The following is a 57671-nucleotide window of genomic DNA, read 5'->3' as shown; positions in this document are numbered from 1 at the left end:
CGTGCCCTACACGTGGGCCGCCGCCAACGGCCAGGTCTTCGAGGACTCCCACGAGCACGAGGTCCAGTACCTCACGGCAGCCCAGGTCCTGGCCGAGTCCTCCAACGTCGGCACCGTCCAGGTCGGTGAGCGCGTCTCCGACGAGGCCCGCCACCACTACATCGAGGCCTTCGGCTACAACCAGCTCACCGGCATCGAGCTGCCCGGGGAGTCCGCCGGGCTGCTGTCCGACTGGACCCAGTGGGACGACCGCACCCGCTACACGACGATGTTCGGTCAGGGCGTGGCCGGCACCGCCCTGCAGGCCGCCCAGGTGCTCGCCACCGTCGCCAACAAGGGCGTGCGCGTGGCCCCGCGCGTCATCGACGCCTGGATCGCCCCCGACGGCACCGAGACCCTCCAGCCCAGCGCCGAGGGGGTGCGCGTCATCTCCGAGCAGACCGCCGCCACCCTCACCGAGATGCTCATCGGCGTCACCCAGGAGGGGGGCACCGCCGAGGCCGCCTCCGTCGACGGCTACCTCGTCGCCGGCAAGACCGGCACCACCGAGATCCTCACCGAGTCCGGCACGGTCGCCTCCTTCGTCGGCTTCACCCCCGCCCGCGACCCCGCCATCGCCGTCGCCGTCGTCGTCTACCGCCCCGGCGGCACCTACGGCGGCACCGTCGCCGCACCGGTCTTCCGCAAGATCGCGCTGGCCGCCATGCACTCCCTGGGCATCGCCCCCGACCCGCTCGTCATCGCCGCCCAGGCCGCCGCCGAGGCCGACGCGCAGGTGGCCGCCGCCCCCACCACCTCCGGCCAGACGGGCGGGGGCTGAGAGCACCCGGCCCCGCACAGGGCGCGCGCACCGACGCCTCAGCGTCGTCCCGCCTCCAGCCACGCTAGATTGAGGAGCCATGAGCAACCACGCCTACGAGTCAGCCGCGGCGCTGCGCCCGCACGACTGCGTCCCCACGGCGCTCGCCGACCTCGCCGAGCTCCTCTCGCTCACCCCCGCCCCCGGGGACGAGCAGGCCGTCACCGCCCTGAGCGTCAACGGCGTGAGCGTGGACTCCGCCGACACCGCCCCCGGCGAGCTCTTCGTCGCCCTGCCGGGATTCCGCCGCCACGGCGCCGAGTTCACCGCCGAGGCCGTCGCCGCCGGCGCCGTGGCCGTGCTCACCGACGCCGCCGGCGTGCCCACCGTCCGCCGCGAGGCCCCCGGCACCCCGGTGCTCACCCACCCCGACCCGCGCGCCGTCGTCGGCCCCCTCGCCGCCGAGGTCTACCACCACCCCTCCCGGCACCTGGTCACCACCGCCGTCACCGGCACCAACGGCAAGACCACCACCTCCTACTTCCTCGACGCGATCCTCGCCGCCCACCTGGGCGGCTGCATGGTGGCCGGCACCGTCGAGCTGCGCGTGGGGGACACCTCCGTGGAGTCCCCACGTACCACCGTCGAGGCGCCCGTCCTGCAGCGCATGATGGCCCTGGCCGTCGAGGAGGGCGTCGGCGCGGCCAGCCTCGAGGCATCCAGCCACGCCGTCGTCCTGCACCGCCTGGACGGCACCGCCCTCGACATCGCGGGCTTCACCAACCTCCAGCGCGACCACCTCGACTTCCACAAGACGATGCAGGGCTACCTCGACGCCAAGGCCCAGCTCTTCACCCCCGAGCACACGCGCCACGCCGTCATCTGCGTCGACGACGAGTGGGGCGCCCAGCTCGCCCACCGCACCGGCCAGGCCGGGCTCGTGCCCGTCGACCGCGTGCGCGCCTACCCGGTCGAGGGCGACCCCGCCGAGGGCACCGACTGGTGGGTCACCGACGCCACCGTCTCCATGACCGACGCCGCCACCACCTTCGTCCTGCACGGTCCCGACGGCGAGCGCATCGAGGCCTCATGCCCGCTGCCCGGCCTCGTCAACGTCCAGAACGCCTCCCTCGCCCTCGTCATGGCCCAGCGGGCCGGGGTCCCCGCCGCCACCGCCGTGGTGGCCCTCGCCCACGCCCACAACATCCCCGGGCGCATGCAGCGCATCAGCCAGCGCGACGGCGTGCGTGGCACCTGCATCGTCGACTTCGCCCACACCCCCGACGCCATGGAGCTCACCCTGCGGGCCGTGCGCCAGATCACCCCGGGGCGCCTCATCGTCGTCTTCGGCTCCGACGGCGACCGCGACCAGGGCAAGCGGCCCATGCTCGGTGAGGTCGCCGCGCGCCTGGCCGACCTGCTCGTCGTCACCGACGAGAACCCCCGCAGCGAGGACCCCCAGCTCATCCGCGACGCCGTCCTTCAGGGCGTGCGCCGCGTGCGCCCCGACCTCGACGGCGTCGAGGAGGTCACCACCTGGCGCGGTGACGCCGTGCGCCGGGGCGTCGAGCTGTGCGGTCCCGAGGACACCGTCATCGTCACCGGCAAGGGCCACGAGCCCTTCCTCGAGGTGGCCGACGAGTTCATCCGCTACAACGACGCCCCCGTCATGCGCGAGGCCGTCGAGGCCAAGTGGGGGCCGCTGGCATGATGACCCGCACCCTGCGCGAGCTCGCCGCTATGGCCGGCGGCACCCTCGTCGCGCCCCCCGAGGTCCTGGAGGACGCCGCCGGGCGCGCCGTCACCGCCGTCGTCACCGACTCCCGCCAGGCGGCCCCCGGCTCCCTGTTCGTCGCCATCGCCGGCGAGCGCACCGACGGCCACGCCCACGTGGCCGCGGTGGCCGCCCAGGGCGGCGCGGCCGCGCTCGTCTCCGACCTCGACGCCGCCCGCCAGGCGCTGGCCGCGGCCGGCACCGCCCCCGAGGCCCTGCCCCTCGTCCTCGTCGCGGACACGGTCGAGGCCCTGGGCTCCGTCGCCCGCGCCCACCTGGCGGACCTGCGCGAGCGCGCCGCGGCACGCGGTGAGGCCCTGACCGTCGTCGGCATGACCGGCAGCGTCGGCAAGACGACGACGAAGGACCTCACCCGCCAGCTCCTCGCCGCCCAGGCACCCACCGTGGCGCCGGTCGCCTCCTTCAACAACGAGATCGGCCTGCCGCTGACCGTGCTCGCCGCCGACGAGTCCACCCGCTACCTCGTCCTCGAGATGGGCGCCTCCGGCCCCGGGCACATCGACTACCTCACCGCCCTGACCCCGCTGGACGCCGCCGCCGTCCTCATGGTCGGCCACGCCCACATGGGCGGCTTCGGCTCCGTCGACGGCGTCGCCGCCGCCAAGGCCGAGATCGTCCGCGGGCTGCTGCCCACCGGCACCGCCGTGCTCAACCTCGACGACCCGCGCACCGCCGCCATGGCCGCCCTCGCCCCCGCCGAGGTCCTCACCTTCTCCGCCACCGGCGACGAGGCGGCCGACCTGCGCGCCACCGGCGTCGAGCTCGACGACCGGGCCCACGCCGTGCTCGACCTGCACCTGCCGGGGCTCACGACGCCCCGCCGGGTGCGCCTGGCCCTGCCCGGAGCCCACAATGTCGCCAACGCCCTGGCCGCCGCCGGCCTCGCCCTGGCGGCCGGGGTCGAGTCGGCCAGCGTCGCCGAGGCCCTGGGCACCGCCCGCCTGGAGAGCCCCCACCGCATGGACGTCCACGAGGCCCGCCTTGAGGCGGGCGACGGCACCCCCGCCATGGACCTGCTCGTCATCGACGACTCCTACAACGCCAACATCGACTCCATGACCGCCTCTCTGGCCTCCCTGCCGGCGCTGGCCGGCGGACGGCGCCGCGTCGTCGTCGTCTCCGAGATGCTGGAGCTGGGCGAGGACTCCGAGGCCCACCACACCCGCACCGGGGAGCTCGCGGCCCGGGCCGGCGCGGACCTGCTGATCACCATCGGCCACGGCGCCGCCCCCGCCGCGGCGGCCGCCCGCTCCTGCGGGCTGAGGACCGTCGAGGTGCCCGACGCCGACGCCGTCATCGCGCTCGTCGGCTCAGCCGACACGCCCCTGCGCGACGGCGACGCCGTCCTCATCAAGGGGTCGAACGGCTCAGGCGCCTGGCGCCTGGCCGACCACCTGAGCGCCCACGCGAAGGAGACGTCCTCCCGATGACCGCGATCCTTGTCTCGGCCCTCGTCGGCCTCATCGGCACCCTGCTGGGCACGCCCCTGCTCATCCGCTTCCTCCAACGGCGCCAGTACGGCCAGTTCATCCGCCAGGACGGGCCCGAGGGGCACATCACCAAGCGCGGCACGCCCACCATGGGCGGCCTCATCATCATCATCTCCACCGTGCTGGGCTACGCGGCCGCCAACCTCATCGAGACGCGCGTGCCCCGGGCCTCCGGCGTGCTCCTGCTCTTCCTCGTCGTCGGGCTGGGCCTCATCGGCTTCATGGACGACTTCGCCAAGATCGCCCAGCAGCGCTCGCTGGGCCTCAAGCCCTGGCAGAAGGTCCTCGGGCAGGCCGTCATCGGCATCGTCTTCGCCGTCGCGGGGCTGGGCTTCGCCGACCGCAACGGGCTCACCCCCGCCTCGACCGCCATCTCCTTCGCCCGCGACTCCAACCTCGACCTGGCCGCCGGGGGAGTGGTCCTCGGGGTCGTCCTCTTCGTCATCTGGGCCAACTTCCTCATCACCGCCTGGTCCAACGCCGTCAACCTCGCCGACGGCCTCGACGGCCTGGCAGCGGGCTGCTCCGCCATGGTCTTCGCCGCCTACACGCTCATCGGCGTGTGGCAGTCCAACCAGTCCTGCCTGCACGCCCACCCCGACGTCGTGGCCACCATGTGCTACGAGACCCGCGACCCGCGCGACCTGGCGATGATCGCCGCCGGCCTCATGGGCGCCTGCTTCGGCTTCCTGTGGTGGAACGCCTCCCCGGCGAAGATCTTCATGGGCGACACCGGCTCCCTCGCGCTGGGCGGGGCCTTCGCCGGGCTGTCGATCCTCACCCGCACCGAGTTCCTGGCCGTCGTCATCGGCGGGCTCTTCCTCGCCGAGGTCCTGTCCGACGTCATCCAGGTGGTCTCCTTCAAGACCACCGGCAAACGGGTCTTCCGCATGGCGCCCTTCCACCACCACTTCGAGCTCGGCGGCTGGACCGAGGTCAACGTCGTCATCCGCTTCTGGATCATCTGCGGGGTGTGCGTCGTGGCGGGCCTGGGCCTGTTCTACGCCGAGTACCTCGTGTCCTGAGCACCCTCGCCCGGCCCCAGGCGCGTCGGCACCACCCGCGCGCCCACCTGACCTACGGTCAGGATGGTGGGCCCCGCGCCCGCCGCCCACCACCGACCACGAGCGAGGAAACGTGAGCAGCACCGCCTCCGGCACCGACGTCGTCCGCGACCTGAGGGACGCGCGGGTCGGCGTCGTCGGGCTCGGGCGCACGGGCCTGGCCGTCATCGACGTCCTGGCCGCGCACGGCGCCCGCGTGAGCGCCTTCGACGCGCGCGAGCAGGCCCTGGAGGGCCTCGACGTGCGCCGCACCGGACCGGTCGTCGAGGCCATGGCCGGCGACGACGAGGAGGTCGCCCGAGCCGTCGTCGAGGCGGACCTCGGCCTGCTCATCGTCTCCCCGGGCGTGGCCGCCACCGGCCCCGTCATGGCGGCCGCGGCCGCCGCCGGCACCGAGACCTGGAGCGAGATCGAGCTCGCCTGGCGCCTGCAGCAGGCGACCCGGCCGCAGGTGCCCTGGATCGCCGTCACCGGCACCGACGGCAAGACCACCACCGTCGGCATGCTCTCCTCGGTCCTGGGCGCCGCGGGCCTCGAGGCCCCGGCGGTGGGCAACATCGGCGTCCCGGCGGTCAGCGTCGTGGCCGAGGGCCGCAGCGACGTCCTCGCCGTCGAGCTGTCCAGCTTCCAGCTGCACACCACCCGCACGCTCAGCCCCCTGGCCGCCGCCTGCCTCAACGTCGCGGCCGACCACCTCGACTGGCACGGCAGCCAGGCCGCCTACGCCGCCGACAAGGCCCGCGTCTACGCCCGCGCCCGCCGTGCCGCCGTCTACAACCTCGCCGACGCCGCCACCCTGGTCATGGTCGAGCAGGCCGACGTCACCGAGGGCTGCCGCGCCATCGGCTTCGGCCTGGCGGTCCCGGGCCTGGGCCAGCTCGGCCTCGTCGAGGACGTCCTCATCGACCGCGGCTGGCACGACGAGCGCCGCAGCCACGGGCTCGAGCTCGCCACCCTGTCCGACCTCGCTCACCTAGCCCCGGGCGGTGACGCCGGCCGGCTGCCCGCCCACGTCGTCGCCGACGCCCTGGCGGCCGCCGCCCTGGCGATGAGCCACGACGCCGTCCAGGCCGCCCCGGACGCGGTCGCCCGGGGGCTGCGCGCCTACGCCCCCGGGGCCCACCGCCTCGTCACCGTCGCCCAGGCCGGCGGCGTCACCTGGGTCGACGACTCCAAGGCCACCAACACCCACTCCGCCCAGGCCGCGCTCACCGGGCTGAGCGAGGCCAGCGCCGTGTGGCTCGTCGGGGGGGACACCAAGGGCGCCGACCTGCACGAGCTCGTCGCGGCCGTCCGCCCCCGCCTGCGCGCCGCCGTCGTGCTGGGGCGCGAGCAGGAGGCCGTCGTCGCGGCCCTGCGCGACGGGGCCCCCGGCCTGCCCCTGGTCCAGGTGCCCGACGGCGAGGGCGAGGCCGTCATCGACGCGGCCGTGCGCGCCGCCGCGGGCCTGGCCCGCCCCGGTGACACCGTCATCCTCGCCCCGGCCGCCGCCTCCTGGGACCAGTTCCGCTCCTACGCCGAGCGCGGTGACCTCTTCACCACGGCCGCACGGCGCCTGGCCGGCGACGGGACGGACCAGTGAGTGCGCCCGCTGCCCGGGGCGCCGCCCGCCCCGCTCGTGGGCGGCTCTCCCAGGGGCCGCTCACCTGGCTGCGTCGTCGCCTGAGCGCCCCCGACGGACCCGTCGAGGGCGAGAGAGCGACGCTGTCCTACTACGCGCTGCTCGTCACCGCGCTCTTCCTGCTCACCTTCGGGCTCATCATGGTCTTCTCCGTGCAGTCCGTGACCGTGGCGGCCAAGGCCGCGGCCGAGGCCGCCGCGGCCGGTGACACCGCGTCCGCGGCCGCGCAGGTGGGCGGCCCCTTCAGCTTCTTCTGGCGCTACCTCGCCATCGCGGTGGCCGCCCTGGTCGCCATGACCCTGGTCTCGCGGACCCCGGTCCGCTGGATCAGGCGCCTGTCCATCGTGGTGCTCGTGGTCTCCGCGGTCGCCCAGGTCTTCGTCTTCGTGCCCGCCACCCGCCACTGCGCCGGAGGCAACTGCAACTGGGTCTGGATCCCGTTCATCGGCACCTTCCAGCCCTCCGAGCTCATCAAGCTCGGCGTCGCCCTGTACATCGGCTGGGTCGCCGCCGCCAGGCCCCAGTGGCTGCAGGGGGTGCGCCCCGTGCTGCTGCGCGTGCTGCTGCCCGTGGGGGCCGCCGTCGGGCTCGTCCTGCTCGGCGGCGACCTCGGCACCGTCGTCATCCTCGCCCTCGTCGCCGCCGCCTGCCTGTGGCTGGCCGGGCTGGGGTGGGGATGGTTCGTCAGCCTCGGCGCCCTGGGCGCCCTCGGCTTCAGCGCGGCGACGATGCTGTCGGCCAACCGGCGCGCCCGCATCCGCGCCTGGCTTGACCCCGACGGCGCTGACCCCCTCGACATCGGCTACCAGCCGACCCACGGGCGCTACGCCCTGGGCACGGGTGGCCTCACCGGCGTGGGGCCGGGCTCCTCGCGCCAGAAGTGGGGGTACCTCACCCAGGCGGACTCCGACTACATCTTCGCGGTCCTCGGCGAGGAGTTCGGGCTCCTCGGCACCCTGCTGACGATCGCCCTGTACCTCGTCGTCGGCTGGTGCTGCCTGCGGCTCATGCGCCGCTCGACCGACCTCTACGTCAAGGTCGTCACCGGCGGTGTCATGACGTGGATCGTCGGCCAGGCCCTGGTCAACATGAGCGTCGTCGTCGGCCTGCTGCCCGTCCTCGGCGTGCCCCTGCCTCTTATCAGCTCCGGCGGCTCCTCCCTCGTCCTCGTCATGGTCGCGGTCGGCGTGCTGCTCGCCTTCGCCCGGCACGAGCCGGGAGCGGAGGAGGCCTTCGCCGCCAGGGCGGGGGCGGTGCGCCGTACCCTGGCGGTCATCTCACCCCGTAGGAGGAACCGTGCCTCATGACACCAGCGCCGCCGGCCCCGCGAGAACGGCCGACGCCCCGGCCCCCCTGCGGGTCCTGCTCGCCGGCGGCGGCACGGCCGGCCACGTCAACCCGTTGCTCGCCACCGCCGCCGCCCTGCGGGACCCCGCCGCCGGCGGTGACCCGCGCACCGGCCTGCTCGTCCTGGGCACCGAGCAGGGGCTGGAGGCGCGCCTCGTGCCCGAGGCCGGCTACGAGCTCTCCCGCGTGCCCCGCGTGCCCATGCCGCGCCGCCCGGGTGCCGACCTGCTGCGCCTGCCCGGGCGGCTGTCCGCCGCCGTGCGCGCCGCCTCGGCCGCCATCGAGCAGGTGGGTGCGGACGTCGTCGTCGGCTTCGGCGGCTACGTCTCCACCCCCGCCTACCTGGCCGCCCGCCGCGCCGGGGTCCCCGTCGTCATCCACGAGCAGAACGCCCGCCCCGGCCTGGCCAACCGGCTCGGGGCCCGCTGGGCGGCCGCCGTCGCCCTCACCTTCGCCTCCACCCCGCTGGCCGCCTCGCCGCGCCGTGGCGGGCGCACGGTGACCACGGGCCTGCCCCTGCGCCCGGCCGTCGCCGGGCTCGTCGCCCGCCGTGCCACCGAGGAGGGCGCGCGCGCCGCACGGGCCGAGGGCGCGGCAGCCCTCGGGCTCGACCCCGGGGCCCCCACGCTGCTCGTCACCGGCGGCTCGCTCGGCGCCCTGCGCCTCAACGAGGTCATGGCCAGCGCCCTGGGCGGCCTGCCGCAGGACGTGCAGGTCCTGCACCTGACCGGCCGGGACAAGGACGCGCCCGTGCGCGCCGCCCTCGAGGAGGCCGTCGCCTCGGGGAGGGCGGACGCGGACCTCGCCGGGCGCTACCACGTCATGGACTACCTCACCGCCATGGAGCAGGCCTACGCCTGCGCCGACGGCGTCATCTGCCGCTCCGGCGCCGGCACCGTCGCCGAGCTCACGGCCCTGGGACTGCCCGCCCTCTACGTGCCCCTGCCCGTGGGCAACGGGGAGCAGCGCCTCAACGCCGCCGACTGCGTGGCCGCAGGGGGAGGGCTCCTCGTCGCCGACGCCGACCTGCGCGACAGCGACGTCACCGGCTTCACGACGCTGCTGGCCGACCCGGCCCGGCACAGCGCCATGTCGGAGGCCGCCGCCTCCACCGGCGCGCGCGACGGTGCCGCGCGCCTGGCCGACCTCATCCGTACCGTCGCCGCCCGCCGCGGCTGAAGGAGACCGAGCATGACCGCAGACCCCGTCGAGGACAGCCCGCTCGCCGGCCGCGCCTTCCACCTCATCGGGGTGGGGGGCGCCGGCATGAGCGTCGTCGCCGAGCTCCTGGCCGAGCAGGGCGCCCGCGTCACCGGCTCGGACGCCAACGGCGGGACGGCCTTCGAGCGGTTGGCCGACCGGGGCCTGGGGGTCGTCCTCGGCCACGCGGCCTCCAACGTGCCCGAGGACGCCGTCGTCGTCGTCTCCACCGCCATCAGGGACACGAACCCGGAGCTGGCCGCGGCCCGCGAGCGGGGCCAGGAGGTGCTGCACCGCTCCCAGGCCCTCGCCCTGGCCGCCGCCGGCCGCCGCTTCGTCGCGGTCGCCGGCGCCCACGGCAAGACGACGACCTCCGGGATGCTCGCCGAGGCCTTGACCCAGGTGGGCCAGGACCCGTCCTTCGCCGTCGGGGGAGTGGTGAGCGCGCTCGGCAGCGGTGCGCACGTGGGATCCGGCGAGGCCTTCGTCGCGGAGGCGGACGAGTCCGACGCCTCCTTCCTCAGCTACACGCCCGCGGTCGAGGTCGTGACGAACGTCGAGCCGGACCACCTCGACCGCTACGGCACCACCGAGGCCTTCGAGCAGGCCTTCGTCGACTTCGCCCACCGCCTTGTGCCCGGCGGTCTGCTCATCGCCTGCTCGGACGACCCGGGCGCCCTGCGCCTGGCCGTGAGCGCCGCGCGGCAGGGCCTGCGCGTGGTCACCTTCGGCACCGGCACGCCCTCCGACCTGCCCGACGGGGGCCTCGTGGGCGAGGGGCACACCCAGCTCACCGTCCTCGAGCGCACCGGGGGCTCGACCCGCTCCCTCCTCACCCGCTGGGGCGCCGGGCCGGACGGCGCCGCCGTGGCCGGTGCCAGCGCCGAGGTGCGCCTGGCCGTCCCCGGCGACCACGTGGCCCTGGACGCGGCGGGCGCCTGGACGGCGGGCCTCGAGCTCGGCGTGGACGCCGGCGCCATGGCCGCTGGGCTGGGCGCCTTCGGGGGCACGGGACGGCGCTTCGAGGACCGTGGTGAGGCCGCCGGGGTGCGGGTCGTCGACGACTACGCCCACCACCCCACGGAGATCACCGCGCTGCTCACCGCGGCGCGCGCCGCGGTGAGCGAGCGCGGGGGGCGGGTCCTCGTGCTCTTCCAGCCCCACCTGTTCTCCCGCACCCTCGCCTTCGCCGACCGCTTCGGCCAGGCCCTGGGCCTGGCCGACGAGGTGGTCGTCACCGCGGTGTACCCCGCGCGCGAGACCCAGGAGCAGTTCCCGCTCGTGACCGGCCGGACGGTCTCCTCGCGCGTGCCCGGAGGGGCCCGCTACGTGGAGGACCGCGTCGAGGCCGCCCTGGCGCTGGCCGATGGGGCGCGCAGCGGCGACCTCCTGCTCACGGTGGGCGCGGGCGACGTCACGCAGATGGCGGATGTCGTCCTGGCGCGCCTGGCCGGCAGGGGCCGGTCGTGAGGAGGCCCGGGGCGCCGCGCCCGGAGCTGCCTGTCGACCCCGACGAGGCGGCCGGGCCCGACGGGGCTGACGACGCGCCCCGGTGGGACCGGGCCGCCGTGCCCGGGGGGACTGAGGAGGGCGGTGCGGTCTCCGCTGGCCGCCCGGGCGCCGGGGCGGGCAGGATGGCTGGCGCGCTGGCGGGCCGGCGGACCGACGTGCCGGAGGGCGCCCTGAGCGTCTTCGGGCGCCGGAGCCGCGAGCTGGCGCAGGACGCGGCGGGCGAGGGCGGCGTCGCTGCGCGCACGGGCTGGGACCGCGTGGTGTCCACGGGCCTGGAGGACCGGCGTCGGGAGCGCGAGCGCGCCGAGCGCCAGCTGAGGCTGCGCAGGCTGGGGACGGTCCTGGCCGTGCTGGTGGCGGCCGCCGTCCTCGTGTGGGGGATCGGCTTCTCCCCGCTGCTGGCGCTGCGGGGCGAGGAGGTGCGGGTCACCGGCTCGGATGGGACGGTGGAGGTCTCACAGGTGCGCCAGGCACTGGCCGGTCACGAGGGGACCTCGCTCGTGCGCCTGGACCCGGCCGGCATGGGCCAGGAGGTGGCGGCCGCGCTCGTGCGCGTGCGCTCGGCCCGGGTGACGCGCTCGTGGCCGCACGGTGTGGAGGTCGCGCTGACGATGCGCGTGCCGGTGGCGGCGCGCCAGACGGAGGCCGGCTACGAGGTGCTTGACGGTGAGGCCGTCGTCCTCGAGGTGGTCGAGGCCGCTCCCGCGGGCACCGCCCTCATCACCCACGAGGGGGACGAGCCCCTGGGTCAGGACCAGGTGACGGCGGTGGCGCTCGTCGTCGGCTGCCTGGACACCGCGACGCGGGGGCAGGTGGCCAGCGCCTCGGCCTCGGGCACGGGGCAGGTGACGCTCGTGCTCACCAGCGGGGCGACGGTCTTCTGGGGCGACACGTCCCAGTCGGTGCTCAAGGCGGAGGTGCTGCGCTCGCTGCTCACGCGCCAGGCGAGCACCTATGACGTCTCGAGCCCGCACAGCCCGACGACGTCCTGAGCGCCGCGCAGCCCGCTGCGGGCAGGGACGGCGAGAAGGCCGGGCGGGAGTCGCGAACACGCCGGGGCAAATCCGCGGGCGGGGGGCCGGCGCCCCCTAGCGTTGGGCACGTCATCAGAAGAATGACATAAGTATAAACCTTCACCTGAGGTTAAGGGTTGAGGGGAGCCCACCGGGCTCGCGGACGCGGAGGCAGCAGTGGCGGAGACCCAGCACTACCAGGCAGTCATCAAGGTCGTCGGAGTCGGCGGAGGCGGCGTCAACGCCGTCAACCGCATGATCGAGGCGGGCCTGCGCGGTGTGGAGTTCATCGCCGTCAACACCGACGCCCAGGCGCTGCTCATGTCCGACGCCGACACCAAGCTCGACGTCGGCCGCGACCTCACCCGCGGCCTCGGCGCCGGAGCCGACCCCTCCATCGGCAAGAAGGCCGCCGAGGACCACGAGGAGGACATCCGCGAGGCCCTCGAGGGCGCCGACATGGTCTTCGTCACCGCCGGCGAGGGCGGCGGCACCGGCACCGGCGCCGCCCCCGTCGTCGCCCAGGTCGCCCGCACCATCGGGGCCCTCACCATCGGCGTCGTCACCCGCCCCTTCGCCTTCGAGGGACGCCGCCGCGCCACCCAGGCCGAGGACGGCGTCGCCAACCTGCGCGCCGAGGTCGACACCCTCATCGTCATCCCCAACGACCGCCTCCTGCAGATCGCCGACCGCAACATCAGCGTCGTCGAGGCCTTCAAGCAGGCCGACAAGGTCCTCCTGCAGGGCGTGCAGGGCATCACCGAGCTCATCACCACCCCCGGGCTCATCAACGTCGACTTCAACGACGTCAAGTCCGTCATGCAGGACGCCGGCAGCGCCCTCATGGGCATCGGCTCCGCCACCGGCGAGGGACGCGCCCTCGCCGCCACCGAGCAGGCCATCTCCTCCCCGCTGCTCGAGTCCTCCATCGACGGCGCCCACGGCGTGCTGCTCTTCTTCCAGGGCGGTAGCGACCTCGGCCTGTTCGAGATCTCCGAGGCCGCCAACCTCGTGCGCGAGTCCGTCCACCCCGAGGCCAACATCATCTTCGGCAACGTCGTCGACGGCGCCCTCGGCGACGAGGTCCGCGTCACCGTCATCGCCGCCGGCTTCGACACCGAGCCCGTCTCCGCCGGCTCCGCCGAGGCCCCCGCCCGCCGCTCCCCGGCGCCCGCGCCCGCCCGCCCGGCCGCCCGCTCCGGCGCCCACGCCGCCGAGCACCCCGTGACCCGGCCGGTGCCGCAGGTCCCGGCACCCGCCGTGTCCGTGTCGGCCGAGCCCGCCGTCCCGGTCACCAGCGAGGTCCCCGCCTACGTCGACGAGTCCCTGCCCGAGGTGGCCCCCGAGCTCGAGGTCCCCCGCGTCCTGGGCGCCGACGCCGAGGTCGACGAGATCGACCTGCCGGACTTCCTGCGCTGAGCGGAGCGCCGCCGTTGACAGCCGCTGCCGCCATCGAGCTGCTCGAGGTCGGGCTGGGCCCCCGTGCCCGCGGGTTCTTCACCACCCGCGGCGCGGGGGCCCCGCCCGTGAACGGGGCCGACCCCCACGCCGGCACCAACCTCGCCCTGCACGTCGGCGACGACGAGAGGCGGGTCCTGGCCCACCGGCGCGCGCTGGCCGCGGCCCTCGCGCGGGCCACCGGGGGACGGGCCCCCACCATCGCCTGGATGAACCAGGTCCACTCCGCCGTCGTCGCCCCCGCCGTCGCAGGCCACGAGGCGCCCACCGCCGACGCCCTCGTGCTCGACCTCAGGCCCGACGGCGCGCCCGCCGCCGGAGCCGCTGCCGTCATGGTCGCCGACTGCGTGCCCCTCCTGCTCGCCACCGGTGACGGGACGCTCACCGCCGTCGTCCACGCCGGGCGCCGCGGCATGCTCGACGGCGTCGTGCCCGCGGCGGTCAGCGCCCTCGTCCGCCGCGGCGCCGACCCCGAGGACCTGTGGGCCGCCATCGGCCCCTGCGTCTGCGGCTCCTGCTACGAGGTCCCCGAGCACATGCGAGAGGCCGGCGCCGCCACCGAGCCGGCCTGCGCCACCACCACCCGCTGGGGCACCCCCGGCCTCGACGTCGCCGCCGGCGTCCTCGCCCAGCTCACCCGGCTCGGTGTGCACCGCGTCGAGCACCCCGGCTGGTGCACCCTCGAGGACGAGCGCTTCTACTCCTACCGCCGCGACGGCAGGACGGGCCGCCTCGCCGGCGTCGTCGTCGGGCAGCGCCCCTGAGGCGTGCCGGCTCCAACGTGGTGACACGCCGACGGCAATCGCCGCCGTGCTCCCGGGTGCCAGATAGCGTCAGCACGTCCGGGCCGTGAGGGGACCGGCAAGCACACAGGAGCCCATGACATGAGCGCGCTGCACAAGATGACCAGCTTCCTCGGCTACGCCCAGCCCGCCGAGGACGAGTACGAGCAGGGCTACGAGGTGGCCGCCGAGCCCTACGCCGAGGACGCCTACGAGGCCGAGCCCGCCTACGCCTCCTACGAGGAGGAGGCGCCCGCCCCCGTCGCCGTACCCGACCTGCGCCGCATCGTCACCGTGCACCCCACCACCTACAACGAGGCCCGGGTCATCGGCGAGGCCTTCCGCGACGGCGTGCCCGTCATTGTCAACCTCACCCACATGGGCGAGGCCGACGCGCGCCGCATGGTCGACTTCTCCGCCGGCCTCGTCTTCGGGCTCAACGGCGCCATCGAGCGCGTCACCCCCCGCGTCTTCCTCCTGACGCCCGCCACCGTCGAGATCGACGGCGGTGAGCAGGCCGAGGAGAACGGCCGCTTCTTCAACCAGAGCTGAGCCCAGTGAGCGCTCTCGCCGCCTTCGTCCTCATCCTGCGCAGCCTCCTGAGCCTCTACGTCCTCGTGCTGCTCGGCCGGGTCGTCCTCGACTGGGTGCAGATGCTCGCCCGCCAGTGGCGTCCCACCGGCCTCGTCCTGGTCCTGGCGAACCTCGTCTACGCGCTGACGGACCCGCCCCTGAGGGCGCTGCGCCGGGTGGTGCCCACGCTGCACCTGGGCGGGGTGGGCGTCGACATGAGCTTCCTCGCCCTCTACTTCGGCATCGCCGTGCTCCAGAGCCTGCTCGGCCTCGTCGCCAGGCTCGGCTAGCACCCCGTGACCTCCGCCCGCCCCACGGCCCCTCTGCGGGGCCGCACCGCACGGCCGCGTCCACGCTCCTGGCGCCCGTTGGCAGGACACTGGGTGAGAAGGCGCACTAGGATGACGTCGTCAACGCGCCTGAACCTCGAGTTCAGGTAACCTGTCCGCATGAGCGCCTGGTACGCCAGTACTCATGACACTTTCCGTCAAGACACCGAGGTGACGACAATGACGCTGCTGTCCGCAGACGACGTCCTCAACAAGAAGTTCCAGGCGACCAAGTTCCGCGAGGGTTACGAGCAGGACGAGGTCGACGAGTTCCTCGACGAGGTCGTGGAGGCGATGCGTCAGCTCGAGGCGGAGAACGCCGACCTCAAGGCCCGCCTCGAGGCCGCCAACGCGCGCATCACCGAGCTCGGCCAGGGCGAGCCCGTCGCCCCGGTCACCGCCCGGGCCCCCGTCGTCGAGGAGGCCCCCGCGGCCGCCCCGGTCGCCCTCACCGGCGCCCCGCAGGAGCCCGCCGCCGTCTCCGGCATGCTCGAGCTGGCCCAGCGCCTGCACGACGAGCACGTCTCCAACGGCAAGGCCGAGGGCGAGCGCATCATCTCCGAGGCCCGCACCACCGGCGAGTCGATCGTCCGCGAGGCCGAGGACCAGCGCAACCGCACCCTCGCCCAGCTCGAGAAGGAGCGCTCCGGCCTCGAGCACAAGATCGACGAGCTGCGCCGCTTCGAGTCCGACTACCGCACCCGTCTCAAGAGCTACCTCCAGAACCTCCTCACCAACGTCGAGGACGGCCCCGACGGTGGCACCGGCTCGCTCTGAAGACCCGCCTCGCTCTGAGACCCGGCACGCCGCCACGACGGCAGCCATGCCCAACCCGCGAGGGCGGCGACCCCACCATGGGGCCGCCGCCCTCGCGGTGTGAGACACCCGAGAGAACCCATGACACCGCCCGCACCGCAAGCGCCCCCCACCACCGCCCGCACCTGCCGGACCCCTCGCACCGACCACGTCCGCCTGCTGTGGGTGCTCGCCGTCGCCGTCGTCGTCATCGACCAGGCCACCAAGGCCTGGGCCGTCAGCGCCCTGGCCGACGGGCACCGCGTCGCGCTGGTCGGGGACCTGCTCGGCCTCGTCCTGCTGCGCAACCCCGGCGCCGCCTTCTCCTTCGCGACCGGGCAGACCTGGATCCTCACCCTCATCGCGGCCGTCGTCACCGTTGTCGTCCTGCGGGTCTCCAGGCGCCTGGGCTCCCTGTGGTGGGCCGTCGCCCTCGGCCTCGTGCTCGGCGGCGCCGTCGGCAACCTCCTTGACCGCCTCCTCAGGTCCCCCGGGGTGCTGCGCGGCCACGTCGTCGACTTCATCGACTACGGGGGCCTGTTCGTCGGCAACGTCGCGGACATCGCCATCGTCGCCGCCGCGGGCGCCATCATGGTGCTGAGCCTGTACGGGCTCGAGGTCGACGGCAGCCGCGCCGGGCACCCGAAGCGGCCCGAGGACACGACTGAGGACCCCGCAGCGGCCCCCACGGAGGAGCCCGCCGCGGAGCCCTCCGAGGACTCCTGCGAGGCCCCCGCCGTGGAGCCGTCCCCCCAGGAGGCCGAGGACGGGACGCGGGCATGAGCCTGCGCCTCATGCCCGTGCCCGACGGGCTCACCGGTGAGCGCGTCGACGCCGCACTGGCCCGTATGACCGGGCTGTCTCGCACGAAGGTCGGGGAGATCTGCGCCGAGGGCGGCGTGCGCCTCGACGGCGCCGCGCTCAGCAAGTCCGACCGCCTGGGCGCCGGCGCCGTCCTCGAGGTCGACATGCCGGAGCCGCGCCCCGTCGAGCCCGTCGCCACCCCCGTCGAGGGCATGGGGATCCTCTACGAGGACGAGGACATCGTCGTCGTCGACAAGCCCGCGGGCGTGGCCGCGCACCCCTCGATGGGCTGGGACGGCCCCGACATCCTCGGCGCCCTCAAGGCCATGCGCGTGCGCGTGGCGACCTCGGGCGCCGCCGAGCGCCAGGGCATCGTCTCGCGCCTGGACGTGGGCACCTCGGGCGTCATGATCGTCGCCAAGGGCGAGACCGCCTACTCCGTGCTCAAACGGGCCTTCCGCGAGCACACGGTCGAGAAGGTCTACCACGCCCTCGTCCAGGGCCACCTCGACCCCACCTCCGGCACGATCGACGCACCCATCGGGCGCCACCCCAGCCGCGAGTGGAAGATGGCGGTCATCGACGGCGGACGCGAGTCCGTCACCCACTACGACGTCATCGAGTCCATGCCGACGGCGGACCTGGTCGAGGTGCACCTGGAGACCGGCCGCACGCACCAGATCCGCGTCCACATGTCCGCCGTCGGCCACCCCTGCGTGGGCGACGCGACCTACGGCGCCTCCCCGGCGCTGACCGAGCGCACCGGGCTTGTGCGCCAGTGGCTGCACGCCCACGAGCTCGGCCTCGCCCACCCGGTCACGGGGGAGTGGATGACCTTCCGCAGCGCTTACCCCGAGGACCTCGTCCACGCCCTCGACGTCCTGCGTGACGCCTCCGTCCTGCGCTGACCCGCCCGCCGGGCCGGCGCACGGAACGGCCGGCACGAGCTCGACCCCACCGTGCCCGCCCTCTGGGCGGAGAAGGGAAGGAAGGACCCCCGATGAGCCCCCACGACGGCCCGGCCGCCCTCAGCATCCCGACGGCGGACGCCGTGGCCGAGCCGGTCACCTTCGCCACCGCCCGCGGCGACGACGCCGACCCCGCCCTGGACGAGGTGCGCCGGGGACTGGCCGACGTGCGCCTGGAGGTCTTCGTCGTCGAGCAGGCCGTGCCCCTCGTCGAGGAGATCGACGCCCGGGACTTCGAGGCGACCACCCTCCACGTCCTGGCCCAGGGGGCGGACGGCACCCCGCTGGGCGCCGGCCGGGTCCTGCTCGAGCCCACCCGCCCGGGCCAGGTCCACCTCGGACGCCTCGCGGTGCGCCGCGTGGCCCGCGGCACGGGCCTGGGGGCGCGGCTCGTGTCCGTGCTCGAGTCCATCGCCCTCGAGCACGCCGGGGTGGCGCTGGGCGTCGAGCAGGCCGGCGCCGTCGGCGTACCGCCCGGCACGACGGGGGTGCGCGTCCTGCTCAGTGCCCAGGAGCAGGCCATGGGCTTCTACGAGCGCTGCGGCTACCGCGCCGTCGGCGGTGAGCGCTACCTCGACGCCGGGATCTGGCACCGGGACATGGCGCGCACCGTCACCGGGCCCGGGCCCCGCCGTCGGACGTGACCGAGAGGGCATCGAGCGCGCCGGTGCCCGCACCTAGGATGAGCCCCATGACGGACACGAGCACCGGGGCCCCCACGGACGACTTCGTCCACCTGCACGTCCACACGGACTACTCGATGCTCGACGGTGCCGGGAAGATCAAGGACTACATCGCCGAGGCCAAGCGCCTGGGCCAGCGCGCCCTGGCCATCACCGACCACGGCTACATGTTCGGCGCCTACGAGTTCTACGCGGCGGCCAAGAAGGCCGGCATCAAGCCGATCATCGGCGTCGAGGCCTACATGACCCCGGGCACGAGCCGCTTCGACAAGACCCGCGTCTTCTGGGGCGACGAGTCCCAGCGCTCCGACGACGTCTCGGCCCGCGGCTCCTACACGCACCTGACACTGCTGGCCCGCAACGACGAGGGCTTGCACAACCTCATGCGCCTGGACTCCTACGCCTCCCTCGAGGGCCAGTGGGGCAAGGCCCCCCGCATGGACCGCGAGCTCCTGTCGCGCTACGCCGCCGGCCTCATCGGCTCCACCGGCTGTCCCTCCAGCGAGGTCCAGACCCGCCTGCGCCTGGGGCAGTGGGACGAGGCCCGCCGCTGCGCCGGGGAGATGCAGGACATCTTCGGCAAGGACTGCTTCTACGTCGAGCTCATGGACCACGGGCTCGAGATCGAGACCCGGGTCACCAAGGACCTCCTGCGCCTGTCGAAGGAGCTCGGCGCCCCGCTCATCGCCACCAACGACTCCCACTACGTGCGCCCCGAGGACGCCGCCATCCAGGACGCGATGCTGTGCATCAACTCCGGCTCCGTCCTGTCGGACCCGGACCGATTCAAGTTCGACGGCGGGCCCACCTACTACCTGCGCCCCGGCCGGGAGATGCGCGAGCTGTTCAAGGAGATGCCCGAGGCCTGCGACAACACCCTGCTGGTGGCCGAGCAGTGCGACGTGACCTTCCAGACCATCGACGAGGGCGCCTCCTTCATGCCCGTCTTCCCGGTGCCCGAGGGCGAGACCATGGACTCGTGGTTCGTCAAGGAGTGCTGGCGCGGCATGGAGCGCCGCTACCACGGCGACATCCCTGAGGACCGGCGCCGCCAGGCCGAGTACGAGATCGGCGTCATCGTCCAGATGGGCTTCCCCGGCTACTTCCTCGTCGTCGCCGACTACATCAACTGGGCAAAGAACCGCGGTATCCGCGTCGGGCCCGGCCGCGGCTCCGGCGCCGGCTCCATCGTCGCCTACGCCATGGGCATCACCGAGCTCGACCCGCTCTCGCACGGCCTCATCTTCGAGCGCTTCCTCAACCCCGAGCGCATCTCCATGCCCGACATCGACGTCGACTTCGACGAGCGCAGGCGCGAGGAGGTCATCGAGTACGTCAAGGACAAGTACGGCTCGGACAAGGTCAGCCAGGTCGTCACCTACGGCGTCATCAAGGCCAAGCAGTCCCTCAAGGACGCCAGCCGAGTCATGGGCTACCCCTACGCCGTCGGCGACAAGCTCACCAAGGCGATGCCGCCCACCATCATGGGCAAGGACATCACCATCAAGGGCATCTTCAACCCCGAGGACGAGCGCTACGGCGAGGCCCAGGAGTTCCGCGACCTGCACGCCGGCGACCCCGACGCCCAGAAGATCGTCGACCTCGCCCAGGGGCTCGAGGGCGTCACCCGTCAGTGGGGCGTGCACGCCTGCGCCGTCATCATGTCCTCCCGGACGCTCACCGACGTCATCCCCATGATGCAGCGCCTCCAGGACGGCGCCTACATCACCCAGTTCGACTACCCGACCTGCGAGCACCTGGGCCTGCTCAAGATGGACTTCCTGGGCCTGCGCAACCTCACGGTCATCTCCGACGCCCTGGAGAACATCGTCGCCAACGGCAAGGAGCCGCTGGACATCGACCACATCCCCCTCGACGACGCCGAGACCTACCAGCTCCTCTCGCGCGGCGAGACCCTGGGCGTCTTCCAGCTCGACGGCGGCGGCATGCGCACCCTCCTGCGCCTCATGCGCCCCGACAACTTCGAGGACATCTCCGCCGTCGGCGCCCTCTACCGGCCCGGCCCCATGGGCGCGGAGTCCCACACGAACTACGCGCTGCGCAAGAACGGCCAGCAGGAGATCGTCCCCATCCACCCCGAGCTCAAGGACACCCTCGAGCCGATCCTGGGCAACACCTACGGCCTCATCGTCTACCAGGAGCAGGTGATGAAGATCGCCACCGACCTGGCGGGCTTCACGATGGGCAAGGCCGACGCCCTGCGCAAGGCCATGGGCAAGAAGAAGATGGACATCCTGGAGAAGATGTACGTCGAGTTCGAGGCCGGCATGGTCTCCAACGGCTTCTCCAAGGAGTCGGTCAAGGCCCTGTGGGACGTCGTGGTGCCCTTCGCCAAGTATGCCTTCAACAAGGCGCACTCGGCGGCCTACGGCGTCGTCACGTACTGGACCGCCTACCTCAAGGCCCACTACCCGACCGAGTACATGGCGGCCCTGCTCACCAGCGCGAAGGACAACAAGGACAAGCTCGCCGTGTACCTGGGCGAGTGCCGGCACATGGGCATCCGCGTCCTCGCCCCGGACGTCAACGCCTCCCGCGCCCAGTTCTCCGCCGTCGGGGAGGACATCCGCTTCGGCATGGGGGCGGTGCGCAACGTCGGCGCGAACGTCGTCGCCGGGATCGTCGAGGCGCGCACGGACAAGGGGTCCTTCACGTCCTTCGAGGACTTCCTCGACAAGGTCCCCGCCGTGGTGTGCAACAAGCGCACCATCGACTCCCTCATCAAGGCCGGCGCCTTCGACTCGCTGGGCAAGTCGCGCCGGGCCCTGCAGGCCTGCCACGAGGACTTCGTCGACGAGATCATCGGCGTCAAGCGCAATGAGGCGGCCGGGCAGTTCGACCTCTTCGCCTCCCTCATGGGTGGCGACGACGGCGGGCAGGACCCCTTCTCCTCGGGGCCGGTCTTCTCCTCGGAGGTCCCGGACCTGCCCGAGTGGGACAAGAAGGACAAGCTCGCCTACGAGCGCGACATGCTGGGGCTGTACGTCTCCGACCACCCGCTGCTGGGCCTGGAGGGGCTGCTGGGCAAGCTCGCGGACACGGAGATCGCCGACCTCATCGCCAACGAGGAGAGGCCCGACGGCGCCATGGTGACGGTCGCCGGCCTCATCACCTCCCTGCAGCGCAAGACGACGAAGCAGGGCAACCTCTGGGCGATCGTCCAGGTGGAGGACCTGGGCGGAAGCGTGGAGTGCCTGTTCTTCCCGGCGACCTACCAGACGGTCTCGACCATGCTGGCGCCGGACACCGTCGTGACGGTCCGTGGCAAGCTCAACCGGCGCGATGGCCAGGTGGCCCTGTACGCGCAGGAGCTGACGATCCCGGACGTCTCCAGCGCCTCGCACGCCGCCGTGACGATCACGCTGCCGACCAACCGCTGCACGGGGCCGCTGGTGGAGAGGTTCCGCACGGTGCTGGAGAAGCACCCGGGGGAGAGCCCGGTGCGGCTGACGCTCACAAGCCCGGGGCGCGAGGTGCGCACGCAGCTGGACTCCTCCCTGCGGGTGGAGGCCAGCCAGGCCTTCTACTCGGACATCAAGGCGCTGCTCGGCCCGGCCTGCCTGTCGCGCTGAGAGCCCTGGCGGGCCCGCCCGCTTCTTGCTGGGGCCCGCCCGCTTCCGGCTGATGGCCTGGAGAGGTGGACGCTGCGTGAGGGCGCAGGGCTCATGCCCACAGGTCACGGGGCCTGCGGAGCGAGGTCGCCGTCTGCAGAACGGACTGCAGGCGACGGGCCACCGCAGCACGCTCTCCCCAGGGGACTCGGACCACGGGCTGGCGAGGGCGATGGCGGCTCGTGCCCGCCGGATGCCTCTGCGCGTGCCCAGTGCCTCGAGCCTGGCGAGCAGGAGGGTCCTGAGGTGCTCCGGGCCGGCACCTTCACAGACCCGGTTGTGCTTGTCCGGTAGGCACTGCGCACGCATGGCGGGGTCGATGACGCACACGGACTGCCTGACGGGGAGCGTGAGCGCGCAGTCGAGGATCGTGCGCTCGGGGGTCATGACCGGCAGGCCGTTGACCGTGGCGACGTCCTCGGGGGACAGGCGGATGGACCGTGGTACGACCGAGGCCTTCGCGCCTGGATGACGCTCCCGGCTCGAGCCGTAGCGCAGCCGGGGAAGCGGCACGGGGCCGGAGCGTGGGTGAGCCGGCATGACGACAGGGATGTCGGGCTCCTGGTCGGGGCAGGCGAGGCCGTGCACGAGGGCTGCTGCCTGCTGGGCGAGAGCCAGTGCCGATGGGCGCTGGTGGAGCACGGCGACGCTGCGACTGACCGGCTACCTGCTTTTGTGGGCAAGCAGGAGGCTGCCTGACGGGAGCGCGGCCTGTGGAGCCCGGGACGGGAGCTCTGGTCCTCACCTGTGGTGCGCCCGGTCCCACTCGGGTGAGGCCTGAGCCTTCAGATCGGAGTCCAGAGGAGGAGCCTCAGGCCTCGGCAACGAGGCGGACGACGGCACCGGCCTCGCCGGCCGGCAGGTCCACGACGACGATGTCGCCGTCCGCCAGGCGGTGGCCACGGCGGCTCTCGGGCTCGCCGTTGACGAGGACGTCACCGGACTGGACGGCCACGCGCGCCTCAGCGCCGTCCTCCACCAGGCCCGCGAGCTTGAGGAACTGGCCGAGCTTGATCTCGCCGCGCACAGCGATGACGGGGAGGGACTGACTGCTCATGGGCCCAGTGTGCCAGGAGCCTGCCGGGTCCCAGGACGCCGGTGCGCCCCTGCGTAGGCTGCGTCCATGACAGGGCAGGACGTGCACCCGGCACGGGCGGCCGGGGAGGACCCGGAGGACCTTGGGCTCGCGCTCGTCGTCGGCGAGAGGTACCCGGTGGGGCAGCGCCAGCACACGCTCACGCCCAGGCTCGCGCTCGCCACCGCACGCGCCCGCTCGGCGCTCATCGAGGCGGCGCGGGAGAGGGACGTGCTGACCTACGGCGAGCTGTCGGAGGCCATCGGAGGACTCGTCCTGCCCCGGCACATGGGGCCGCTGCTGCACATGCTCGAGCACGACTGCGCCGAGCGGGACGAGCCGGGGCTGGCGGCGCTCGTCGTCAGCGCCGCCACGGGGGAGGTCGGCACCCCCGACACCGGGTGGGCACCGCCCCAGCGGCGGGCCGTCTGGGCGTACTGGGCCCCGGGGTGACAGACGCATCTCACTGTGACAGGCGGAGTCATACCGCACAGCACCCCGGGTGCCTGTCCCGGTGACGTGACCGGACAAGCACCCGGGGCGGGTGTGAGAAAGAGGCTCAGCCGAACTGCGCCACGATCTCCTCGCGCGCCGTCTGCTGGTCCTTCGCATTCGCCATGTCAACCGCGAGAACGTCCTGGTAGCCAAGTCCGTCGGCAGTGGTCTTGAGGTCGTCCCACAAGGAGTTGAACGTTGCCTCGTCGCTGGCGAACGCCATCTTCCAGGAGCTTTCAACGATGACGGACTGCACCTGGTTGCGCAGAGACTCGATCTGTGAGTCATCGTCGGGGGCGACGTAGCTCGCACCCGGGGCGACCGCCAGCATGTCGTTGTCCTGCAGGTACTGCATCGTCGTCGTCGCGCCGCCCATCCTGGCGGACCAGTCCTCGGTGAGCGGGTTCGCGGTGGTCTCCTGGTAGGTCTCCCACATCTTGTAGTTGTAGGTGTACCCGGTCTCGGGATTGGTGTCGCTGCCTAGCACTGTCGTGACGTTGAGCCAGGAGGCACCTTCCTTGTAGGTGCCAGTTCCCCACTCGCCGGGTACGTCTGCGTCCTCGCCGAGCAGCGCTGTGCGGCCGAAGTCCGTGAGCTCGGGCTTGCCCTCAGCATTGATCTCCCAGGTGAGCCCCTGTGGGCCGGCGGCGCCCATCGTCTGGCTGGAGTTGCAGGACACGCCCTCCGGGCTGTAGAGCCAGTCGAGGAAGGCCGCGGCGCGGTCCGGGTCGCTGACCTGGGAGCCGATGGCGATGATCTGCAGGCCCCCAACCGCCGGGGCACCGAAGGAGAAGACCTTCATGTCTGCCAGCGGTGCGATCTCGAAGCCCTTGCCCTCCGCCATGTGCTCCTCGGTGTTGTAGGCGGACTGCCCCTGCCAGGGCCAGAACGAGAAGAGGACCTGGCCCGCCTGCATCTTGGAGAACAGCGTGTCGTAGTTCTGGGTCGTGGAGTCCGGGTCGACGATGCCGAGCTGGTTCGCGTCGAAGAACCACTTGAGCACCCGGTGGTACTGCCCGTTGTCATCGAGGATGCCCTGGAAGTCTGAGCCGTCGGCTTTGGCGAGCACGAAGCCGAGCTCGTCGTAGCCGTAGTAGCACACCGGCTGCTTGGCGTTGTTCATCATGTTGCCGTCCCAGTCCTTGAACAGGGACAGGGCGTAGGTCTTCTTGCCATTGTCCGCGGTGGGCTGGGCCTCCTGCATCTTCTGCAGGATGGGAAGCAGGTCCTCGAGCGTCGGGATCTCCGGGTAGCCGATCTGCTTGTACAGGTCCCAGCGCAAGAAAGGTCCGAATGTCGGGTCAATGCCCTCGCTGGGCTCCGTCGGCTTGAGCGTCGAGATCTGTGTCGGCAGGGCGTACAGGCCGTCCTTGCCCTCATTGAGCTTCTGGATCGCAGAGTCGAAGCGCGCGACGTTCTTCATGGCGCCGTAAACCGGTGTGAAGTCCATGAGCAGACCGCCGTCGATCAGCTCGTTCATCTGCTTGCCAACACCGACCACCACGATGTCGCCGAGGTTGCCTGCGGTGACACGCGTGTTGTACAGGGTGTCGCCGCCGCCGGCGACGTTGGGCGAGACGAGGTTGAGGGTCAGGCCGTAGCGGTCCGAGACCATTTTCCCGAACCATCCGGGCTGCTCTCCGGCCTGGTTCGCCAGGGCGTCGAAGACCTCGAACTTGACCGAGTCGGACCACGCGGTGGGGAATGCGGTGGCATCAGCGCTGCTGAACGACGATCCTGACGAGGAGCCCCTGCCGCATGCGCCCAGTGTGAGCAGACCGAATGCTGCGCTTGCCCCGATGAGCAGTGACCGACGAGAGAAAGAGGTGGCCATGTGCATCTCCTTTGATGGTTGTGACGAGTCGTGGGTGGTGGAACAGGTGGGCGAGCTGGTGGTCATCCCTTGACGGCGCCGAGCATGATGCCCTTGACGAAGTACCGCTGGAACATCGGGTAGATGAAGAGAATCGGGAGCACGACGACGACGGCGACGGTGGTTCTGATCGAGGTGGCCGTCTGGGCAGTTGCCGCGGCCGCGACGGAACCGAGGTCTCCGCCGGACTGCTGAGCGATCTGGGCGAGGCTGTCCGCCTGGTTGATATAGGTGTACAGCAGGTACTGCAGGGTGTAGAGGCTCTTGTCCGTGATGTACATCAGGGTGTCCTGGAAGCTGTTCCACTGCGCCACCGCTGAGAAGATCGCCACTGTAGCCAGGATTGGCGTCATATTCGGCAGCATGATGCGGGTGAACACCTGCAGGGTGCTGGCGCCGTCGACCTCGGCTGCCTCCTGAAGCTCGTGAGGCATGGACTCGACGTAGGTCTTCATCAGAATGATGTTGAAGGGCTGGACGATCGCCGGGAGGATGTACACAAGGAAGTTGTTGGTGAGGCCGAGTGTGTGCATCACGATGAAGATGGGGATGATGCCGGCGTTGAAGTACATCGTGATGACAACGAGCCGGTACCACAGGGCGCGCTTCCACAGACGCTCCTGAGTGAACATGAATCCCAGGTACGCCGAGGCCAGGACGGTGCAGACGGTCCCAATGACTGTGCGGGCCACGGAGACCGCAGCGGCCTGTGAGAGCCCGCTCAGCTGGAACACGTTGGCGTAGTTGCTGAGGTGGACGCCCTCTGGCAACCAACGCACATCACCGAGCGCGGCGATGTTGTTGGCGCTGATCGAGTTGATGATGAGGTAGTAGAAGGGGTACCCACAGATGAAGGCGAGCAGCGCGGCGCCGGTGTAGTTGACGATGTGGAAGGCCACGTCTCCACGGGTTCGCCTCATGCGGCGAGACTGCGCGGCGGTGGACCGTCTGGACTTGGTCATGTCCCTCACTCCCTTGCTCAGATCAGCGAAGTCCCGCGCAGGCGCTTCGAGAGGCTGTTGACTGACAGGAGGAGCACGACGGACACGATGGACTTGAGCATGCTGATCGCGGTCGCGAGGGACAGGTTGTTGCCGCCCATGCCGACGTTGTAGACGTACAGGTCCAGGACCTCGATGTGCTCCTTGTTGAAGGCGTTCTGGAACACGTAGTACTGCTCCATGCCGTTGTTGAGGATGCTTGCGATGGAGAGCATGAGCAGCACGAAGTAGGTTGGCAGCAGCTGCGGGATGGTGATGGACCACATGGTCCTGAACCTGCCTGCGCCGTCTACCTTGGCCGACTCGTAGAGGGCCTGGTCGATTCCTGAGATGGCTGCGAGGTACATGATTGAGCCCCAGCCGAGGCCTTTCCACAGTCCCCAGGCGGTCATCTTGAGCCAGACATGAGACTCGGAGTCCAGGAACTTCATCGGGACATCGATGAGCCCGAGCGACAGCATGGTCGAGTTCACCATTCCGGTCGACGAGAACAGCGCGAAAGCGATCATGTAGACGAGAACCCATGAGATGAAGTTCGGGAGCGTCGTCAAGGTCTGGACGAGGTTCCTGAACCGCTTGGCCTGGATCTCGTTGAGCAGCACGGCGAATCCGAGGGGAAGCAGCGACGTCGCGATGCCGAGGAAGCTCATCCCCAGCGTGTTGGCGAGCACCCGCAGGATCTGCTGCACCTGGGTGGGGGACTGCACCAGCATGCGGAACCACTGGAGCCCCACGAACTCGGAGTTGGTCAGACCGCGGGCGGGCCTGAAGTCGAACAGCGAGTACACCCAGCCGAGGAGCGGCAGGTAGCTGAAGAGCAGGACCAGGACCAGGAAGGGCAAGATCGACAGGAAGAGCCTGAACGACTTCGGACGATGACGCTGTGACTTATCGGGATGAGTGCGGCGGCGGGTGCGCCTTCCACTCCCCTTGGCCGCGACGACGGATGCCGGTACTGGCGGCAGTGCCATGACCACTCCTTATCTATCGTAGCGATTCGATGACATGAGGATGTGTTGCTGCGTCCTTGCAGGTGGCGGCAGATGCTTCCGATACGCCCATATCGTAGGGACTGTCAACTCTCTACGGTCAGCAAGCGTACTTGTGTGAAGCGTCTTGGTCAACCATTATAATCGATGCGCTTCGACAATTGTCTTGCGATCTCACCTAGCCGATCGGGTCTAGGACAGGCGCGCGTACAGCGGCGCGGCGATGACCACCTGGAGCAGGGCGCCGATCGCCAGGCCCACCGTCAGGAGCAGCACGAGCGAAGGGGGTACGGCCATCACCATGGCGGCTTCCGTCACTGGTACCAGCACCAGCAGCAGGGCGCGGCCGGGGGAGACAGCTGGAAGCAGCAGGGCGTTGCGGATCGTTCTGAGCGCAGGGGCCTGTCGACTGGCGACCAGGAGCATGCTGTGGACCGTGCTCGCGGAGAGGTACAGGGCCATCAACGACGCCAGGGCAGAGGAGACCACTCCCACTGTCCCACCGACGGACCACCAGAAGCGGCTGACGAACACCGCCAGCACAGTGGCCAGGCAGAGAGGCCAGAAGACGACTGTTCCACGTACCTTGTCCGCCTTGAGCGCGCCCACATACGTGCGCAGCATGTCTGTGTCTGGGTCTGCCCGCACCGCGTTCATCGTCTCGGTGAGTGCGCTCGTTGCGGCTCCGATGGTGATCACCGGGGCGCACGTGAGAACGTAGATGAGATTGAGCGCCACCAGCGAGAAGAAGGTCGAAAGCCCCCGCACAGTGCGGTTCTCTGCAGGATCCACGCGCTGTCTCCTAGGCCTCGGTACTCATGCCACAGTCATCCGCAGGCACGTCGCCCAACGCGTCGCGGATGGCGGGACCATGATGACGGTCATGCTGCCGTCCTTGTGGAACGGCAACGAGCCGCCGCCGAGCATAGTGACCTCGCTGAGCTCGGCGCCGACACGCAGCACCGAGGCATGCACCTCGTCCGCGCCGGACAGACCGAAGGCAAACAGGACGCCGTCGCGTTCCGTGAGGTGCCAGGTCAGGTCATCTCCGGACGAGATCAAGGGCGGGTTCTCGGGCGGCCGCGTGGAGTAGATACCCTCCCCGCACACGCGCATCCACTCGCTGAGATCCTGGAGGAACTGCCTGACGGAGGGGACCATCCTGCCTCGCGCGTCAGGTCCGATCCCGATCAGGTAGTTTCCACCCCCGGCGACGATTCTCACCAGATTGCCGATCGTCTCGGCCGTGGACTTAGCCGGGTCGTCCGGGCGCATCGCACACCACTCCTTGGTGAGGGAGATGCACGCCTCCCAGGGGACCGGCAGCGGTGCGGACGGAACCTGCTGCTCCGGGGTGAGGTAGTTCTGGTGCGGGCCGGGAGCCTCTCGATCAACCACGAGGATGTCTGGCTGCACCAGCCTCGCCACGTGCGCTATCCCATCAATGTCGATCGGCTCCTGCGGCTCACGAACCCACCCGCCGTCGAGCCAGAGGACGGAGAACGGACCGTAGCCGACCAGGATCTCCTCGATCTGGTCGCGCGTGAACTCCACAAACCGGCTCCATGCCCGGGGACGGGAACCAATGCTGTAGTTGTGGAACCGGTCGCTGATCGGCAGGGACCGGTTCCAGTACTCCGGCCGGGACCAGTCCGCCTTGGAGAAGTAGGCGCCCATCTCCAAGCCGTTGCTACGAAAGGCGTCAGCGACCTCCCGAAGCACGTCGCGGCCTAGACCGGATGACTCGGAGGTGCTCTTCAGATTGGTGTAGGCCGAGTCGTACATGCAGAAGCCATCGTGGTGCTTTGTGGTGAACACGCAGTACCGCATCCCGGCCGCCGCGCAGGCACGTGCCCACTCTTGTGCGTCGAAGTCCTCACCGGTGAAGGATCGTGCCTGGTCGTAGTACCAGGTGTGGTACTCCGCGTCTGTCCCGTGCCACGACGCTGGTGGGTCGGTGAACCAGCCGAGGTCCTCGCGGTGCAGGGACCAGGAACCCCCTTGCCCGATGGCGGTGTAGATACCCCAGTGGATGTCACGCCGACCTTGAGGTCTCGCCAGTGCTCGAGGCTCCGGCTGATCAGCGGGTCCGTCGGCCAGATGTACTCGTGCTCCGATGCCTCCTCCTGCTGCACAGCGCCAGCTGCTGCGAGAGGTGCTGGGGTGAGGTCGGCATCAGTGTCCATGGTGCTGCTCCTTGTTGAGCTCGGTCGGGCAGAGACCGGGACCGTCATGCGGCTCGTGCGCGGTCAGCGACACGGCGCTGAGGGTGCCGGGCTGGAGACGGATGACGGCGCAGCCTCCGGCGGGGAGCAGGTCGCCGGCTGAGAAGTCCCGGCCGCTCACTAGGTCGACACCGGGCGCGGCAATGTCGACGTCGACGTCCCCGTCGTGCATGAGGAAGAGGAAGTCGGCGTCGCGGGAACGGCGCAGCACTGCCTCGACACCTAGGGACGCAGCGCCGACGACAGTGGGCTCAACTCGGGCGTCCCTGAGGATGAGGCTCCAGAGCTCCTGTCTCGAGGCGTCTGTCAGGCGCGCGGATACGTACCAGGCGCTCCCGCTGCCGGCGGCTGCCCGGGTGACCGCTGGCAAGCCAGCGAGTGGGCCGTCCGTGTACGAGTACACGGGTCGCGCGTGCGTCAGGTGCATCCGCTCCGTCCAGTCCACGGCCTCAAGCGCCGCTCCCTGGGCTCCGAGCAGCATATGCCGCACCCCCGGCTCGACAGGACACAACGCCTCGGAGAAGGCGCCCAGGAGATCGCGTAGCCGGCCCGGATAACCCCCAGAAAGGACACGCATGCTTGAGTCGGCCAGACCGCTGAGATAGGTGGCTGCGACGGTCCCACCGGCCTCTGCGAAGGAGGAGACCCACGCGGCGCTCTGCTCGTCCATGGGGTACAAGCAGGGGATGACCAGCAGGCGGTAGGAGTCGAGCGGGGCTCCGGGAGCCACGAAGTCGGTCGTGACCCCGAGGCTGCGCAGCGCACGGTGGGTTGCGCGCAGCTCCTCCCGATAGGTGATGTCGGCACTTGGCAGATCGGGGGTCTCAAGCGCCCACCACCCGTCCGCGTGCCACACGATCGCGACGTCGGCGTGGACAATCGGACCCTCTGAGGGCGGCAGGTGCACCTCGTCCAACCGTTCCAGGATCTCGCCCAGCCGCACGATCGTGCGATAGCCCTCGGTGTCAGCCCCGGTGTGAGGCAGCATCCCCGAGTGCCACTGCTCGGCGCCGGCGGTCGACGCTCGCCACTGAAAGAACATGCATGACTGCGAGCCTCGTGCGACGTACCCCAGGCTGTCCCGGATCGTGCGCTCAGGGGCCTTGGGCAGGGCTCTTCCGCGCAGCTTGATCTGCGTGGCGTTCTGCTCCATGAGGATCCACGGGCCATTGCCCCAGGAACGTGCCAGGTCGGATCCGTAGGCGACGTGCGCCTCAGCCTCATCAGTGGTGGAGTCCAGGTAGTGGTCGAGGGAGATGACGTCCAGGTTCTTGGCCCAGGACCACTGCTCGAGGTTGTTCCACTCCGGGAGCATGAAGTTGGTGGTCACTGGGACCGTCGACCCCGCGGCTCGAATCTGCGCGACCTGCTCCAGGCAGGCGCTGAGCATCTCGTCGGACGAGTACCGCCGGAAATCCAGGACCAGACCAGGATTGGGAAGATACTGTGTGGCCACGGGCGGTAGGACCTCGTCCCAGGAGCCGTAGCGCTGCGACCAGAAGCTGGTGCCCCAGGCACTGTTGAGATCGTCAAGGGTGCCGTACCTGCTCTTGAGCCAGCGGCGGAAGCCCCGCTCGGCATGTGGGCCGTAGTCAATGGTCCCGTACTCATTGTGCACGTGCCACCCCCGCAGCGCCGGGTGCTTCCCGTAGCGCTCGGCCAGCAACCGGGCGATGCGGCGGCACGCCTCGCGGTAGGCCGGGGCGGCGATGGCGTAGGTGTCGCGTGAGCCGTGGTGCAGCTGGACGCCATCCGCAGTGGTGGCCAGCGCGTCGGGGTGCGCCAGGGTGAACCAGGGCGGGGGAGAGGCGGTGGGTGTTGCGAGGAGGAAACCGATGTCCGCGCCCGCGAGCAGCTCGATAGCGTCGTCCAGCCAGGCCAGCTCGTAGTGGCCCTCACTGGGCTCCATGGAGGACCAGGAGAACGGGCAGACGGTGACCGTGTTCACGTGGGCCTTGCGCATGAGGGACACATCCTCGAGCCACACCTCACGCGGCCACTGGTCGGGGTTCCAGTCCCCTCCGTACAGAAGGTGCCCGGGGTCGAACGGGTTCACGTGGTGCTCCTCGCCGCCTGGACCAAGGAGATGGGGGTGGAGCCCTCACGGGCGAAGAGTCCGAGGGAGTGCACGTCGTAGACACGGTTGACGAAGCGCCCTCCATCCGTGCAGTCGATGACCTCGCCGTCGATGAGGTGGCGCCACACTCCCTGAGGCAGGTAGACGTCGACCGAGCCGTCGGGGCGGAACACGGGTGCTACCAGCAGATCTGGGCCGAGCATGTACTGCAGATCGAGGTCGCGGGCGCCGGGGTCCCGCGGGAACTGCATGAACATGGGGCGCATCATGGGGTGACCGTGCGCATGGGCGGCTTCGGCGGTGTTGAGCAGGTACGGACGCAGCTGCTCCTTGAGCAGCGTGAACTCCCGCATGACATCGACGCTCTCCTCGTCGAAGAGCCAGGGGACGCGGTAGGAGTTCGAGCCGTGCAGCCTCGAGTGAGAGCTCAGCAGGCCGAAGGCGATCCATCTCTTGAAGAGCAGCGGATCCGGGGTGCCCTCGAAACCGCCGATGTCATGGCTCCAGTAACCGAATCCCGAGCAGGCCAGCGACAGCCCGCCGCGCAGGGACTGCGCCATCGCGGAGTAGGTGGACTCACAGTCACCACCCCAGTGGACCGGAAACGCCTGGCTGCCGGTGGTGGCGGAGCGCGCGAACAGAACTGCCTCACCGACACCTCGTCGGCGCTCAAGCAGGCGGAACACGGCCTCGTTGTATCGGCGTGTGTAGAAGTTGTGCTCGCGGAGCGGGTCCGAGCCGGCGTCCCACGTCACGCTGTCCACCGGAACGCGTTCGCCGAAGTCTGTCTTGAAGCAGTCGACGCCGTCGTCGAGCAGCTGCTCCAGCTTGCTGGTGAACCACTCAGTTGCATCCGGGTTGGTGAAGTCCACAAGTCCCATGCCGGCCTGCCACAAGTCCGTCTGCCAGACGCCGCCATCAGTGCGGCGCAGCAGGAAACCTCGCTCTGCGGCCTCGTTGAAGAGCCGGGACCTCTCGGCGATATAGGGATTGATCCAGGTGCACACGCGCAGACCCCGGGCATGCAGCTTGGCGATGAGACCACGAGGGTCTGGGAAGGTCTCGGGATCCCACTCGAAATCGGACCAGTGGAACCCTCGCATCCAGAAGCAGTCGAAGTGGAAGACGGTCAGTGGGATGCCTCGCGCCGCCATGCCGTCGACGAAGGACAGGACTGTGTCCTCGTCGTAGCTCGTGGTGAAGGAGGTCGACAGCCACAGTCCGAAGGACCAGCCGGGGAGCGTCGCCGGGCGCCCGGACCGCTTGGTGTACCGGTCAAGCACCTCAAGCGGCTCCCCGCCGCCGTAGACCTCGTACCGCAGCGTCTCGCCCGGGACGGAGAACTGGGTGGCGGAGACGTTCTCGGAGCCGATCTCGAAGGAGACTGGTCCAGCATCATCTACCAGGACCCCGTAACCCTGTGAGGACAGGAGGAAGGGAATGTTCTTGTAGGCCTGCTCGGAGCTGGTCCCCCCGTCAGCGTTCCAGATGTCAACTGTCTGGCCGTTCCTGACAAACGCGCCAAAACGCTCGCCGAGGCCGTAAAGACGCTCACCAGGGCTGAGACTCAGCTGCTCGTACACGAAGGGACCACCGGAGGAAAGATGAGTCTCTGGCGGTTGAGCACCGTTGTCATACCCCTTGCTGACGGGAGCTTGACCCGGGGCCACACGGGCATACCCGATGGAGCGTCCTGTGGAGGCGGTCAGGAGCCGCCCGTCCCAGAAGTACTCAACCTGCCAGGGGCCATGAAGGAGGACCCGAGCCTCAAGCCGTCCCGAGCGCAAGGTCACGGAGGCTCCGTCGCTGGACCTCGTCACCTCAGCGTCGACGTCGCTGCCTTCCACGAGGGGAAAGGTGGGAGCCGGCACCGGACTGCCGCCATGATGAGTGATCCGCACACCGATGACATCGGCTGCCGGGGCGTCGAAGGTGACTGTGAGCACAGGAGTGTTGAGCGTGTCGCCGCGCGAGCTGATAGGGCGTGTCGGAGCGAATACGCGCATTGAGTGACGGTCAGCGGCGATGCTGACGTCGTGCACCTCGCTGGGGCGAATGATGGTGACATTCTCGCGTGTCAGCCAGTATCCGTTGGAGAACTTCATGAAGGCGTCTTCTCTATGGATGGTGGAGGTCTCGGTCGGGGGACGGTCTTACTCCGCTGTCGTTTCTATGCCCAGCAGCGCGACCGGGCCGCGGAGACGGATGCGCAGTCGTCCCACACGGTGGTAGGGCTCTTCCGCGCTGACAGACAACGGGAGCGGGAGCGGCTTGCCGGTGCTGGTGTCGACGACGTCTGCTGACGGGGGCTCACTGGTACCGGGGGCCGGGAGCCGACGCGTCCGGAGCGCGGTGACGCGTGTTCCGGCGGGCAGGATGAAGTCGCAGGTACCACTGCTATCTTGCGGGCGCAGCTCCTCACCGTGTGTCGGGGTCGTGGCCGCGCGGACAAGACCACGCAGCTCTTCGGCGCGGTCCGTGCCGATGAACGCAGGGGCCGCTGCTGAGCTCGTCTGCTGTTGGCCAGTCAGCTCCTCTGGCAGGGTGAACGAGCACTCGCAGACCGTCGCGCTGGGGGAGCTCGAGCGGGCGACGCGAACCTGGAAGGCGCCGTCGGGAAGCTCCCAGCATGAGGTGTCCGAGGCGAAGACCGCGAGGCGCTCGAGGGGAATCATGAGGTCGACTGAAGCGTGCTCCTGCCCGGGCGGGAGAGTGACGGTGGCGAAACCGACCAACCGTGTCTCCGGCGTGTGCAACGGGCGTCGGCTGAATGAGCGTGCCGGCAGGTCGGCGTACACCTGGACGACGTCGTGGAGTGGACCTTGCGTGCGGCGCTGCCGTGGAGCGGTCATGTCCACGTGAGCGCTCACTCCGCTGTGGCCGAGCTCAAGCGTGACCCGGTCCCAGTGCACGGTGTCGACCGACAGGCCGTGCCCGAAGGGGAATCGATGAGGCTGGCCGTACAGGTAGGTCGACTTGGTCCGGATGATGTTGTAGTCGAGCAGATCGGGCAGCTCAGAGTCGATCGGCCAGGTCTGGGCGAGCCTGCCCGAGAAGTCGCGTGCACCGGTCAGGACATCGGCGAGCGCCTCGCCCTCGCTCTGCCCGAGGTGGGATGACCAGATCACCGCGTCGATGCCGTCGTCGAGGCCTTCAAGGTCGTAGGGGTAGGAGGAGGTGATGACGAGCACGGTCGCGACCTCAGCGGGCAGGGCCCTCAGTCGCTGCACGAGTCTCCTGTCTGGCTCAGGAAGGCGCGTGTGAGGACGGTCCTCGGTCTCGCGCCCGTGCACATGGGGGTTGTTCCCGACGGCGACGATGACGACATCGGCGCCGTCGGCGGCATCCGTGAACGCCTGGTCCGGGTCGTGCACGGTGTGTGCCTGTAGGGGCGTGCCGCTGTCAGGGCTGGTGCCGCGCAGCGTGAGTGCACCGGAGTGGTGCTCCGTGCCAACATAGCGCCCGGTGGCGCGGTGGACGAGGAGGCAGTGTCCGTTGGGGAGAGGCTCGCGCCTGAACAGCTCCTGGCTGACCCATCCGCCGACTGACTCGGCGTCAAAGGCCAGCTGGCCGTAGTCGTCGGGACACAGATAACGACCGGTCTCGCCTCGCAACGCGAGGATGCCTTCACCGAAGTCGATGACCTCGAGGACCGCAGGGTGGTCCGACAGCAGTGGCCCGTCGGAGTCGGGTCGGCTGATCCTGAGCGACCCGTCGTCCCCGGTGTGGACGTAGGCCGGGGTGGCGGTGCTGGAAGCACTTTCTCTCTGGTCCAGCCTTACGGGAACAGATAGGTGAATCGCTTCGATGGCCTCGGTTGATCTGATGGGGGCTTGTTGACGTGCCGACAGCTCGTCCACCAGCGTCACCGGGGCGATGAGCTCGCCCGAGTACCAGTCGCGGAGCACCTCGTGCGCCTGCGTGCCGATCACGGCAACGGTGCTGTGCGGGGCGATGGGCAGCACGTCGTGCCCGCGAGAACCGTGTCCCAGGAGCACGACGCTGCGGGTCGCCACCTCCCGGGACAAGGACCGTGCTTCCGTCCGGTCGATGGCCCGTGTGCCGTTGCTCTCCGCCAAGCCCATGAGCGAGTCGAACTCCCCGGTACGCGCGCGTGCCACCAGCTGCCGTACGACGGCGTGGTCAATGTGCTCCTCCGTGATGAGCCCCTCGTTCAGGGCCTGGGTCACGGCGGCGATGGTCTCGCTAGGGTCGGAGTCGTGATCGGTGAAGGAGTCGACACCGGATCGCAGCATCGCCGCGTACGCCGTGGGGGCGTCGGGAAACACCTTCTCTGACTTCCAGAGGTTGCTCGGCGCACCTGCGTCCGTGACGACGAAGAGCAGGTCCGGGTCCGCCACGGCGGAGCGCAGCCGGGTGCCCACCAGCTCGCTGACATGGGCCGGCCGGCCATTGACGAGGTTGTACGAGAGCATCACCGAGCCGGCCGCACCTCGCTGCAAGGGAACGAGGAAACCTGGAAGCTCGTACTCCTCGAGGACCTGCGGGTCCAGCTGCGAGGACGTGGCTGAGCGGTCGGTCTCGTTGGAGTAGCCGAGGAAGTGCTTGAGCGTGGGCACGGTTGTCCAGTTCTCCCCATCGCCACGCAGGCCCTCGGCATAGCCCGTCGCCAGCTCGGCGTTGAGCAGGGGGTCCTCCGTGTACGCCTCCTCGGTGCGGCCCCAGCGCGGGTGCCTGAGCGTGTTGACGACAGGGGCCCACACGGTCAGGCTGATCGCAGGATCGGCCTGTCGCATGTGGCGGACCTCAGTCGCAACAGCCTGGCCGGCTTCCCTGAGCAGCCCCGGGTCCCATGTCGCTGCCATCCCTACCGGCTGAGGGAGGCTCGTTGCCGGACCGAGCCAGGCGACGCCGTGCAGCGCCTCGGTGCCGGTCGTGAAGGGACCGATTCCTAGCCGCTCGGCTCCCGGGGAGTGCTGGTGGAGAAAGCGGATGCGCTCCTCCACGGTGAGCTGGGGCACGATGCTGCGCGCCCATGTGAGTCGAAGCGTGTCGGAGGGAGAAGGGGTCCCGTGCGGCTGCGTGCGGCATGTCGTCATTGAGTGCCTCCGTGTGTCGGCGGGCACCGGCGCGGTCCGGTCGGTGTGAGTGTCACACTATCGAATCGCTTCGACGATTTCTAGCCATTTTGTGTCGCTCGGGACGACGTAGATCAGCGCGTGGTCTCGCGGTGGGTGAAGCGGGGTGCGAGAAGCTGGGAGGAGGGGGCGAGGTCGGTGTCGTCGACGAGATCCAGGGCCATCGTCACGGCGGTCGCCCCGATCGTCTCGATAGGCAACGTTGTCCCGGACACCTGCCAGGGACCGTCGGTTGCCACGTCCTGGGGGGCGATGGCGGCCACCTGGAGGGCGTTGGGCACCTCGACGCCGAGGTCGCGCAGCGCGCGCCCGAGCGGAGCCAGCAGGGCCTCATGATGTACGAACAGGGCGTCGGGAGCCTTGGGTCCAAGCAGTGACTGTCTGGCCCACTGGAGGACCTCAGGGTAGGCGGCAGGGAGCTCAACCACCTGACCGGTCAGACCGAAATCGTCCAGGCCGTCGTGGAAGCCCTCGAGGGAACGGCGCTGGTAGGTGAACACGGGCTCTCCGGCCTCCTGCGGTGTGCGGATCATCCAGATCGAGCGCGAGCCGCTGCCGTGGAGCTCTCGCACGCACAGGGCGGCAGCCTCGCGGAAGTCGAAATCGACGCATGCGAGCCCATAGGTGCGCTTCGGGTACCCGATGAGCACCACGGGCTTCGGCAGCTTGCGGAGGAAGCCCGTACGAGGGTCCCCGTCGCTGAGATCCATCACCACAAGGGCGTCCGCCTTGCCCTCCTCAATGACCCGTTGAGTGTGCTCGGCGTCTTCTCCGGCGACGAGGAGGATATCGACGTCCCGCTCATAGGCGGTGCCGAGCATGGAGCGGACGAACTGCATAATGACATGCCCGTTCGCGCCGGGACGCAGGGGTGCTGCGACGGCGAGGAGCGAGGAGCGATTGAGCGCGAGGGCCCGGGCGGAGGCGGTTGGGTGGTACGACAGCCTGTCAATTGCCTCCTGGATCCGTTCGCGTGTGGCGGGCGAGATGGGACGCTTGCCGCTCAGGGCGTAGCTCACCGTGCTCAGGGAGACGCCCGCTTCGCGGGCGATGTCGCTCATTGTTGCCATGATCCAAATCGCCGTTCTTACGTGGAAGAAGGGAGTCGAGCGGAGCTGAGGCACGTGCCGTTGCCCCAAGCCCGCCTAAACCTACATTGCCACGGTGCTTGGCCGGTCGCGGATGGAGCGGACGATGCCCCTCGGCTTGAGGGCGACACGCTGAGCCCTGAGCCCCCACACCGGGACCTGACCCGAGAGGTCAGGGCTCAGCGTGGGGGGCTCAGGGCTCAGTGAGGAACGGTGGCGGCAGGCCTCAGTACACCTCGACGGCCGTCCTCTGCAGCGGCAGGCCGGCGACGAAGCGGTCGAGGTAGCGGGCGTACTCGGCGACCTCCTCCGCCGTCGCCTCGATGGTGACCTCCTCGGCGCCCGCGAAGACGACCTCCTGCAGGTAGTCCTCGAGGCTGCGTCCCTCGGCCCACAGCCGGTAGCCGGCGAGCAGCGCCATGCCCCAGGCGCCGCCCTCGGAGGCCGTCGCGGAGACGGACACGGGGGTGTCGAAGGCGGCCGCCAGCGCGCGCTGGGGGATCTCGGGGGTCTTGAAGATGCCGCCGTGCGCGTGCATGGAGTCGATGCGCACGTCGGTGGCGCCGCGCAGGATGCGCACGCCGTGCGCCATCGCCGCGAAGAGGGCGAACAGGTGCGAGCGCATGAGCCCGGCGAGGCTGAAACGGGCCTCGGGCCGGCGCACCGTGAGCGGGCGTCCCTCGCTGAGCCCGACGAGCGCGTCACCGGAGAGGAAGTTGTGGCTCATGACCCCGGCCTCGTCCATGGAGCCCTCGGCCGCGGCACTGAGCAGGATGTCGAACAGCGGCCCTCGCTCGACCGGGGCGCCGATGGCCTGGGCGAACTGGGAGAAGACCTCCACCCAGGCGTTGAGGTCCGAGGTGCAGTTGTTGGCGTGGGCCATGGCGACGGGGGCGCCGGAGGGCGTGGCGACGAGGTCGATCTCCTCGATGAGGCTGCGCAGGGGCTCCGTGAGGACGATCATCGCGAAGGCGCTCGTGCCGGCCGAGACGTTGCCGGTGCGCGGGCGCACGGCGTTGGTGGCGACCATGCCGGTGCCGGCGTCGCCCTCCGGGGGGCACAGCGGCACGCCCGGCCGCAGGGTGCCGGTGGGGTCGAGCAGGGCGGCGCCGTCGGCGGTGAGGGCCCCGGCGTCCTCACCGGCGAGGGCGACGTCGGGCAGGACGTCCCCGAGGGACCAGGTGACGGCGGGCTCGTCGGCGACCAGGGTGTCGAAGGCCTCGAGCATGGTGGGGTCGAAGGAGCGGTTGTCAGGGCCGATGGGGAAGACGCCGGAGGCCTCGCCGACGCCGAGGACGTGGCGGCCGGTGAGCCGCCAGTGGACGTATCCGGCGAGCGTGGTGACGCGGTTGATGCGGCTGACGTGCTCCTCGTGGCCGGTGACGGCGTGGTGGATGTGGGAGACGGTCCAGCGCTGGGGGATGTTGAGGCCGAAGAGCTGGGAGAGCTCGCGCGAGGACTCGGCGGTGATGGTGTTGCGCCAGGTGCGGAAGCGGGTGAGGAGGGCGCCGTCGGCGTCGAGGGGGATGTAGCCGTGCATCATCGCGGAGACGCCGATGGCCCCGGTGGTGGTGAGCTCGGCGCCGTAAGTGGTGCGCAGGTCGGAGGCGAGGGCCGCGTAGGCGGCCTGGATCCCGGTGGTGACCTCCTCGAGGGAGTAGGTCCAGATACCGTCGACGAGGGAGTTCTCCCAGTTGTGCCCGCCGGTGGCCAGGACGGTGCCGGCAGGGTCGGTGAGGACGGCCTTGATGCGGGTCGAGCCGAGCTCGATGCCGAGGGCGGTGCGGGTCAGGTCGAGGGCGGGGGTGCTCATCCGGGGTGCTCCCTTGGTGGTCGTGGTGCCCGGCTGCGGGGCGCTGGTGCCGACGGCGGCCGGTGCCGGGGCGGCGTCGCCCGGGCCTGGTCTCGTGGCTGAGTGTAGTGACACGGCACATGAGATGTGAACGTTCACGATCTGAGGGGGTGAGGAGACCATTGACGAGCGCGCACGCCCCTGAGCTCCGCCCCGGTACCGGCCGGGGCCGCACCGCACGTGCTCGTCACGCGGCAGGGCTCGCGCACGGTGCAGCTGAGGGGTGGAGACGGAGGCCTGGGTCTACTGGGCCGGGACGGACCTGAGCGCGCTCGCCCAGGTGCTGGACGAGCACTTCGAGGTGGAGCGGGGCGACGGCATGGTCGGATCTGGCGGCCCTGCGGATCGAGCACGAGGACGTGGGAGCGGGGCTGGTGGGTGGGGAGCAGGTCGTAGACGGGGATGGGGCGATGCGGTCTCGCCGGGCCCGTGCACGTCGTCAAGGTGGGCGCGGGGTGAGGTGGGGCGTGCGTCGCATGCCGTCCGTCGGCTGACGTCGGTCCGCCGGCGTGAGCCGTGTCGTGGGCCCTCCTGGTACCGGTCAGCCGCAGTGGCCGACCGTCGTCAGTCCTTCGCGACGGCGCCCGCAGCGACGAGACAGCCGCGCACCGCGGCGGCGATGGCGCCCAGGCCCGCGGCGTTGGGGTGGATGCCGTCCTTCGGCTTGAGCTCTGGGACGGAGGTCACCGTGTGCACGTCCACGAGAGGCGTGCTCGTGGCCTCAGCGACGCGGCGGACGGTCGGGACGACCTGCCGGGTGACGACGTCCGCGTCGATGTCGTAGGGGTTGGGCTCATACGCCGCTGGGGGAGTGGCGAGCAGGACCGTCGGGGCGCTCGGCAGGGCGCGGTAGGCGTCGATGCGGGCGGTGAGCTCTCGCTCGAAGCGCTCCGGGTCCCAGTTGCAGGGTTTGGCGTCATTGGTGCCGAGCATGAGCACGATCGCCCGGGCGCCAACGTTGCGGGACAGGTGGTCGAAGCGCTCGCAGCTGTACGGCCAGTTCCCGGAGTCGAGAAGCGTGCGGCCACTGAGACCGTAGTTGAGGACCTGGTAGCGCTCACCGAGAAGGTCCTGCAGCTGGGCCGGGTAGGCGTGGCGAGACCGCCGGTCCGTGGCGACGCCGGCGCCGTAGGTGTTGGAGTCGCCGACACAGGCGATCCGGATGCGGCCACGCTTGAGCCGAGGCGCTCGCGGGTTCCATGCCAGGTAGCCAAGGAGGGCTGCGCCCCCTGTGAGAGCGGTGAGTGTGGCGGTGGCGGCGATGGTGAGTGCGCGGCTCGACGGTGAGCGCATGACGTGCTCCTTCGACGACGGTGGGATGGCAGCAGCGTAGGGCTTGACCCCTGCACGCGCCCTGTTGGTGAGTGGGAACGATGTCTGTGCTCCGGGGGCTCAGGTCGGCAGGAGGCGGCCTCGGGCGAGCCGGCCGCGCCGTCACCGGGCGTCGTGGCCCGGCCTGGTCAGCGCCTCGTACGCCGCTGACACCCGTGCGCGCAGGTCGGGCTCAGCAGGGTCACGGGGACGCTTCACGCCGGCGCTGACGGCCCAGGCCGACCGGCCCCCACTGGGGTGGAGGCCGACCGTGGCACCCGCAGGGAGGATGAGCTCCGAGATAGTGCCGCGTGTGAGACTGTCCGCGCTGGTGGCCCCGTGCGAGATGTCGTAGATCTCGAGGTTCTGGCGCAGACGATGTGCCGTTCGACGAATGACGAACACGGTCCGGTCTTCCAACGGGTGCCAGGGGATGCTTGCCGCAATGCGCGTGCGAGGGCGGCCAAGGAGAAACCGCCAAAGCGGGATCAGCCACCACTGGCAGGGTATCCACGCGAGGATCACTGGCCATATCGTGACCGACGTCTGTTCCAGAGCGGCTTCAATGAGCAGAATAACGACTGCCACGAGCATAAGTGTCGTTAAAATGAGGGGGAACAGGGCGTCATAACGCCCAGACTTCTTGCCGACTATGATCTGCGCCACTGCCTCACTGGTGGTGAAGATGAGGATGACAGCCATGACGGATGCCACGACTGTCGACACCAGAACAACAATGAGAACCGCGCGGCCAGCACCGCTGACTACCGACACGATAGACAAGACTGTCATGCTGACAGCGATATGGAGGCACGCCCACGCCAGGTGTCCCCACAGTGACGGTCGTCGACGGAAACCCGCGAGGGACAAGGGGGGCATGAATCTGGCCGGTGTGGTCTCAGATGCCTTGACTTGTTCCCACCACAGCGTGAGCGTCAAGAGCTTCAGCAGCGTCCTCGCGTAGCCGGCCATCGTACCCGTCCGAGTTGGGACGATGAGGTCCGGCAGACGCGCGCAGACGACAAAGACCATGCTGAGAAGCAGGAACATGAGAGCCTCGGAGACGCGGCGCCCGTCGTCGACGAATGACGACACGGCGTACAGCGAAATGCTCATACCGACAACCACCACGACTGCCGCCATGAGTGCTCGCAGCAGCTCGTCCCGGTCGTCGTCGTTGAGAACGCCTTCCAGCCAACCAGTCTGTGCTTCGATCCCCTCAGGGCGTGCACGCACTCGGCTCGAGAACGCGGCAAGTGCCACACCGATACCTACACCGACTGATATCGCTGTCAACAGGTCCTCACGAAACGAGTTGGAGCCGATCTGCTCGAAAAGAGACGACCAGGGCAGAGGCAACCGCCCGCTGCGGTCTGCGAGACCCATCATCAGGGCGGTCATGGTCAAGAGCAGAACAGTGAAAACCGGTGACATGATGATGAAGGCGAAAATAGGCAGGTTTTCACGCGAGTGACGGTGAGACAGCCACTCATACGCGGTTGGCAGCTCCTTGCCAGGTGATGCGGAGGTGCGCAGGCGGAAGGGCTCGGGACGCCTCGGCGCAGGCGCGGGTGGCGCCGAGGTGTCAGGGGCGCCTCTGCGACGCCGGGGCCGGAGGGACCGAAACAAGATCTTGAACGAGACCATGGCGCCAGGGTGGGGACGCCCTGCGACACGAATTCGTGCCGCAGGAGCGGCGGCGACACCGCTGCCATCGGCACGCGGCCCCGTTAGCCTGGTGTCTCAGCCCCCACCTGACAGAGAGGTCAGCCCCATGGCTCTGTACGAGGTCCCCTTCACCTCCACCAACGGCCGCGACGAGATCCAGGCCTGGATCTACACGCCCGCCACCACCCGCCCGCGCGGCGTCGTCCAGCTCATCCACGGCCTGGGTGAGCACTCGCGACGCTACCTCCACCTCATCGCCACCCTCGTCGAGCACGGCTACGTCGTCGCCGCCGACGACCACGCCGGACACGGCGCCACCGCCATGCGCTCGGGCATCTGGCAGGACACGGGCGAGCGGGGCGACGAGGTCGTCGTCGAGGACGAGCAGCGGCTGCGCGAGATCGTCACCGAGCGCTTCCCCGACCTGCCCTACCTCCTCTTCGGCCACTCCTGGGGCTCGATGATCGCCCGCGCCCTGTCCGCCGCGCACCCCGAGGGCCTTGCCGGCGCCGTCTACTGCGGGCCCGTCGCCCACATGCGCGGCCTGGAGGACCCGGCCCTGGAGCGGGCCCTGGAGGCGGCCATCGCTGAGCGCGGCGGGGAGGCGCTCGACACCGACGGGCTGTCCGCCCTCATGTTCGTCGGCGCCAACGACCGCTACGGCGAGGGCGTGCCCCCGACCGCCTGGGTCGCCCTCGACGAGGGGGTGGTCGCCGACCACGCCGTCGACCCCTTCAACAACTTCGGCGCCCCGATGACGCTGCGCTTCGCGAAGTCCTTCGGCGACCTGTACCGCCGCTGCAACGGGCCCGCTTGGGCCGCGTCCGTGCCCGAGGGCCTGCCCGTGCTCATCATCGCCGGGGACCAGGACCCGGCCGGCAACTTCGGTGAGGGCGCCTACGCGCTCGCCAACGACCTGTGGGCCGCCGGCCTGCGCGACGTGCGCACGCGCGTGTGGACCGGCGTGCGCCACGAGGTCCACAACGAGCCGACGACACGCACCGAGGTCGAGGTGGAGGTCCTCGCCTTCGCCGAGCGCGTCACCGCGCAGGCGTGAGCAGCCGCGTTCCGGCTCCCTGCTCGGGACCGGGGAGGGAGCCGGAACACGGCTGGCAAGCGGGACGGGACCCGGTCTCAGTGCCGGTGGACCTCACGGCGATGTCGCGACACCGCAACGTTGATACCGCACTGATACCGTTGTCGCATGGCCATGACGCTCCGGCTTGACGCCGACCAGGACCGCATCCTCACCGAGCTCGCCGCCGCTCAAGGGCTCTCGAAGCAGGAGGCCGCCGCCCGCGCCATCGTTGAGACGGCTGAGCGGCACCTGCACCAGACCCGGGTCGCCGACCTTGCCGAGAAAGCGGCCCAGCGCTACGCCGACCTCCTGGACCGCCTCGGCCAGTGACCGCCTACCTCGACCTTGAGGACCTGCTCGCCCTCGCCCACCGTGTGGGAGCGCCGGGCGTCAGGGACCTCGGGCTGTTGTCCTCGGCCGCTCAGCGCCCTGCGACCTCGCTGTACGGCAACGAGGTCTACCCGGGACTGGCTGCCAAGGCGGCTGTGCTGCTCGAGTCCATCGTCCGCAACCATGCGCTCGTGGACGGCAACAAGCGCCTCGGCTGGATGAGTCTCGTCGTGTTCCTCGGCCTCAACGGCGCCAACCTCGACGAGCCCGACGACGAGGCTTACGATCTCGTCGTCTCCGTCGCCGAGGGCCGTTGCTCCTGGGAACAGACCCGGGACTGGCTCGAGCGCCACGGCGTCGGCTGACAACCATCTCTCCGGCACGAGCCGGGGGCGAGGAGCAGTCTCCCTGATGCATCGACGATGCTTGACATCGACGCAGGGCAGGAGGAGTGGTCCCGGTCTCAGTGCCGGTAGACCTCACGGCGGTGTCCCACGCGGATGACATCGACGACGAGCGCGTCGTCGAGCACGTCGTAGATGACTCGGTACTGCCCGATCCTGAGCCGCCAGGCGTGCTTGCGCGCCTCAAGCTTGCGCGATCCGACCGCGCGCGGGTTCTCGGCCAGCTCTCCGATGGCGTGCACGAGCCGACGGCGGTCCGCCCGCTCGAGACGCGCAAGCTGCTTGAGGGCCTTCTTGGTCAGCTCGACGCGGTACGGCATCAGTCAAGCTCGTCGAGGAGGGCGCGAGCGTCCTCGAAGGAGATGCGCGTTCCGTCGTCCTCCGCTTTCGCCTCGTCGTAGGCGATGACGTCATGCGCCTCCTCAAAGTACTCGAGGGCCTCAAGGTCCTCGACCGGGACGACGACGGCGGCGAGCTTGCCGTTGCGGTTGATACCGATGCGCTCATGCCCGAAGGCCGCCCGGCTGACGACATCGGAGAGACCCGCGCGCAGCTCGCGGGTGGTGACAGTAGTCGTCAGGGTATCCATGTCGACATATTAGACTATGTGTACACAATGCCACAAGTGGTGGCGTGCCCGTGCAAGGGCCCGGGCACGGGCCCCGCCAGTCCGCCGCCGTTACGATCAACGCACCCAGCGAGCCGGGTCCCACCAGAGAGCCCCTCGCCGTCGTCGCACACCGGTGAAGGAGCCCGACGTGACCACCGCCGCCCAGACCGACCCCGTCGTCACCCTGCACCACCAGGAGGGCGGCCCCGCCCTGGGAACCCCATGGCCCCCGTCATCGAGGTCGACGGCCTCCTGTTCAAGGACCTCGCCCGCACCGGCGAGCTCTTGCCCTACGAGGACTGGCGCCTGGACGCCGCCACCCGCGCCGCGGACCTGGCCGGGCGCCTGACGATCGAGCAGATCGCCGGCCTCATGCTCTACTCGCCCCACCAGGCCGTGCCCAACCCCGGCACCGGCCCCTTCCCCGGCACCTACGGCGGGCGCACCCTCGCCGAGGCCGGCCTGCCCGCCTGGGCCCTCACCGACCAGCAGGTCGCCATGCTCACCGAGGACCACCTGCGCCACGTCCTGGCCATCACCCTCGAGCCGGCGGACACCGCCGCCCGCTGGAGCAACGCCATGCAGGCCCTGGCCGAGTCCTGCCCGCTGGGCGTGCCCGTCAACACCTCATCCGACCCCCGCCACGGCGCCGCCGAGGCCACCGGCGCCGAGTTCGCCACCAGCGCCGTCGACGTCTCGCGCTGGCCCGAGGGCCTGGGCATGGCGGCCCTCTTCGAGCCCGAGCGCGTGCGCACCAGCGCCGCCATCATCTCCCGCGAGTACCGGGCCCTGGGCATCACGACGGCGCTCGGACCCCAGATCGACCTCGCCACCGACCCGAGGTGGATGCGCCTGCAGGACACCTGGGGCCCGCACGCCGGGCTCACCAGCGACTACGCGCGCGCCTACTGCGACGCCATGCAGACCACCGAGGCCCCCGAGCACCAGCCGGGCGCCGCCCTCGGCCTGCCCGCCCTCGAGCACTCGGCCACCGACGCCGGCTGGGGCGCGGGCAGTGTCGCCACCATGGTCAAGCACTGGCCCGGCGGCGGCACCGGCGAGGCCGGGCGCGACGCCCACTACGGCTTCGGCAAGTTCGCCGTCTACCCGGGCGGCAACGAGGCCCAGCACCTCGTGCCCTTCACCGACGCCGCCCTCCGCCTCGAGGGCCCCACCGGGTCCGCCAGCGCCGTCATGCCCTACTACACGGTCTCCTGGGCCTACCGCGCCCCGGATGGCACCGTCACCAACGACTCCACCACTAGCGACGGCAACAGCCCTGCCCCGCGGGCCAACGCCTACAACCGCGTCATCGTCCACGACATGCTGCGCCAGCGCTACGGCTTCGACGGCGTCGTGTGCACCGACTGGGGCGTCACCGCCGACCCCGACCCCGAGATGAGCGCCTTCGGCCAGCGCTGCTACGGCGTCGAGGACCTCAGTGTCGCCGAGCGCCACGCCCTGGCCATCGACAACGGCGTCGACCAGTTCGGCGGCAACAGCGACGCCGGACCCGTCATCGAGGCCTACCGCCTCATCGCCGAGCGCGACGGCGAGGCCGCCGCCCGTGAGCGCTTCGAGGCCTCCGCCGCCCGCCTGCTGCGCACCTTCTTCCGCGCCGGCCTGTTCGAGAACCCCTACCTCGACCCCACCCAGTCCACGGCCGTCGTCGGCTGCGAGGCCTTCATGGAGGCCGGCCGGGCCGCCCAGCGCGACAGCCTCGTCCTCATCAAGAACCGTCGGCCCGACGGCGGGGCCGTCCTGCTGCTGCCCGCCACCACCCGGCGCGCCTGGGTCCCCACCCGCCACGTCGACGCCTCGCTCGGCTTCATGCGCCTGCCCGAGCCCGCCCGCGACATCGACCCCTACCGGGCCGGCGGGGCGGCCCTCGAGCGCGCCGCCGACCCGCGTGAGGCGGACGTCGCCGTCGTGTTCATCGAGTCCCCGCTCAGCGAGCAGTACAGCGCCGCGGACCGCGAGGCCGGCGGCAACGGCTACCTGCCCATCTCCCTGCAGTACGGCCCCTACACGGCCCACGCCGCGCGCGAGAGCTCCATCGCCCAGGGCGACTTCCGTGAGACGGCGCACCCGGACCGCAGCGTGCACGGCAAGACCGCCACCGTCCACAACGCCCATGACCTCGACGCCGTGCGCGCCGCCCGCCGGGCGATGGGGGACAAGCCGGTCGTCGTCGTGCTGCGCATGCACAACCCCACCGTCATGTCCGAGGTCGAGCCGCTGGCCGACGCCGTCGTCGTGGACCTGGGCGTGGCGCAGGAGCACGTGTGGGAGCTGCTGCGCGGACGCTTCGAGCCCAGCGGCCTGCTGCCGGTGACGATGCCCGCCTCCATGGAGACGGTCGAGGCCCACGCCGAGGACCTGCCCTTCGACTACGAGGCCTACACCGACGCCGCCGGCAACCGCTACGCCTTCGGCTTCGGCCTCGGCTGGGACGGCGTCATCGACGACGAGCGCACCCGCCGCTACACCGCCCGCTCCTGACACGCACCGGGCCGGGTCCTCGGAGCCCGGACACCGTGTCCCCTCCCGCGGCCGCACCGCTACCCTGGCGCCATGCTCACCCGCATCGACCTGCGCGACACCGACCTCACCGCTCGCGAGCTCGCCGAGGCCCTGCCCCGTGCCACCCTCGACGTCGCGGCCGCCCTCGACGCCGTGGCCCCCACCATCGAGGACGTGCGCTCCCGCGGCGCCGCGGCCCTGCGCGACGCGGCCGAGCGCTTCGACCACGTGCGCCCCGAGCACCTGCGCGTGCCCGCCGCTGCCCTCACCGAGGCCCTGGGGAGCCTGGACGGGGCGGTGCGCGAGGCCCTGGAGCTGTCCATCGCCCACAACCGCGCCGGGCACGCCGCCCAGCTGCCCACCGAGCGCGTCACCGAGATCGTCCCCGGCGGCACCGTCACCCAGCGGTGGGTCCCCGTGCGCCGCGTCGGCCTCTACGTGCCCGGCGGGCTCGCCGTCTACCCCAGCTCGGTCGTCATGAACGTCGTCGCCGCGCAGGTCGCCGGCGTCGAGCAGGTCGCCCTGGCCTCCCCGCCGCAGAAGGAGCACGGCGGCCTGCCCCACCCGACGATCCTCGCCGCCTGCGCCCTGCTGGGCGTCGACGAGGTCTACGCCGCCGGCGGCGCCCAGGCGGTCGCCATGCTCGCCTACGGCGCCGCCGCCGAGACCGCGACCGACCGGGCCGACATCGCCGCCGCGGGCGGCAGCGGCGAGCAGCTGTGCGAGCCCGTCGACGTCATCACCGGCCCCGGCAACATCTTCGTCGCCGCCGCCAAGCGCGCGGTGCGCGGCGTTGTCGGCATCGACGCCGAGGCGGGCCCCACCGAGATCGCGATCCTCGCCGACGCCACCGCCGACCCCGAGCTGCTGGCGGCCGACCTGCTCTCCCAGGCCGAGCACGACCCGCACGCCGGCAGCGTCCTCATCACCGACTCGCCCGCGCTCGCGGACGCCACCGACGCCGCCCTGGAACGACGCGCGGCCGCGACCCGGCACGCCGAGCGGGCCAGGACGGCCCTCACCGGCCCGCAGTCCGGCACCGTGCTCGTGCGCGACCTCGAGCAGGCCCTCGCCGTCACCGACGCCTACGCGGCCGAGCACCTGGAGATCCACACGGCCGACGCCCCGGCGGTGGCGCACCGGGTGCGCAACGCCGGTGCCATCTTCGTCGGCCCCTACTCGCCGGTGCCGCTGGGCGACTACCTCGCCGGCTCCAACCACGTGCTGCCCACCGGGGGCACGGCCCGCTTCGCCGCCGGGCTGAGCGTCATGGCCTACCTCAAGCCCGTCCAGGTCATCGAGTACGACGCCGCCGCGCTCGCCTCGCTCACGGGCCCGCTCACGGCCCTGGCCGAGTCCGAGGACCTGCCAGCCCACGGCGAGGCCGTCCGGGCCCGGCTGCGCTAGGGCCGGCCCGCCGCGTGGGGGAGCACCGACGCGAGGGGAGGGCCTCAGCGCTGGGCCAGGACGAAGGGGCGCACGCTGGCCGCACCCGCCTCGCGCAGCAGCGCGGCCGCGACGGTGAGCGTCCAGCCCGAGTCCGTCCAGTCGTCCACGAGCACCACGTGGGCGCCCTGCAGGCGCGCGAGCGAGCTGCGGGGCCAGTCCTCGAGCGTGAGCGAGCGGGCGACGTCCGCCAGGCGGAAGGCGGAGCCGACGGCGTGGCGCCCAGGCTCGCCGCGCACGGCCACGACCCCCAGCGGCGGCGCGGCCAGCGTCCGGGCCACCGCGTTGCCCAGCTGGCGCACCAGCTGCGGGCGGGTGCGGGAGTCGACGAGCACGACGACGAGCCCGCCCTGCCCGTCCGGCGCACCGGCCTCCTCCTGCGGCTGCGCCAGCCCACCGAGCCTGACCGCGACCTCGACGGCCGCCTCGCGCAGCGCTGCCGGGACGCAGCCGTCCCCGCCGCCGCGCGCCTCAGGCACCGGCCCGCTCACCGCGCTGGGGCCGGCTGAACCGGGCGCACCGGGGTCGGCGGGACCCTCCGCAACGGGGGCGCTGCCCGCGGCCGGCTCGACGAGCTCCCTCAGGGCGCGGGACACGCCGAGCCCGTCCAGGCGCCCGACGGCCAGGCCCGCAGCCGCCCGGCTGCCCTCGGGGATGCGCCCGCGCAGCGCGGGCAGGCCCAGGCGGTCCATACCCGTGGGCCACTGCCGGCGCGGCTCGATGGCCACCCCCACGCGCGCCAGCGAGGCCCGGGCCGCCTCGACCTCCTGCTCGCCCGCCACGACGTCGAGCACCAGGCCCCCGCACAGGTCGCAGGCCCCGCAGCGCCACCCCTCGGGCATGGCCGGGTCGTCGAGCGCCGAGCGCAGGAAGGCCATCCGGCAGCCGGGTGCCTCAAGCGCCTCGTAGGCGAGCATGAGCTCCTGCTCGGCCAGCCTCGCGGCCTCCACGCGCGCGTACCGCTCGGCGTCGTAGGCCCACTCGGCGCCCGTGGAGACCCAGCCCCCGCGCACCCGGAGCACCGCGCCGTCCACGTCCAGCACCTTGAGCATCGACTCCAGCCGCGTGCGCCTCAGGCTCGTGACGGTCTCGAGCACCGCCGTGCTCATGGGGCCCTCGCCGCCCGCGCGCGCGGCCTCCAGGGCGGCCAGGACCTCACGGACCTCCTCCTCGGGCGGGAAGCCCTGCGCCCCGAACCACTCCCAGATCGAGCGGTCCTCCGCACCCGGCAGCAGCACGACCTCCGCCCGGTCCACGCCACGGCCGGCACGCCCGACCTGCTGGTAGTAGGCGACCGGGGAGGCGGGCGCCCCCACGTGCACCACGAAGGTGAGGTCCGGCTTGTCGAAGCCCATCCCCAGGGCGGAGGTCGCCACCAGGGCCTTGACCCGGTTGGCCTTGAGTTCCTCCTCCAGGCGCTCGCGCTCGGCCGGGTCCGTATGGCCCGTGTAGGCGGCCACCTCGAGCCCCGCCTCACGCAGGCGCTCACTGACCTCGACGGCCGCGGACACCGTGAGGCAGTAGACGATGCCGGAGCCGGGCCTGGCACGCAGGTAGCCGGTGAGCCAGGCCAGGCGGGTGGCCGCGTCCGGCAGGGCGCGCACGGCCAGGCGCAGGGAGCTGCGCTCGAGCGTGCCGCGCAGCACGAGCACACCCGGGTCCCCGGGTGCCGCCGGCCCCGCGGGGGAGCCCTCGCGCACCCCCAGCTGCTCGGCGACGTCCGCCGTCACCCTGGCGTTGGCGGTCGCCGTCGTCGCCAGCACGGGCGTGCGCTGCGGCAGCCCGGACAGCAGGGTGCGGATGCGCCGGTAGTCGGGGCGGAAGTCGTGGCCCCAGTCCGAGACGCAGTGCGCCTCGTCGATGACGACCAGGCCGGCGTCGGCGGCCAGGTGGGGCAGCACCTCGTCACGGAAGACCGGGTTGTTGAGCCTCTCCGGGGACACGAGCAGCACGTCCACCTCTCCGACGCGCACCTGCTCCTCAATGGCACCCCACTCGGTGGCGTTGGACGAGTTCATCGTCACCGCGCGGATGCCCGCCCGGCGCGCGGCCGCCACCTGGTCGCGCATGAGGGCCAGCAGCGGCGAGACGATGACGCTCGCTCCCGCCCCGCTGCGTGACCCGGGGCGGGGCAGCGGGTCGCCCTCGCGCCATCCCGCCCAGCCCTCGCGCAGCAGCACGGTGGCGACGAAGTAGACGGCCGACTTGCCCCAGCCGGTGCGCTGGACCACGAGCGCGCGGCGGCGCCCGACGACGAGTGCCTCGACCGCCCTCCACTGGTCCTCGCGCAGGCGGGTGTCCTCACGCCCGACGAGCGCGCGCAGCACCGCCTCGGCGCGCTCGCGCACGGGTGAGGACGGCGGGCTCGCAGCAGCAGTGGTGGTGTCCATACCGCGCACGCTAGCGGCAGGACCTCACCAGTGAGCAGCGCCGGGGCCCGCGGCGGGCGGTCCGGGCAGTGCCGCCGGGCGGGACGGGCGGCGCTCCCGGGCGGGGTGTCCGCATGGCGGGCCGGGACCCGCACCCGTGAGGACGTCGTGTACTGTCCCAGCACAACCATCCCGAGCGGCTGAGAGACCTGGCTCCCCGACGCCGCAGCAACCGCCCCGCCCCGACGGCGGACGGTGCTCCTGCCAGGAACGATGGAAGGACGAGACCACCGTGACCACCGGACGCGGGCACCACCCCCGCACCTCGAGGACGGAGAACCCCCTGCCCACGCAGCAGCGTGCCGCAGGGGAGGCCATGCCCCGCTGAGGCGCCCGGCCGCCTCAGCCCCAAGCCGTGCGCGAGCGCGCCCGGCGCCGGTCCCCACCACCCGCACGACGGCACCGCCGTCGGGACTGACAGGACCACCCATGACCACCCGTATCCGCACCACCCACGTCGGCTCCCTGCCGCGCACCCGCACCCTGCTCGACGCCAACAGGCGCCACGCCTGCGGCGAGCTCGACGACGCCGCCCTGCGCGAGGTCCTCGCCCAGGAGGTGGCCGCCGTCGTCGCCCGGCAGGCCGGCCACCTCTCCACCGACCCCGTCGACTACTCCGCCTGGTGGACCTACTCCTTCGCCCGTCTGTCCGGCATCAGCCTCCACGACGTCGAGGACCTGCCGTCCACGGGCGTGCGTGAGCCGCGCTCCGGCCGGGGCTGCTCACGCTGTCCGCCTTCACCGACCGGCGCGACTGGAAGGCCTTCCACGAGGCCTACGCCGACCCCTCCAGCGGCATCGGCTTCGCCGGCGCGCCCGAGCGCGTCCCCGTCATCACCGGCCCCCTGGCCTACACCGGCACGGACCAGGTCGCCCGCGACGCCCGCCTGCTCACCGACGCGCTCACCGCCGTCGGCCGCGACGCCTCCGACGGCTTCGTCGCCGCCCTGTCACCCGGCTGCCTGGCCCGCCTCGCCGACGCCCACTACGCCGACGACGAGAGCGTCCTGGCCGCGGCAGCCGAGGCCCTGCGCACCGAGTACCGGGCCATCACCGACACGGGCCTGACCGTCCAGGTCGACGCCCCGGACCTCGCCGAGTGCTGGGACCAGGTCAATCCCGAGCCCACCATCGACCAGTACCGGGCCTGGCTCGCCCCGCGCATCGAGGCCCTCAACCACGCCCTGGAGGGCATCGACCCGGCCCAGGTGCGCCTGCACGTATGCTGGGGCTCCTGGCACGGCCCGCACTCGACCGACATCGCCCTGGCGGACCTCGTGGACCTCGCTCTGGCGGTCAACGCCAACGGACTGTCCTTCGAGGCCGCCAACGCCCGCCACGAGCACGAGTGGCGCCTGTGGGAGACCACCGAGCTCCCCGAGGGCAAGTACCTCGTTCCGGGCGTCGTGTCGCACTCGACCAACGTCGTCGAGCACCCGGGCCTCGTCGCCGACCGCATCGAGCGCCTGGCCCGCCTCGTGGGACCCGAGCGCGTGGTCGCCTCCACCGACTGCGGCCTGGGCGGGCGCGTCCACCACCAGATCGCCTGGGCCAAGCTCACCGCCCTCACCGAGGGCGCGCGCCTGGCCTCCGAGCGCCTGTGAGCGCCCGCCGAGCCCCCGCGGGCCACCGCACCAGCAGCCCCCGCAACCACCACCGCTACCCGCACGCCCCCGCACAAGCAAAGGACACGAGATGACCACCCGCATCCGCACCACCCACGTCGGCTCCCTGCCGCGCACCGACGCCCTGCTCGAGGCCAACGCCGCCCACGCGGCCGGCGCCCTCGACGACGCCGGCCTCGCCGCCGTCGTCACCGCCGAGACCGACGCCGTCGTCGCCCGCCAGGTCGCCACCGGCATCGACATCGTCAACGACGGCGAGTACGGCCACTTCATGGCCGAGAAGGTCGACTACGGCGGCTGGTGGCAGTACACCTTCGACCGCTTCTCCGGGCTCGAGATCGTCACCGAGCTGCCCGAGCGCAGGCCCACCCCCGCCGGCAAGCTCGAGCTCGACGCCATGGGTGCGCGCCGCGACTGGACCACCTTCGCCGACGCCTACAGCGACCCCACCTCCGGCATCCACCTGGCCACCATGAAGGCCCCCGTGTGGCCCACCGTCACCGGCGAGATCCGCTTCACCGGCCACGAGGTCGTCACGCGCGACGTCGAGGCCACCCTCGCCGCCCTGGCGAAGGCCGGCAAGCCCGTCTCCGACGGCTTCATCGCCTCCATCTCCCCGGCCGCCGCCGCGAGGATCGGCAACTACTACTACGAGGACGACGAGGCCGCCGTCTGGGCCTGGGCCGAGGCCCTGCGCGAGGAGTACCGGGCCATCACCGACGCGGGCCTGACCGTGCAGATCGACGCCCCGGACCTGGCCGAGTCCTGGGACCAGTTCATCGTCGAGCCCTCTCTGGAGGACTACCGGCGCTTCTCCGAGGTGCGCATCGAGGCCCTCAACCACGCCCTGGAGGGCATCGACCCGGCCCTGGTGCGCTACCACGTGTGCTGGGGCTCCTGGCACGGGCCCCACTCGACCGACCTCGGCTTCGACAAGATCGTCGACCTCGCCCTTGCGGTCAACGCCAACGGCCTGTCCTTTGAGGCCGCCAACGCCCGTCACGAGCACGAGTGGAGGATCTGGAAGGACATCGTCGCCGACGGCGCCCTGGCCGACGGCAAGTACCTCATCCCCGGTGTCGTCGGCCACGCCACGAACGTCATCGAGCACCCCGAGCTCGTCGCCGACCGCATCGAGCGCTTCGCCGCCGCCGTGGGCCCCGAGCGCGTGGTCGCCTCCACCGACTGCGGCCTGGGCGGACGCGTGCACCCCCACATCGCGTGGGCCAAGCTCGAGGCTCTGGCCGAGGGAGCACGCCTGGCCTCCGACAGGCTCTGAGCCGCACGGGCCCGTGGCAGCGGGCCTGGTGCGGCCGGTCCGCCACCGTAGGCTGGCCACCGTGACGCCTCTGCTCATCGCGGTCGTCGGCCTGCTCGTCATCGCCGCCTGCCACCAGCTCGCCCCCAAGGCCGGGGTCGCCTCACCACTCATCCTGCTCGCCCTGGGCATCGGCACCGGCTTCCTGCCCTGGGTCGACGCGATCGAGGTCGACCCCGACCTCATCCTCCAGGTGGTCCTGCCGCCGCTGCTGCTCGCCGCGGCCGTGTCCATGCCGGTGATGGACTTCCGCCGGGAGCTGCGCTCCGTGTCCGTCCTGGCCATCGGGCTGGTCGTCATCAGCGCGGTGGTCCTCGGGGCGGTGGTCCACCTCCTGGTCCCCGCCGTGCCCCTGCCCTGGGCCATCGCGCTGGGCGCGGTGCTCAGCCCCACCGACGCCGTCGCCGTGGCCATCGCCCGGCGCTCGGGCGTGAGCCACCGCGTCATCACCGTCCTGGAGGCGGCCCTGGCGCGCCTGGACGACGAGGAGATCATGCTCAGCGCCCACCACTGAGACCTGGGGCCCGGCAGGCGGGCCGGCCCCCGCGTGGACACCCCCGCGGACGGCGCGCCCCTCCTCCTACACTGCGGGCGTGAGCAACCTCCCCCTGCGCCCCGGTCTGGCGGGCGAGACCCCCTACGGCGCCCCCGAGCTGGACGTGCCGGCCCGGCTCAACGTCAACGAGAACCCCTACCCTCCCTCGCAGGAGGTCGTCGACGACATCGCCGAGGCCGTGCGCGCCGCCGCCACCCGTCTCAACCGCTACCCGGACCGCGAGCTCCCGGCCCTGCGCCAGGCCCTGGCCGACTACCTCGCCGTCGAGTCCGGTGTGCGGGTGCCCTGGCAGCAGGTCTGGGCCGCCAACGGGTCCAACGAGGTGATGCTCCACGTCCTGCAGGCCTTCGGCGGCCCCGGCCGCGTGTGCCTGTCCTTCACCCCCACCTACTCGATGTACCCCGAGTACGCGCGCGACACCCTCACCGAGTACGTCACCCTCGCCCGCAGGCAGGACTTCACTCTCGACGTCGGGGCCGTGCGCGAGGCCATCGCCGCCCACCACCCGGCCGTCGTCATCCTCGCCAGCCCCAACAACCCGACGGGCACCGCCCTGGGACTGGACGACGTGCGCGCCGTCCTCGACGCCGCCCGCGGCTCCGGCCCGCTCGACCGGGACGGCTCCCCCACGGACACCGTCGTCGTCGTGGACGAGGCCTACGGCGAGTTCCGCCGCCCCGGCGTGCCCAGCGCGCTCGAGCTGCTGGCGGACCATGAGCACCTGGCTGTCAGCCGCACCATGAGCAAGGCCTTCGGCATGGCCGGACTGCGCCTGGGCTACCTCGCCGCCACCAGGGAGCTCGTCGACGCCCTGCGCCTCGTGCGCCTGCCCTACCACCTGTCCGCCGTCAGCCAGGCCGCGGCCCTGGCCGCCCTGGCGCACCGCGACGAGCTCATGAGCCAGGTCGCCTCCCTGCGCGACGAGCGTGACGCCACCGTCGCCTGGCTGCGCGAGCAGGGGCACACGGCCTTCGAGTCCGACGCCAACTTCGTCCTCTTCGGCCCCTTCGAGGACCGCCGGGCCGTCTTCGAGGCCCTGCTCGAGCGCGGCGTCCTCGTCCGCGTCGTCGGTCCTGACGGGTACCTTCGGGTGTGCATGGGCACGCCGTCGCAGATGGAGGCCTTCCGCACCGCCCTGACCGCCGTCACCCAGCCCTGAGCCACCCGCGCCCCACGAGACCAGGAGACCCCGCATGGCCCGCACCGCCCGCATCGAGCGCACGACCAGTGAGTCCAGCGTCGTCGTCGAGATCGACCTCGACGGCACCGGCAGGACGGACATCGACACCACGGTCCCGTTCTACGACCACATGCTCACCGCGCTGGGCAAGCACTCCCTCATCGACCTGACGGTGCGCGCCCAGGGCGACACCGACATCGACGTCCACCACACCGTGGAGGACACGGCCATCTGCATCGGCGAGGCCCTGAGGGCGGCGCTGGGGGACAAGCGCGGCATCGGCCGCTTCGGAGACGCCCTCGTCCCGCTCGACGAGGCCCTCGCCCAGGCCGTCGTCGACATCTCCGGACGCCCCTACCTCGTCCACACCGGTGAGTCCGAGGCCTTCGTCCACCACCTCATCGGCGGCCACTTCACGGGCTCCATGGTCCGCCACGTGCTCGAGGCCATCGCCTACCACGCCGGCATCTGCCTGCACGTCAACGTCCTCGCCGGACGCGACCCCCACCACATCGCCGAGGCGGAGTTCAAGGCCCTGGCCCGGGCACTGCGCACGGCCGTGTCCCCGGACCCCCGCGTCGAGGGCGTCCCCTCCACCAAGGGCTCGCTGTGAGCGCGCGCGAGGACCTGCCCGAGGAGGTCCCGGGGCAGTCGGGTGCCCAGGGGGGCACGGAAGCCCCCGGCAGCCCGGGCGGCCAGGACATCGACGCCGAGTTCGCCGCCCTCATGGCGCACCTGGACCTGCCCGGGAGCGCCGACGGCGCCGACGACGCTGCCGCCCCCGGCGCGGACGGGGACGACGAGGCCGACGCCCAACGGGACCAGGAGGACGCCGAGGAGGACGAGGCCCCTGCGGGCGTGTCCCTCGAGGACGTGCCCCACAACACCTACCGCGACCCCGAGGCCCTGACCGTGCCCGAGGTCGAGGTCCCCGACGACCTGTCCTCCCTCGCCGGCCTGGCCCCGCTCGGCCCCGCCGGTGAGGCCGTGCCCGCCCCCGTCACCCAGCCGGAGGGCCTGCCGCACGCCGTCAAGGTCGCCGTCGTCCTCACCCCTGTGGCCAGCGCCCAGGCGCTGGCGCAGCTGTGCGCCGCCAGCGACCTGGACTGCACGGTCGTGCCCTCGGGCTCGGGCGCCCTGGCCGTCAAGGAGCTCGTCTCCTCCCACGCCGAGTGGGACGTCAGCGAGCTCCTGGCCGGCGCCCAGACCGAGCCGGTCGAGGCGGCCGAGCTCGCCGGCGCCCTCTCACGCCTGTCGAGGGCCGGCGTCGTGCTGCTCACCGCGGACCTGGCCACCGACGTCGGCATCGAGTCCGGCCTGTCGGGCACCATCACGGCGCGCCACTACGCGGGCGGCACAGCGGGGCAGGAGACGAGCGCCGGTCTCGTGCTCGCCGCCGCGGACCCGGTCGTCGAGGACATCCTCGTCGGCATGACGCGGGCCCAGGACGTGCGCGGCGCGCTGCGCACCAGCGAGGTGCGGCCCGGTCGCACCGCGCGCTGGCTCGGGCGCGGCCTGCGCGGGCGCAAGGGGCCCGGCGCGCAGTGAGCCGTG

The 57671-nt window shown here is 71.4% G+C and carries 44 protein-coding genes, 2 pseudogenes and 1 riboswitch (1 of these 47 running past the window's edge); of the genes and pseudogenes, 30 read left to right on the top strand and 16 right to left on the bottom strand.

The annotated features are described in order from the left end of the window. From H6X67_RS09040 to dnaE, 18 genes are all read left to right on the top strand, one after another. Positions 1 to 820, top strand: the end of a protein-coding gene (locus H6X67_RS09040) for a peptidoglycan D,D-transpeptidase FtsI family protein (RefSeq protein WP_249369918.1). It extends 1001 nt beyond the left edge of the window; only the last 820 of its 1821 coding nucleotides appear in the window; the start codon falls outside the window, past its left edge; its stop codon occupies positions 818 to 820. Positions 821 to 899: 79 nt separating this feature from the next. Further along, on the top strand, positions 900 to 2510 hold the full coding sequence (locus tag H6X67_RS09035) for a UDP-N-acetylmuramoyl-L-alanyl-D-glutamate--2,6-diaminopimelate ligase (RefSeq protein ID WP_249435510.1): 1611 nt from the start codon (positions 900 to 902) through the stop codon (positions 2508 to 2510). Beyond that, the gene (locus tag H6X67_RS09030) at positions 2507 to 4024 is read left to right on the top strand and encodes a UDP-N-acetylmuramoyl-tripeptide--D-alanyl-D-alanine ligase (RefSeq protein ID WP_249369156.1); all 1518 of its coding nucleotides are present in this window, start codon (positions 2507 to 2509) and stop codon (positions 4022 to 4024) included. Before H6X67_RS09035 ends, H6X67_RS09030 begins: the two co-directional genes overlap by 4 nt. Then, positions 4021 to 5109 (top strand): phospho-N-acetylmuramoyl-pentapeptide-transferase, encoded by a 1089-nt coding sequence (gene mraY / locus H6X67_RS09025; protein ID WP_249369155.1) that lies wholly within the window; start codon positions 4021 to 4023, stop codon positions 5107 to 5109. Before H6X67_RS09030 ends, mraY begins: the two co-directional genes overlap by 4 nt. 112 nt (positions 5110 to 5221) lie before the next feature. Further along, the gene (murD, locus tag H6X67_RS09020; RefSeq protein WP_249369154.1) at positions 5222 to 6730 is read left to right on the top strand and encodes a UDP-N-acetylmuramoyl-L-alanine--D-glutamate ligase; all 1509 of its coding nucleotides are present in this window, start codon (positions 5222 to 5224) and stop codon (positions 6728 to 6730) included. Next, positions 6727 to 8076 (top strand): peptidoglycan glycosyltransferase FtsW, encoded by a 1350-nt coding sequence (locus H6X67_RS09015; protein ID WP_311765858.1) that lies wholly within the window; start codon positions 6727 to 6729, stop codon positions 8074 to 8076. The genes murD and H6X67_RS09015 overlap by 4 nt, the downstream gene beginning before the upstream one ends. Beyond that, positions 8066 to 9295 (top strand): UDP-N-acetylglucosamine--N-acetylmuramyl-(pentapeptide) pyrophosphoryl-undecaprenol N-acetylglucosamine transferase, encoded by a 1230-nt coding sequence (locus H6X67_RS09010; protein WP_249369153.1) that lies wholly within the window; start codon positions 8066 to 8068, stop codon positions 9293 to 9295. The genes H6X67_RS09015 and H6X67_RS09010 overlap by 11 nt, the downstream gene beginning before the upstream one ends. Before the next feature lie 12 nt (positions 9296 to 9307). After that, positions 9308 to 10786 (top strand): UDP-N-acetylmuramate--L-alanine ligase, encoded by a 1479-nt coding sequence (gene murC / locus H6X67_RS09005; protein ID WP_249369152.1) that lies wholly within the window; start codon positions 9308 to 9310, stop codon positions 10784 to 10786. Beyond that, positions 10783 to 11820, top strand: coding sequence for a cell division protein FtsQ/DivIB (locus H6X67_RS09000; protein WP_249369151.1), 1038 nt, complete (start codon positions 10783 to 10785; stop codon positions 11818 to 11820). The genes murC and H6X67_RS09000 overlap by 4 nt, the downstream gene beginning before the upstream one ends. A 198-nt stretch (positions 11821 to 12018) precedes the next feature. Continuing rightward, positions 12019 to 13260: a cell division protein FtsZ gene (ftsZ, locus tag H6X67_RS08995; protein ID WP_249435509.1), complete on the top strand. Its 1242-nt coding sequence runs from the start codon at positions 12019 to 12021 to the stop codon at positions 13258 to 13260. Positions 13261 to 13274: 14 nt separating this feature from the next. Next, positions 13275 to 14063 carry a purine nucleoside phosphorylase YfiH/LACC1 family protein gene (locus H6X67_RS08990; protein ID WP_249367630.1) on the top strand — a complete coding sequence of 263 codons (789 nt, stop codon included), beginning with the start codon at positions 13275 to 13277 and terminating at the stop codon, positions 14061 to 14063. Positions 14064 to 14183: 120 nt separating this feature from the next. After that, positions 14184 to 14633 carry a cell division protein SepF gene (locus H6X67_RS08985; RefSeq protein ID WP_249367629.1) on the top strand — a complete coding sequence of 150 codons (450 nt, stop codon included), beginning with the start codon at positions 14184 to 14186 and terminating at the stop codon, positions 14631 to 14633. 5 nt (positions 14634 to 14638) lie between these two features. Beyond that, positions 14639 to 14944, top strand: a complete 306-nt coding sequence (locus H6X67_RS08980) for a YggT family protein (protein WP_396121321.1) — start codon at positions 14639 to 14641, stop codon at positions 14942 to 14944. 219 nt (positions 14945 to 15163) lie between these two features. Next, positions 15164 to 15760 carry a DivIVA domain-containing protein gene (locus H6X67_RS08975; RefSeq protein ID WP_249367635.1) on the top strand — a complete coding sequence of 199 codons (597 nt, stop codon included), beginning with the start codon at positions 15164 to 15166 and terminating at the stop codon, positions 15758 to 15760. Positions 15761 to 15880: 120 nt separating this feature from the next. Further along, complete coding sequence (lspA, locus tag H6X67_RS08970; protein ID WP_249367628.1) at positions 15881 to 16561, top strand: signal peptidase II; 681 nt, start codon at positions 15881 to 15883, stop codon at positions 16559 to 16561. Then, the gene (locus H6X67_RS08965) at positions 16558 to 17490 is read left to right on the top strand and encodes an RluA family pseudouridine synthase (protein WP_249367627.1); all 933 of its coding nucleotides are present in this window, start codon (positions 16558 to 16560) and stop codon (positions 17488 to 17490) included. The genes lspA and H6X67_RS08965 overlap by 4 nt, the downstream gene beginning before the upstream one ends. Positions 17491 to 17582: 92 nt before the next feature. Beyond that, positions 17583 to 18194, top strand: a complete 612-nt coding sequence (locus H6X67_RS08960) for a GNAT family N-acetyltransferase (protein WP_249367626.1) — start codon at positions 17583 to 17585, stop codon at positions 18192 to 18194. 47 nt (positions 18195 to 18241) lie between these two features. Next, positions 18242 to 21826, top strand: coding sequence for a DNA polymerase III subunit alpha (gene dnaE, locus H6X67_RS08955; protein ID WP_396121320.1), 3585 nt, complete (start codon positions 18242 to 18244; stop codon positions 21824 to 21826). Positions 21827 to 22676: 850 nt separating this feature from the next. Here dnaE and H6X67_RS08950 read toward each other — a convergent pair. Then, complete coding sequence (locus tag H6X67_RS08950; RefSeq protein WP_249367624.1) at positions 22677 to 22922, bottom strand: RNA-binding S4 domain-containing protein; 246 nt, start codon at positions 22920 to 22922, stop codon at positions 22677 to 22679. Positions 22923 to 22988: 66 nt separating this feature from the next. On the opposite strand from H6X67_RS08950, the gene H6X67_RS08945 reads away from it, so the two are divergent. Beyond that, a complete protein-coding gene (locus H6X67_RS08945; protein ID WP_249367623.1) occupies positions 22989 to 23393 on the top strand; it encodes a hypothetical protein in 405 nt (134 codons plus the stop codon). A gap of 106 nt (positions 23394 to 23499) precedes the next feature. Here H6X67_RS08945 and H6X67_RS08940 read toward each other — a convergent pair whose 3' ends face one another. From H6X67_RS08940 to H6X67_RS08885, 12 genes are all read right to left on the bottom strand, one after another. Then, positions 23500 to 25269 carry an extracellular solute-binding protein gene (locus tag H6X67_RS08940; protein ID WP_249367622.1) on the bottom strand — a complete coding sequence of 590 codons (1770 nt, stop codon included), beginning with the start codon at positions 25267 to 25269 and terminating at the stop codon, positions 23500 to 23502. A 62-nt stretch (positions 25270 to 25331) separates the two neighbouring features. After that, positions 25332 to 26228 (bottom strand): carbohydrate ABC transporter permease, encoded by an 897-nt coding sequence (locus tag H6X67_RS08935; RefSeq protein ID WP_249367621.1) that lies wholly within the window; start codon positions 26226 to 26228, stop codon positions 25332 to 25334. Between the two features lie 59 nt (positions 26229 to 26287). Continuing rightward, positions 26288 to 27151 (bottom strand): ABC transporter permease, encoded by an 864-nt coding sequence (locus tag H6X67_RS08930; RefSeq protein WP_249367620.1) that lies wholly within the window; start codon positions 27149 to 27151, stop codon positions 26288 to 26290. A 339-nt stretch (positions 27152 to 27490) separates the two neighbouring features. Then, positions 27491 to 28090 (bottom strand): DUF624 domain-containing protein, encoded by a 600-nt coding sequence (locus tag H6X67_RS08925; RefSeq protein WP_249367619.1) that lies wholly within the window; start codon positions 28088 to 28090, stop codon positions 27491 to 27493. Between the two features lie 24 nt (positions 28091 to 28114). After that, positions 28115 to 29284 carry an alpha-L-fucosidase gene (locus tag H6X67_RS08920; RefSeq protein ID WP_249367634.1) on the bottom strand — a complete coding sequence of 390 codons (1170 nt, stop codon included), beginning with the start codon at positions 29282 to 29284 and terminating at the stop codon, positions 28115 to 28117. Between the two features lie 189 nt (positions 29285 to 29473). Beyond that, entirely contained in the window at positions 29474 to 31579 is a 2106-nt protein-coding gene (locus tag H6X67_RS08915; protein WP_249367618.1) for a beta-galactosidase, read from the bottom strand. Beyond that, positions 31576 to 33705 (bottom strand): alpha-xylosidase, encoded by a 2130-nt coding sequence (yicI, locus tag H6X67_RS08910; RefSeq protein ID WP_249367617.1) that lies wholly within the window; start codon positions 33703 to 33705, stop codon positions 31576 to 31578. Before yicI ends, H6X67_RS08915 begins: the two co-directional genes overlap by 4 nt. A 48-nt stretch (positions 33706 to 33753) precedes the next feature. Beyond that, complete coding sequence (locus H6X67_RS08905; RefSeq protein ID WP_249367616.1) at positions 33754 to 36582, bottom strand: glycoside hydrolase family 3 C-terminal domain-containing protein; 2829 nt, start codon at positions 36580 to 36582, stop codon at positions 33754 to 33756. Positions 36583 to 36773: 191 nt separating this feature from the next. Further along, positions 36774 to 37760, bottom strand: a complete 987-nt coding sequence (locus tag H6X67_RS08900; RefSeq protein WP_249367615.1) for a LacI family DNA-binding transcriptional regulator — start codon at positions 37758 to 37760, stop codon at positions 36774 to 36776. Positions 37761 to 38013: 253 nt separating this feature from the next. Further along, positions 38014 to 39600 (bottom strand): xylulokinase, encoded by a 1587-nt coding sequence (locus H6X67_RS08895; RefSeq protein ID WP_249367614.1) that lies wholly within the window; start codon positions 39598 to 39600, stop codon positions 38014 to 38016. Positions 39601 to 40203: 603 nt separating this feature from the next. Next, a complete protein-coding gene (locus H6X67_RS08890; RefSeq protein WP_249367613.1) occupies positions 40204 to 40932 on the bottom strand; it encodes a GDSL-type esterase/lipase family protein in 729 nt (242 codons plus the stop codon). 141 nt (positions 40933 to 41073) lie between these two features. Further along, positions 41074 to 42597, bottom strand: coding sequence for a Na+/H+ antiporter NhaC family protein (locus H6X67_RS08885; RefSeq protein WP_249367612.1), 1524 nt, complete (start codon positions 42595 to 42597; stop codon positions 41074 to 41076). 127 nt (positions 42598 to 42724) lie between these two features. Between H6X67_RS08885 and H6X67_RS08880 the strand changes: the two genes are divergently transcribed. From H6X67_RS08880 to H6X67_RS08870, 3 genes are all read left to right on the top strand, one after another. Further along, on the top strand, positions 42725 to 43675 hold the full coding sequence (locus H6X67_RS08880) for an alpha/beta fold hydrolase (RefSeq protein WP_249367611.1): 951 nt from the start codon (positions 42725 to 42727) through the stop codon (positions 43673 to 43675). A 147-nt stretch (positions 43676 to 43822) separates the two neighbouring features. Next, the gene (locus H6X67_RS08875; protein ID WP_249367610.1) at positions 43823 to 44026 is read left to right on the top strand and encodes a CopG family transcriptional regulator; all 204 of its coding nucleotides are present in this window, start codon (positions 43823 to 43825) and stop codon (positions 44024 to 44026) included. Beyond that, on the top strand, positions 44023 to 44391 hold the full coding sequence (locus tag H6X67_RS08870) for a type II toxin-antitoxin system death-on-curing family toxin (protein WP_249367609.1): 369 nt from the start codon (positions 44023 to 44025) through the stop codon (positions 44389 to 44391). The genes H6X67_RS08875 and H6X67_RS08870 overlap by 4 nt, the downstream gene beginning before the upstream one ends. A 98-nt stretch (positions 44392 to 44489) precedes the next feature. Here H6X67_RS08870 and H6X67_RS08865 read toward each other — a convergent pair whose 3' ends face one another. Continuing rightward, the gene (locus H6X67_RS08865) at positions 44490 to 44750 is read right to left on the bottom strand and encodes a type II toxin-antitoxin system RelE family toxin (RefSeq protein WP_249367608.1); all 261 of its coding nucleotides are present in this window, start codon (positions 44748 to 44750) and stop codon (positions 44490 to 44492) included. Continuing rightward, the gene (locus H6X67_RS08860; protein WP_249367607.1) at positions 44750 to 45019 is read right to left on the bottom strand and encodes a type II toxin-antitoxin system Phd/YefM family antitoxin; all 270 of its coding nucleotides are present in this window, start codon (positions 45017 to 45019) and stop codon (positions 44750 to 44752) included. The genes H6X67_RS08865 and H6X67_RS08860 overlap by 1 nt, the downstream gene beginning before the upstream one ends. A gap of 243 nt (positions 45020 to 45262) precedes the next feature. On the opposite strand from H6X67_RS08860, the gene H6X67_RS08855 reads away from it, so the two are divergent. Then, positions 45263 to 47542: a glycoside hydrolase family 3 N-terminal domain-containing protein gene (locus tag H6X67_RS08855; RefSeq protein WP_249367606.1), complete on the top strand. Its 2280-nt coding sequence runs from the start codon at positions 45263 to 45265 to the stop codon at positions 47540 to 47542. A gap of 72 nt (positions 47543 to 47614) precedes the next feature. Then, positions 47615 to 48970 (top strand): histidinol dehydrogenase, encoded by a 1356-nt coding sequence (gene hisD / locus H6X67_RS08850; protein ID WP_249367605.1) that lies wholly within the window; start codon positions 47615 to 47617, stop codon positions 48968 to 48970. A gap of 44 nt (positions 48971 to 49014) precedes the next feature. Here hisD and H6X67_RS08845 read toward each other — a convergent pair whose 3' ends face one another. Then, positions 49015 to 51399 (bottom strand): RecQ family ATP-dependent DNA helicase, encoded by a 2385-nt coding sequence (locus H6X67_RS08845; protein ID WP_249367604.1) that lies wholly within the window; start codon positions 51397 to 51399, stop codon positions 49015 to 49017. A 163-nt stretch (positions 51400 to 51562) separates the two neighbouring features. Further along, positions 51563 to 51658, top strand: a riboswitch (SAM riboswitch). Between the two features lie 209 nt (positions 51659 to 51867). Between H6X67_RS08845 and H6X67_RS08840 the strand changes: the two are divergent. From H6X67_RS08840 to H6X67_RS08815, 6 genes and pseudogenes are all read left to right on the top strand, one after another. Next, a pseudogene (locus tag H6X67_RS08840) lies at positions 51868 to 53042 on the top strand (cobalamin-independent methionine synthase II family protein). A gap of 91 nt (positions 53043 to 53133) precedes the next feature. Then, positions 53134 to 54342 (top strand): cobalamin-independent methionine synthase II family protein, encoded by a 1209-nt coding sequence (locus H6X67_RS08835; RefSeq protein ID WP_249367603.1) that lies wholly within the window; start codon positions 53134 to 53136, stop codon positions 54340 to 54342. A gap of 61 nt (positions 54343 to 54403) precedes the next feature. After that, a pseudogene (locus tag H6X67_RS08830) lies at positions 54404 to 54841 on the top strand (cation:proton antiporter domain-containing protein); the annotation flags it as partial. Between the two features lie 133 nt (positions 54842 to 54974). Then, positions 54975 to 56096 carry a histidinol-phosphate transaminase gene (locus H6X67_RS08825; protein WP_249367602.1) on the top strand — a complete coding sequence of 374 codons (1122 nt, stop codon included), beginning with the start codon at positions 54975 to 54977 and terminating at the stop codon, positions 56094 to 56096. A gap of 34 nt (positions 56097 to 56130) precedes the next feature. Then, the gene (gene hisB / locus H6X67_RS08820) at positions 56131 to 56730 is read left to right on the top strand and encodes an imidazoleglycerol-phosphate dehydratase HisB (protein ID WP_249367601.1); all 600 of its coding nucleotides are present in this window, start codon (positions 56131 to 56133) and stop codon (positions 56728 to 56730) included. Next, positions 56727 to 57665 (top strand): hypothetical protein, encoded by a 939-nt coding sequence (locus tag H6X67_RS08815; RefSeq protein WP_311765828.1) that lies wholly within the window; start codon positions 56727 to 56729, stop codon positions 57663 to 57665. Before hisB ends, H6X67_RS08815 begins: the two co-directional genes overlap by 4 nt. Positions 57666 to 57671: the final 6 nt, after the last annotated feature.

Source organism: Actinomyces sp. AC-20-1 (assembly GCF_023369555.1).
GTDB lineage: Bacteria > Actinomycetota > Actinomycetes > Actinomycetales > Actinomycetaceae > Actinomyces.
The sequence above is the reverse complement of the archived record's forward strand: the minus strand, read 5'-3'. Positions and strand labels throughout refer to the sequence as shown.

What these genes read in the sequence shown, in the direction of transcription:
- H6X67_RS09035 (WP_249435510.1), top strand. Translation starts at nt 900, where the DNA reads ATGAGCAACCACGCCTACGAGTCAGCCGCGGCGCTGCGCCCGCACGAC.
- H6X67_RS09030 (WP_249369156.1), top strand. Translation starts at nt 2,507, where the DNA reads ATGATGACCCGCACCCTGCGCGAGCTCGCCGCTATGGCCGGCGGCACC.
- mraY (WP_249369155.1), top strand. Translation starts at nt 4,021, where the DNA reads ATGACCGCGATCCTTGTCTCGGCCCTCGTCGGCCTCATCGGCACCCTG.
- murC (WP_249369152.1), top strand. Translation starts at nt 9,308, where the DNA reads ATGACCGCAGACCCCGTCGAGGACAGCCCGCTCGCCGGCCGCGCCTTC.
- H6X67_RS08985 (WP_249367629.1), top strand. Translation starts at nt 14,184, where the DNA reads ATGAGCGCGCTGCACAAGATGACCAGCTTCCTCGGCTACGCCCAGCCC.
- H6X67_RS08975 (WP_249367635.1), top strand. Translation starts at nt 15,164, where the DNA reads ATGACGCTGCTGTCCGCAGACGACGTCCTCAACAAGAAGTTCCAGGCG.
- lspA (WP_249367628.1), top strand. Translation starts at nt 15,881, where the DNA reads ATGACACCGCCCGCACCGCAAGCGCCCCCCACCACCGCCCGCACCTGC.
- H6X67_RS08965 (WP_249367627.1), top strand. Translation starts at nt 16,558, where the DNA reads ATGAGCCTGCGCCTCATGCCCGTGCCCGACGGGCTCACCGGTGAGCGC.
- H6X67_RS08960 (WP_249367626.1), top strand. Translation starts at nt 17,583, where the DNA reads ATGAGCCCCCACGACGGCCCGGCCGCCCTCAGCATCCCGACGGCGGAC.
- dnaE (WP_396121320.1), top strand. Translation starts at nt 18,242, where the DNA reads ATGACGGACACGAGCACCGGGGCCCCCACGGACGACTTCGTCCACCTG.
- H6X67_RS08950 (WP_249367624.1), bottom strand. Translation starts at nt 22,922, where the DNA reads ATGAGCAGTCAGTCCCTCCCCGTCATCGCTGTGCGCGGCGAGATCAAG.
- H6X67_RS08945 (WP_249367623.1), top strand. Translation starts at nt 22,989, where the DNA reads ATGACAGGGCAGGACGTGCACCCGGCACGGGCGGCCGGGGAGGACCCG.
- H6X67_RS08940 (WP_249367622.1), bottom strand. Translation starts at nt 25,269, where the DNA reads ATGGCCACCTCTTTCTCTCGTCGGTCACTGCTCATCGGGGCAAGCGCA.
- H6X67_RS08935 (WP_249367621.1), bottom strand. Translation starts at nt 26,228, where the DNA reads ATGAGGCGAACCCGTGGAGACGTGGCCTTCCACATCGTCAACTACACC.
- yicI (WP_249367617.1), bottom strand. Translation starts at nt 33,705, where the DNA reads ATGAAGTTCTCCAACGGATACTGGCTGACACGCGAGAATGTCACCATC.
- H6X67_RS08900 (WP_249367615.1), bottom strand. Translation starts at nt 37,760, where the DNA reads ATGAGCGACATCGCCCGCGAAGCGGGCGTCTCCCTGAGCACGGTGAGC.
- H6X67_RS08895 (WP_249367614.1), bottom strand. Translation starts at nt 39,600, where the DNA reads ATGAGCACCCCCGCCCTCGACCTGACCCGCACCGCCCTCGGCATCGAG.
- H6X67_RS08890 (WP_249367613.1), bottom strand. Translation starts at nt 40,932, where the DNA reads ATGCGCTCACCGTCGAGCCGCGCACTCACCATCGCCGCCACCGCCACA.
- H6X67_RS08885 (WP_249367612.1), bottom strand. Translation starts at nt 42,597, where the DNA reads ATGGTCTCGTTCAAGATCTTGTTTCGGTCCCTCCGGCCCCGGCGTCGC.
- H6X67_RS08880 (WP_249367611.1), top strand. Translation starts at nt 42,725, where the DNA reads ATGGCTCTGTACGAGGTCCCCTTCACCTCCACCAACGGCCGCGACGAG.
- H6X67_RS08875 (WP_249367610.1), top strand. Translation starts at nt 43,823, where the DNA reads ATGGCCATGACGCTCCGGCTTGACGCCGACCAGGACCGCATCCTCACC.
- H6X67_RS08865 (WP_249367608.1), bottom strand. Translation starts at nt 44,750, where the DNA reads ATGCCGTACCGCGTCGAGCTGACCAAGAAGGCCCTCAAGCAGCTTGCG.
- H6X67_RS08860 (WP_249367607.1), bottom strand. Translation starts at nt 45,019, where the DNA reads ATGGATACCCTGACGACTACTGTCACCACCCGCGAGCTGCGCGCGGGT.
- H6X67_RS08855 (WP_249367606.1), top strand. Translation starts at nt 45,263, where the DNA reads ATGGCCCCCGTCATCGAGGTCGACGGCCTCCTGTTCAAGGACCTCGCC.
- hisD (WP_249367605.1), top strand. Translation starts at nt 47,615, where the DNA reads ATGCTCACCCGCATCGACCTGCGCGACACCGACCTCACCGCTCGCGAG.
- H6X67_RS08845 (WP_249367604.1), bottom strand. Translation starts at nt 51,399, where the DNA reads ATGGACACCACCACTGCTGCTGCGAGCCCGCCGTCCTCACCCGTGCGC.
- H6X67_RS08835 (WP_249367603.1), top strand. Translation starts at nt 53,134, where the DNA reads ATGACCACCCGCATCCGCACCACCCACGTCGGCTCCCTGCCGCGCACC.
- hisB (WP_249367601.1), top strand. Translation starts at nt 56,131, where the DNA reads ATGGCCCGCACCGCCCGCATCGAGCGCACGACCAGTGAGTCCAGCGTC.